This window comes from Streptomyces odontotermitis, assembly GCF_050510915.1.
In the GTDB taxonomy this organism is placed as follows: domain Bacteria; phylum Actinomycetota; class Actinomycetes; order Streptomycetales; family Streptomycetaceae; genus Streptomyces.
Map to the genome: position 1 here is coordinate 1 of NZ_JBNJLS010000009.1, position 56,908 is coordinate 56,908.

46 protein-coding genes and 4 pseudogenes (1 of these 50 cut by a window edge) are annotated in these 56,908 nt (G+C 71.3%); 21 read left to right on the forward strand and 29 right to left on the reverse strand.

The features are described 5' to 3' along the window. Positions 1-640, forward strand: a 640-nt coding sequence (locus tag ACQB60_RS24515) for an SMI1/KNR4 family protein (protein ID WP_496928267.1), incomplete at its 5' end; no start/stop codon positions are given. Positions 641-900: 260 nt separating this feature from the next. Next, positions 901-1,848, forward strand: a pseudogene (locus ACQB60_RS24520) (ISAzo13 family transposase); the annotation flags it as partial. A 141-nt stretch (positions 1,849-1,989) separates the two neighbouring features. Here ACQB60_RS24520 and ACQB60_RS24525 read toward each other — a convergent pair. Next, positions 1,990-3,117: pseudogene (locus ACQB60_RS24525) on the reverse strand (tyrosine-type recombinase/integrase); the annotation flags it as partial. A 612-nt stretch (positions 3,118-3,729) separates the two neighbouring features. On the opposite strand from ACQB60_RS24525, the pseudogene ACQB60_RS24530 reads away from it, so the two are divergent. Both ACQB60_RS24530 and ACQB60_RS24535 read left to right on the forward strand, forming a co-directional pair. Further along, positions 3,730-3,921: pseudogene (locus tag ACQB60_RS24530) on the forward strand (CorA family divalent cation transporter); the annotation flags it as partial. 131 nt (positions 3,922-4,052) lie between these two features. Beyond that, complete coding sequence (locus tag ACQB60_RS24535; protein WP_496928268.1) at positions 4,053-4,544, forward strand: 2'-5' RNA ligase family protein; 492 nt, start codon at positions 4,053-4,055, stop codon at positions 4,542-4,544. Positions 4,545-4,682: 138 nt separating this feature from the next. Here ACQB60_RS24535 and ACQB60_RS24540 read toward each other — a convergent pair whose 3' ends face one another. The 3 genes from ACQB60_RS24540 to ACQB60_RS24550 all read right to left on the reverse strand — a co-directional run bounded on the left by ACQB60_RS24540 (position 4,683) and on the right by ACQB60_RS24550 (position 8,558). Continuing rightward, a complete protein-coding gene (locus tag ACQB60_RS24540; protein WP_496928269.1) occupies positions 4,683-6,284 on the reverse strand; it encodes an amidase in 1,602 nt (533 codons plus the stop codon). A gap of 125 nt (positions 6,285-6,409) precedes the next feature. Further along, positions 6,410-7,573: an FAD-dependent oxidoreductase gene (locus ACQB60_RS24545; RefSeq protein ID WP_496928270.1), complete on the reverse strand. Its 1,164-nt coding sequence runs from the start codon at positions 7,571-7,573 to the stop codon at positions 6,410-6,412. Positions 7,574-7,664: 91 nt separating this feature from the next. Next, positions 7,665-8,558: an NADP-dependent oxidoreductase gene (locus ACQB60_RS24550; protein WP_496928271.1), complete on the reverse strand. Its 894-nt coding sequence runs from the start codon at positions 8,556-8,558 to the stop codon at positions 7,665-7,667. A gap of 87 nt (positions 8,559-8,645) precedes the next feature. Here ACQB60_RS24550 and ACQB60_RS24555 point away from each other — a divergent pair, with 87 nt between their 5' ends. Further along, complete coding sequence (locus tag ACQB60_RS24555; protein WP_496928272.1) at positions 8,646-9,218, forward strand: TetR/AcrR family transcriptional regulator; 573 nt, start codon at positions 8,646-8,648, stop codon at positions 9,216-9,218. 213 nt (positions 9,219-9,431) lie between these two features. Here the strand turns inward: ACQB60_RS24555 and ACQB60_RS24560 are convergent, their stop codons facing one another. Next, the gene (locus tag ACQB60_RS24560; protein ID WP_496928273.1) at positions 9,432-11,087 is read right to left on the reverse strand and encodes a class I adenylate-forming enzyme family protein; all 1,656 of its coding nucleotides are present in this window, start codon (positions 11,085-11,087) and stop codon (positions 9,432-9,434) included. Between the two features lie 178 nt (positions 11,088-11,265). Here ACQB60_RS24560 and ACQB60_RS24565 point away from each other — a divergent pair, with 178 nt between their 5' ends. Continuing rightward, a complete protein-coding gene (locus tag ACQB60_RS24565; protein ID WP_496928497.1) occupies positions 11,266-12,564 on the forward strand; it encodes a phosphatase PAP2 family protein in 1,299 nt (432 codons plus the stop codon). Between the two features lie 24 nt (positions 12,565-12,588). On the opposite strand, the gene ACQB60_RS24570 is transcribed toward ACQB60_RS24565, so the two are convergent. From ACQB60_RS24570 to ACQB60_RS24580, 3 genes are read right to left on the reverse strand one after another with little or no spacing between them, the layout of a single operon-like run. After that, complete coding sequence (locus ACQB60_RS24570) at positions 12,589-13,695, reverse strand: LCP family protein (protein WP_496928274.1); 1,107 nt, start codon at positions 13,693-13,695, stop codon at positions 12,589-12,591. A 2-nt stretch (positions 13,696-13,697) separates the two neighbouring features. Next, positions 13,698-15,842: a bifunctional polysaccharide deacetylase/glycosyltransferase family 2 protein gene (locus tag ACQB60_RS24575; protein WP_496928275.1), complete on the reverse strand. Its 2,145-nt coding sequence runs from the start codon at positions 15,840-15,842 to the stop codon at positions 13,698-13,700. Continuing rightward, positions 15,839-16,240 carry a hypothetical protein gene (locus tag ACQB60_RS24580; RefSeq protein ID WP_496928276.1) on the reverse strand — a complete coding sequence of 134 codons (402 nt, stop codon included), beginning with the start codon at positions 16,238-16,240 and terminating at the stop codon, positions 15,839-15,841. The genes ACQB60_RS24575 and ACQB60_RS24580 overlap by 4 nt, the downstream gene beginning before the upstream one ends. Before the next feature lie 253 nt (positions 16,241-16,493). On the opposite strand from ACQB60_RS24580, the gene ACQB60_RS24585 reads away from it, so the two are divergent. Beyond that, on the forward strand, positions 16,494-16,934 hold the full coding sequence (locus ACQB60_RS24585) for an RICIN domain-containing protein (protein ID WP_496928277.1): 441 nt from the start codon (positions 16,494-16,496) through the stop codon (positions 16,932-16,934). 72 nt (positions 16,935-17,006) lie between these two features. Here ACQB60_RS24585 and xdhC read toward each other — a convergent pair whose 3' ends face one another. From xdhC to ACQB60_RS24605, 4 genes are all read right to left on the reverse strand, one after another. Beyond that, positions 17,007-17,906, reverse strand: a complete 900-nt coding sequence (gene xdhC / locus ACQB60_RS24590; RefSeq protein ID WP_496928278.1) for a xanthine dehydrogenase accessory protein XdhC — start codon at positions 17,904-17,906, stop codon at positions 17,007-17,009. Between the two features lies 1 nt (position 17,907). Then, entirely contained in the window at positions 17,908-20,298 is a 2,391-nt protein-coding gene (gene xdhB, locus ACQB60_RS24595; protein ID WP_496928279.1) for a xanthine dehydrogenase molybdopterin binding subunit, read from the reverse strand. Then, a complete protein-coding gene (locus ACQB60_RS24600; RefSeq protein WP_496928280.1) occupies positions 20,295-21,788 on the reverse strand; it encodes a xanthine dehydrogenase small subunit in 1,494 nt (497 codons plus the stop codon). The genes xdhB and ACQB60_RS24600 overlap by 4 nt, the downstream gene beginning before the upstream one ends. A 678-nt stretch (positions 21,789-22,466) precedes the next feature. After that, positions 22,467-22,829 (reverse strand): ArsR/SmtB family transcription factor, encoded by a 363-nt coding sequence (locus ACQB60_RS24605; protein ID WP_496928281.1) that lies wholly within the window; start codon positions 22,827-22,829, stop codon positions 22,467-22,469. Positions 22,830-22,962: 133 nt separating this feature from the next. On the opposite strand from ACQB60_RS24605, the gene ACQB60_RS24610 reads away from it, so the two are divergent. Beyond that, positions 22,963-24,333 carry an MFS transporter gene (locus ACQB60_RS24610; protein ID WP_496928282.1) on the forward strand — a complete coding sequence of 457 codons (1,371 nt, stop codon included), beginning with the start codon at positions 22,963-22,965 and terminating at the stop codon, positions 24,331-24,333. Between the two features lie 53 nt (positions 24,334-24,386). Continuing rightward, complete coding sequence (locus ACQB60_RS24615) at positions 24,387-25,160, forward strand: hypothetical protein (protein ID WP_496928283.1); 774 nt, start codon at positions 24,387-24,389, stop codon at positions 25,158-25,160. On the opposite strand, the gene rpsR is transcribed toward ACQB60_RS24615, so the two are convergent. From rpsR to rpmG, 4 genes are all read right to left on the reverse strand, one after another. Continuing rightward, entirely contained in the window at positions 25,114-25,350 is a 237-nt protein-coding gene (rpsR, locus tag ACQB60_RS24620; RefSeq protein WP_496928284.1) for a 30S ribosomal protein S18, read from the reverse strand. The genes ACQB60_RS24615 and rpsR overlap by 47 nt on opposite strands. Positions 25,351-25,469: 119 nt before the next feature. Beyond that, entirely contained in the window at positions 25,470-26,630 is a 1,161-nt protein-coding gene (locus ACQB60_RS24625; RefSeq protein ID WP_496928285.1) for a CobW family GTP-binding protein, read from the reverse strand. Continuing rightward, positions 26,630-26,905: a type B 50S ribosomal protein L31 gene (locus tag ACQB60_RS24630; protein ID WP_496928286.1), complete on the reverse strand. Its 276-nt coding sequence runs from the start codon at positions 26,903-26,905 to the stop codon at positions 26,630-26,632. Before ACQB60_RS24630 ends, ACQB60_RS24625 begins: the two co-directional genes overlap by 1 nt. A gap of 45 nt (positions 26,906-26,950) precedes the next feature. Beyond that, a complete protein-coding gene (gene rpmG, locus ACQB60_RS24635) occupies positions 26,951-27,115 on the reverse strand; it encodes a 50S ribosomal protein L33 (protein WP_099198435.1) in 165 nt (54 codons plus the stop codon). A gap of 101 nt (positions 27,116-27,216) precedes the next feature. Here rpmG and rpmB point away from each other — a divergent pair, with 101 nt between their 5' ends. Continuing rightward, positions 27,217-27,453: a 50S ribosomal protein L28 gene (rpmB, locus tag ACQB60_RS24640; RefSeq protein ID WP_496928287.1), complete on the forward strand. Its 237-nt coding sequence runs from the start codon at positions 27,217-27,219 to the stop codon at positions 27,451-27,453. Continuing rightward, entirely contained in the window at positions 27,453-27,758 is a 306-nt protein-coding gene (gene rpsN, locus ACQB60_RS24645; RefSeq protein ID WP_496928288.1) for a 30S ribosomal protein S14, read from the forward strand. Before rpmB ends, rpsN begins: the two co-directional genes overlap by 1 nt. 251 nt (positions 27,759-28,009) lie before the next feature. On the opposite strand, the pseudogene ACQB60_RS24650 reads toward rpsN, so the two are convergent. Further along, positions 28,010-28,183: pseudogene (locus tag ACQB60_RS24650) on the reverse strand (UvrD-helicase domain-containing protein); the annotation flags it as partial. 77 nt (positions 28,184-28,260) lie between these two features. Here ACQB60_RS24650 and ACQB60_RS24655 point away from each other — a divergent pair. Beyond that, positions 28,261-29,457 (forward strand): MalY/PatB family protein, encoded by a 1,197-nt coding sequence (locus tag ACQB60_RS24655; protein WP_496928289.1) that lies wholly within the window; start codon positions 28,261-28,263, stop codon positions 29,455-29,457. A 31-nt stretch (positions 29,458-29,488) separates the two neighbouring features. On the opposite strand, the gene ACQB60_RS24660 is transcribed toward ACQB60_RS24655, so the two are convergent. Both ACQB60_RS24660 and ACQB60_RS24665 read right to left on the reverse strand, forming a co-directional pair. After that, on the reverse strand, positions 29,489-31,018 hold the full coding sequence (locus ACQB60_RS24660; RefSeq protein ID WP_496928290.1) for a carotenoid oxygenase family protein: 1,530 nt from the start codon (positions 31,016-31,018) through the stop codon (positions 29,489-29,491). Between the two features lie 74 nt (positions 31,019-31,092). Then, positions 31,093-32,154, reverse strand: coding sequence for a DMT family transporter (locus tag ACQB60_RS24665; protein ID WP_496928291.1), 1,062 nt, complete (start codon positions 32,152-32,154; stop codon positions 31,093-31,095). A gap of 168 nt (positions 32,155-32,322) precedes the next feature. Between ACQB60_RS24665 and ACQB60_RS24670 the strand changes: the two genes are divergently transcribed. Further along, positions 32,323-33,321 carry an XdhC family protein gene (locus tag ACQB60_RS24670; protein WP_496928292.1) on the forward strand — a complete coding sequence of 333 codons (999 nt, stop codon included), beginning with the start codon at positions 32,323-32,325 and terminating at the stop codon, positions 33,319-33,321. Between the two features lie 43 nt (positions 33,322-33,364). Here the strand turns inward: ACQB60_RS24670 and ACQB60_RS24675 are convergent, their stop codons facing one another. Further along, positions 33,365-34,165 carry an SAM-dependent methyltransferase gene (locus ACQB60_RS24675; protein ID WP_496928293.1) on the reverse strand — a complete coding sequence of 267 codons (801 nt, stop codon included), beginning with the start codon at positions 34,163-34,165 and terminating at the stop codon, positions 33,365-33,367. Positions 34,166-34,376: 211 nt separating this feature from the next. Between ACQB60_RS24675 and ACQB60_RS24680 the strand changes: the two genes are divergently transcribed. Then, positions 34,377-35,837 (forward strand): carotenoid oxygenase family protein, encoded by a 1,461-nt coding sequence (locus ACQB60_RS24680; protein WP_496928294.1) that lies wholly within the window; start codon positions 34,377-34,379, stop codon positions 35,835-35,837. A 90-nt stretch (positions 35,838-35,927) separates the two neighbouring features. After that, a complete protein-coding gene (locus tag ACQB60_RS24685) occupies positions 35,928-36,725 on the forward strand; it encodes a polysaccharide deacetylase family protein (protein ID WP_496928295.1) in 798 nt (265 codons plus the stop codon). 102 nt (positions 36,726-36,827) lie between these two features. Here the strand turns inward: ACQB60_RS24685 and ACQB60_RS24690 are convergent, their stop codons facing one another. Beyond that, entirely contained in the window at positions 36,828-38,084 is a 1,257-nt protein-coding gene (locus tag ACQB60_RS24690) for a cytochrome P450 (protein ID WP_496928296.1), read from the reverse strand. Positions 38,085-38,205: 121 nt separating this feature from the next. Here ACQB60_RS24690 and ACQB60_RS24695 point away from each other — a divergent pair, with 121 nt between their 5' ends. Continuing rightward, positions 38,206-38,673: an SRPBCC family protein gene (locus ACQB60_RS24695; protein ID WP_496928297.1), complete on the forward strand. Its 468-nt coding sequence runs from the start codon at positions 38,206-38,208 to the stop codon at positions 38,671-38,673. Between the two features lie 198 nt (positions 38,674-38,871). Here the strand turns inward: ACQB60_RS24695 and ACQB60_RS24700 are convergent, their stop codons facing one another. Further along, complete coding sequence (locus ACQB60_RS24700) at positions 38,872-40,350, reverse strand: NCS2 family permease (RefSeq protein WP_496928298.1); 1,479 nt, start codon at positions 40,348-40,350, stop codon at positions 38,872-38,874. Between the two features lie 637 nt (positions 40,351-40,987). On the opposite strand from ACQB60_RS24700, the gene ACQB60_RS24705 reads away from it, so the two are divergent. Next, entirely contained in the window at positions 40,988-42,703 is a 1,716-nt protein-coding gene (locus ACQB60_RS24705) for a PucR family transcriptional regulator (protein WP_496928299.1), read from the forward strand. Positions 42,704-42,890: 187 nt separating this feature from the next. Next, positions 42,891-43,643: a hypothetical protein gene (locus tag ACQB60_RS24710; protein WP_496928300.1), complete on the forward strand. Its 753-nt coding sequence runs from the start codon at positions 42,891-42,893 to the stop codon at positions 43,641-43,643. Between the two features lie 8 nt (positions 43,644-43,651). Here ACQB60_RS24710 and ACQB60_RS24715 read toward each other — a convergent pair whose 3' ends face one another. Both ACQB60_RS24715 and ACQB60_RS24720 read right to left on the reverse strand, forming a co-directional pair. Further along, the gene (locus ACQB60_RS24715) at positions 43,652-44,314 is read right to left on the reverse strand and encodes a DUF4360 domain-containing protein (protein ID WP_496928301.1); all 663 of its coding nucleotides are present in this window, start codon (positions 44,312-44,314) and stop codon (positions 43,652-43,654) included. A gap of 176 nt (positions 44,315-44,490) precedes the next feature. Then, positions 44,491-45,249, reverse strand: coding sequence for a GntR family transcriptional regulator (locus ACQB60_RS24720; RefSeq protein ID WP_496928302.1), 759 nt, complete (start codon positions 45,247-45,249; stop codon positions 44,491-44,493). 167 nt (positions 45,250-45,416) lie between these two features. Here ACQB60_RS24720 and ACQB60_RS24725 point away from each other — a divergent pair, with 167 nt between their 5' ends. Continuing rightward, a complete protein-coding gene (locus ACQB60_RS24725) occupies positions 45,417-46,274 on the forward strand; it encodes a (2Fe-2S)-binding protein (RefSeq protein WP_496928303.1) in 858 nt (285 codons plus the stop codon). A 220-nt stretch (positions 46,275-46,494) separates the two neighbouring features. Then, complete coding sequence (locus ACQB60_RS24730; protein WP_496928304.1) at positions 46,495-47,547, forward strand: DUF2637 domain-containing protein; 1,053 nt, start codon at positions 46,495-46,497, stop codon at positions 47,545-47,547. A 123-nt stretch (positions 47,548-47,670) separates the two neighbouring features. Here ACQB60_RS24730 and ACQB60_RS24735 read toward each other — a convergent pair whose 3' ends face one another. Next, positions 47,671-48,072, reverse strand: coding sequence for an ATP-binding protein (locus ACQB60_RS24735; protein ID WP_496928305.1), 402 nt, complete (start codon positions 48,070-48,072; stop codon positions 47,671-47,673). A 276-nt stretch (positions 48,073-48,348) separates the two neighbouring features. Here ACQB60_RS24735 and ACQB60_RS24740 point away from each other — a divergent pair, with 276 nt between their 5' ends. After that, positions 48,349-51,417, forward strand: a complete 3,069-nt coding sequence (locus tag ACQB60_RS24740) for an alpha-mannosidase (RefSeq protein WP_496928306.1) — start codon at positions 48,349-48,351, stop codon at positions 51,415-51,417. 89 nt (positions 51,418-51,506) lie between these two features. Here the strand turns inward: ACQB60_RS24740 and ACQB60_RS24745 are convergent, their stop codons facing one another. From ACQB60_RS24745 to ACQB60_RS24760, 4 genes are all read right to left on the reverse strand, one after another. Further along, on the reverse strand, positions 51,507-52,274 hold the full coding sequence (locus ACQB60_RS24745; protein WP_496928307.1) for a hypothetical protein: 768 nt from the start codon (positions 52,272-52,274) through the stop codon (positions 51,507-51,509). A 130-nt stretch (positions 52,275-52,404) separates the two neighbouring features. Continuing rightward, the gene (locus ACQB60_RS24750) at positions 52,405-54,147 is read right to left on the reverse strand and encodes a pyruvate dehydrogenase (protein ID WP_496928308.1); all 1,743 of its coding nucleotides are present in this window, start codon (positions 54,145-54,147) and stop codon (positions 52,405-52,407) included. A gap of 102 nt (positions 54,148-54,249) precedes the next feature. Next, positions 54,250-55,572 carry a protein phosphatase 2C domain-containing protein gene (locus ACQB60_RS24755; protein WP_496928309.1) on the reverse strand — a complete coding sequence of 441 codons (1,323 nt, stop codon included), beginning with the start codon at positions 55,570-55,572 and terminating at the stop codon, positions 54,250-54,252. A 121-nt stretch (positions 55,573-55,693) separates the two neighbouring features. Then, positions 55,694-56,908 carry the final stretch of a S8 family peptidase gene (locus ACQB60_RS24760; RefSeq protein WP_496928310.1) on the reverse strand. 2,562 nt of this gene lie beyond the right edge of the window, so 1,215 of the gene's 3,777 nt are visible here — the last part of the coding sequence; the start codon falls outside the window, past its right edge — the gene reads right to left on this strand; its stop codon occupies positions 55,694-55,696.

Genomic DNA, 56,908 nt, shown 5'->3' on the forward strand with positions numbered 1-56,908 from the left:
TGGTGCCGGTCCCGCCCGCTACGGCGGGACCGGCACCACCTGTCGGTCTGTCGGCGAGCGGAGGACACGAGTGTCGGTGGATGAGTCGTGGGAGAAGATCGAACGCTGGCTGGACCAGTACGCTCCGCAAGAAGAGCCTCTGCCCGGGCCGTGCACCCGCTCCGAGCTGGACGGCCTCTACAGCGCGCTCGGCGTGCGGCTGCCCGAGGATGTTGAGCAATCGCTGTTACGGCACAACGGGTCGGGGCTCACCGATGTCATCCCGTCCACGTTCGCGCTCTACAACGTCAGGCAAATCGCTGACGATCATCTGGGAACGCTCAAGTACAAGCTGAAGAACGATCACTATGGCTCGGACGACAGCCGCTTGATCGTGCCGATCGGCGCGCTGGGCGAGATGCAGCTCGTCGTCGACACCCAGACGGGGCATCTGGGGTCATGGGACATCGAGGAGACCGGCTACCGATGGTTCGAAGGCCCAGGGTGGGCATCCCTTTCGGCCGCGCTCGAAGCCACGGGAAACGCCCTGGCATCCCCGCCCCCGTGGATCGCAGTCATGGGTGACGGTGATGAGTGGCGGGCCATCGACATGGACACCGATTTCCCAGGAACACTGGTCTGGGCCGACGTGAGGGGTTAGGGCCTGTCGCCAAAGTTGATCTTGATCGTGGGCGATCAAGCCCTGTAGGGCGTGGGAATCTGACGAACGGCCAGTAAATCCGGCTTGAGCCGCTGTTGCCGCGAGGCATCCTATGACTTTTCTCCGACACCTTCCTCGGCCCTTTAAACGACAACGGGACACGACCCACCAGTGCGCCACTGGAGTACGGCGTGCGTTACGGCTAAGGGCTCGCAGAGAATCAACGTGTTGCTTCCCGTCGGCGGGATCGTTCACGTGGTATGGGCATACCTGACGAGAATCGAGAGCAACTCTCCCTCAGGTTCGGGGTGTTGTTCCCGCATCTGGATGAGCGGCAGCGCCGCCTGCTGATGGGGGCGGAGGCCCGGATTCTGGGTCACGGTGGCATCCGGGCGGTTGCGCGGGCGGCCCAGCTCAGCGAGACGACGGTCCGTAAGGGCGTCGGCGAGTTGGAGGCCGAGGAAGCACGGTTGGGACGGGTGCGCAAGCCCGGTGGTGGTCGCAAACGGGCCGTGGTCCTTGATCCGGGTCTGCGGCCCGCGCTGCTGGTACTGGTGGAGCCGGACGAGCGGGGTGATCCGATGTCGCCGCTGCGGTGGACGGTGAAGTCGACCAGGAACCTCGCCGTCGAGCTCACCCGCCGCGGGCACAAGGTGAGCGCTGACACGGTCGCAGACCTGCTGCGTGAGGAGGGCTTCAGCTTGCAGGCCGGCGCCAAGACTCTCGAGGGCACACAGCACCCGGACCGTGACGCCCAGTTCCGCTACATCAACGAGCAGGCGAAAGAGCACATCGACGCTGGGCAGCCGGTGATCAGCGTGGACACGAAGAAGAAGGAACTCGTCGGCGACTACAAGAACGTCGGGCGTCAGTGGCGGCCCGCGGGCGAGCCGGTCCTGGTCAAGACGCACGACTTCCTGGACCGCCAGGGGCCAGGCAAGGCGGTCCCGTACGGGATCTACGACATCGCCGCGAACACCGGCTGGGTCAGCGTCGGCACCGATCACGACACCGCCGCCTTTGTCGTCGCCTCCATCCGCCGCTGGTGGCAGGCCTGGGGTCGGCACGACTATCCGGCCGCCACCCGACTGCTGATCACAGCGGACGCAGGCGGCTCCAACGGCTACCGCACGCGCGCCTGGAAGACCGAACTCGCCGCCCTGTCCGCCGAGACGGGCTTGGAGATCACGGTCTGCCACATGCCACCAGTCCCGTTGGGGTTGGTCGCATACCCGGCCGAGCAATGCGTTGATGGCGGTGCGCCCCTTCGCCCCGGCCTTCGGCAGGAAGTGGGCGTAGTAGTGCAGCGTGATCTCTGGGGATGAGTGCCCGAGCCAGCGCGCGAGGGTGACCACCGACTCACCGGCCTCAAGGATGACGGACGCGTAGATGTGCCTCAGTACGTGGAAGCCGTCGTTGCGAGACGCCTGCCAACGCTCGCCTTCGGCTCGCATGGGAATCACGCCGGCGGCTGCCAGCGCCGGCTTCCAGACCTGGGCATTGAAGTAGTTCGCGCGGATCGCGTTGCCGTACGTCGTGGTCAGGATGAGGGTGAATGTCCGGGGCTCCCGCTCCGGCTCAGGACCTCCCCAGGGCAGCGTCACCCCAACTGCCGGGAACTCGGCGAAATGCTCGGCCAATTCGCGAGCGACCGATTCCGGCATGTCGACGACACGCGTCCTCCCGCCCTTAGGCAGAGTGAAATACAGGCGCCCCCTCAATAGCTGCACCTGGCGGCGCACATGAAGAACACCGCGCTCGAAATCAACATCCGCCGGGGAAAGACCGAATACTTCACCCTGCCGCAGGCCGCACCCCAGTGCAAGCACGACAGCGATGCGATAACGGGCCCGGATCGCCTCGCGCACCCTCCACGCGACGTGCGGCTCCCAAATCTCCCGCCGGCCTTCCGGCGCCTTCGGCCAGCGAACAGACTTGGCGCGCACCGGATTACGCACCAGCCGCCGGTCATCGACAGCCGCCTCAAGGACATTCGAAAGGACGGCCAGGATCTGACGGCTGTAGCGCGGCGAGCATTCTGCCTCAAGTACCGGAATGTAGCCGCGGATACGCGCGGGCGTGATCTCCCGCAGCGGAAGGGCCCCCAGGTGCGGCAGGACATGCAGCCGCACACGCCGCTCCACTCCCTGCCGCGTGCCAGCGGCACCACGAAGACCCGGCTGCCAGAACGACGCCACATAGTCGGCAAGCGTGATCGAACCATCCCGAGGATCGACGAGCTCACCCCGCGACTGGTCGGTGATGGCGGCACTGAGCCAGGACTTGGCATCCTCCAGCTGCTTAAAAGACCTGTCCCGCACCCCCGGAATACCTGCAACCCGGTAGCGCGAACCCACGCCGTACCGGGCCGTCCGTTCCCGCTTCCCCGTGACACGGTCCCGCTTCTTCTTCACCCAGCGGTCTTCGATGTACCCGGCCAACCACAGGCTCCTCGCGCACGAACCCAAGGAGCACACAGCACGACGAACTCAGCGTCAGTTACGGTGCGCAAGCCGAGGGCGACATCCAGAGAAGGAGAATCCCGCTGACCTCGACCGTCCTATTCCAGCGTTTCAGCTCACCGCCGGAAGTCCCCACACCTCTCTTCCCCACCCGCACAAAGCCCATCCGGATCAGGCACAGCCCACTACCGCGAGGCTCGACACGATGCACTCATCGCGCCGGCAGAGCCGTGCGCCCACACGACACGGCAGGGGCATAGACGTCACCCAGACCCGAGCCAAGCTAGGGCACAGGTCCAGCACAGCAGCAGCGGACAAGCCCCCTCCAGCCCCACCCCTTGCGTCACCAAAGTTCCCAACCCCGTAGCGGACGCCCGCCGATATGGCTACGTTGAGTTTCGTAGGAGACCCTCTTGCGGCCCTGGATGCAACAGCATTTGGCAGCTTGCGAAGCACTGCCGCAGCGACCTCCCTTGGGGAGAATCTGGGGAGTTTCCGCACCGCTGGGGAGCGCGTGGGGAGAATCAGCTACATACAACCGCACGAAGCTGAAAGCCCCTGAAAGGCCCTCCTGCGCAGGTCAGAGGGTGCGACAGGGACAAATCCCCAGGTCAGCAAAGTGCACCAGAGGATTTCAAGAAGATCTCCTCGTGGGCGGCGATCCTCTTCGCCCCCACGCTGGTCGGCACGATCTACGGCATGAACTTCGACGCGACGCCGGAGCTGAACTGGGCGTTCGGCTATCCCTTCGCGATCCTGCTCATGGCTGTGGTCTGCGTGAGTTTGTACTTCATCTTCAAGAGGCGGGACTGGCTGTAGCGGCAAGCACTGGCGCCTCAACCGACTTCGTGTTCCGAAGATCATGAATGAGGTGCAACGCGCGCAGTGGCGGACCGGCCTGCGATGATGACGGTGTGCCAGAGCCAGGGACCACTGCCGTCGTCATTGCCTTGCCCGATGCCGCCCCACTCCTGGATGCGGCGTGGCGTATCGACCCGGCTCTGGTGCGTCGTGGGGTACCGGCGCACGTCTCGCTCCTCTACCCGTTCGTGCCGGAATCGGCGCTGACAGATCAGGACGAGAACGGCGTGCGTTCCCTGGCTGCGGATTTCCCGGCAGTTGATCTGCTCTTGGAGGAGGTCGTGACGGCGTCCGGCTTCGTCGCCGTCGCCGTTCCGGGACTCCAAACGATCGTCGATGCGTTCCGCACCCAGTGGCCCGGGTTGCGCCCGTACAAGGGCCGCTTCGGGGCGCAGCCCGCCGCCCATGTCACGGTCGCCATGGGTGCGGACGACCCGACAGCTGCCGCCCGGGTCCGCGCTGCCATCGGCAGCCTGCTGCCGATGCGCACCCGTGCGACGGCGGTCCAGCTGGTGGTGCTGACGGAGGAAGGCTGGCAGCCGCGGTTCACCGTGCCGCTCGGCGTCCCGGACGGGCCGTAGACACCGCCCGCCGGTCCCTCGCCCCTGGCCGCGAACACAGCCCGGGGCCGGCACTCCATCCGGCCATGTCCCGGCGATTCTGTTGGCGCCCACGTGACTGGCTCTGAGCCTCCCGTTCCCGGGAGGCTCAGCCCTGCGTCACGTCGTCGGCAGGTAGCGCGGTGCCCGCCACGCCTTCAAGCGGTTCTCCACCGCGGCCCCCAGCGACAGGAGTTCGGCGTCCTGGTGGTTGCCGGCCATCAGGAGTACGCCGACCGGCAGTTCGTCCACGGACCCTGCGGGTACCGAGAGGGACGGGTAGCCCGCTACGGCGGCCGGGGTGGAGGAGGGGATGACGTCGTTGTCGCCGCGTGCGCAGTCGGTCGTCCAGGCGGGCGGGTTCGTGGGCGAGGCGATGGCGTCCAGGTGGTGGGTGGCCATGGTCTCGTCGATGGAGCGGCTGGAGAGGTCCTTCAACTCGGCGCGCATCGCCCGGTACTTGGGGTCGGTGGTGGGTGGCGCGGCGAGGGCCTGCTCGAACAGCTCCTGGCCTGCGAAGCAGGATTGCTCGGCGGGGTGGGAGCGGTTGAACTCGATCAGCTCGGCCAGGTTCTGGGGGCCCTTGCGCGTGCTCAGGTAGGCGTCGATGTCCCGGTGGAACTCGCTGAGCAGCGCCGGGAATTCGAGTTCCGCGAGCCGCGCCTGGTACGGGGGCGTCACCTCGACGACCTCGGCCCCGGCCTTGCGCAGCTTCTTCGCCGTACGGGTCATCAGCGCGTCCACGTCAGGGCCGAGCGAGGGCAGACGCCACAGGCCGATCCGCTTGCCGCGGAGGCTGGTGGCGTGGCCTGCCGTCATCCCCCCGGCCTTGGCCTGGGCCTGGGTTGGGGCCTGAGCCTGCGCCTTGCCCTCGCTCAGCACCGAGAGGGTGAGCGCGGTGTCGGTCACGTTGCGGGCCATGGGCCCGGCCGTGTCCTGCTCGGCGGAGATCGGCACCACGCCCGACTGGCTGACCAGGCCGAGGCTGGGCTTGTGGCCGACGACGCCGTTCATCCCTGCCGGGCACACGATGGAACCGTCCGTCTCGGTGCCGATCGCCACCTGCGCCAGCGACGCGGCGAGCGCGGCGCCCGAACCGGCGGAGGAACCGCACGGGTTCCGGTCCAGGACGTAGGGGTTGTTGGTCTGCCCGCCCACCGCCGACCATCCCGAAGTCGGCTTGGCCGCACGGAAGTTGGCCCACTCGGACAGGTTGGTCTTGCCGAGGATCACCGCCCCCGCCCTGCGCAGCCGGGTCACGAGCACGGCATCGGTGGCGGGCGGGCTCCCTGCGAGCGCGAGCGAACCGGCCGTCGTCGGCATGTCGCTGGTGTTCACGTTGTCCTTGAGCAGGACGGGGATGCCGTCCAGCGGACCGAGAGTCTTGCCGTGCCGGTGCCTGGCGTCGCTGGCGGCCGCCTGGCGCAGCGCGGTCGGGCTGGTGCGCAGCACGGCGTGAATCTTGGGATCGACGTTCTCGATCCGTCGCAGGTAGGCCCGGGTGAGCGCCGACGAGGTCAGCGAACCGTGCGCCATGCGCGTCTGTAACTCCGGAATCGTCACGGTGTCCAGGTCGATACCGAGCGCGCGAGGTGACGTGGTCGGCTCCGTCGACCTGTCGGCGCCCTGTCCGGCGGCTTCCGCCCCCGCATTCGGTACGCCCATCAGAAGGGACCCCGCGACGAGGGCGGCGGTCATTGCGGCCATGCTTCTCTTCCCCATGCAGCTCAGCGGACTACACGGACAGCGTCCGGCGCAAGGGGGTCTTCTTCCCCTCCCTCGTGTTCCCCCGTCCCCTCGCGTTCTCCCGTTTCCTCGTGCCCCATGTTCTCCCGTCCCCCCGTGTCTCAGCCCGTGAAGAAGTTGATCATCTCCTGGGGCGTGGGGTCGTGGGCGACTGCGGTGGCAGCCGCGGCGCCGCGGGGGAACAGGCCCCGCTCGTACGCGGTGAGGGCGGTCTCGATGTCGTCGGGGTGTGCGGCGAGGGCCTCTCCGAGTTCCGCGCCGTCCTGCATGGCCAGGTTGGCGCCTTCACCGTTGGGGGCGGCGAGGTGCGCGGCGTCGCCGAGCAGGGTCACCCCCGGCACCCGGTCCCAGCGGTGTCCGACCGGCAGGGCGTGGAGGGGGCGTAGGACCGGCGGGTGCCGGCTGGCGGTGATCAGGGCGGTGAGTTCCGGTGCCCAGCCGGCGTACTCCTCCGCGATCCGCGCGGTGGTGGCGGAGGGCGTGGCGGAGGTCGCGGAGGTCGCGGCGGTCGCGGCCGCATCAGTGAAGTCGACTGCCGCGAACCAGTTCTGAGGCTTCGTCAGAGTGATGTAGGCGTGGAGGGTCCCGCCCCTCTCCCGGTGAGCCACGAGCCACTTCCCCTTCTCGTCCGGGTCGAGCGCCACGAGCGTGCCGCCGCCGACCGCCTTCGCGGTGGCCGGGTGCCTGGTGTCGGCGTCGTACAGGGAGGTCTCGACGAAGGACCGGCCCACGTATGCGGGTATGGCCTCGGAGAGCAGCGGCCGGACGCGTGACCACGCGCCGTCCGCGCCCACGAGAAGGTTCGTGACGATCGCGGTGCCGCCGGCGAAGGTCACCTCGTGGTGGCCCTCGGCGAGAGGGCGGACGCCGGTGGCCTTGTGGCCCCAGTGGACGGTTCCGTCAGGAAGCGCGTCGAGCAGCATCTGCCGCAGCTCGCCGCGCTGCACCTCAGGACTGCCGCCCGTACCGTCGTCGGCCCTGTCGAACAGGACGGTCCCGTCCCGGCCGAGAAGCCGTAACGCCTGGCGGCCCTCCAGGACGATGCCGCGGAACTCGTCCATCAATCCGGCTGCCCTGAGGGCGAGTTGACCACTGCGCTCGTGGATGTCGAGCATCCCGCCCTGCGCACGCGCCGTCGGGGAGGACTCCGCCTCGTAGACCGTGACAGGGATGCCGTGGAGGTGCAGGACGCGGGCCAGGACGAGGCCGCCGAGTCCGGCGCCGATGATCGTGACAGGGGTGTGCTCAGGGGTACGGGTGTGCATGGGGCTCCTTGTGCGGCTCGCGCCTGCCGGGTGGCCCCCGGCAGGCGCGAGGGAGGGAGTGGGGAAAGGGAGGGAAACCGCAGGAAGCGGCTCAGACGACTACGACCCTGCGCCCACGCGCATGCCCGGCACGGCTGTCGACGTGCGCCACCGCGGCCTCGGCCAGCGCGTACGACTTCTCGACCGGGATGTGCAGCTTCCCCCGCGCGATGAGGCCGACCGCCTCGGCGAGCGCCCCCGCCACATCCCCGGTCACGCCGGAGAACCGCGCACCGAACTCCGGCGCACCGAGGTCCGCGATGGAGACCACCTTCCGCGGATCCCCGGTCAGTTCGACGAGCTCGCGGACCACACCCGAGCCGGCCAGATCGAGCGCCGCGTCGACCCGGCCGAGCCGCCGCACCCGCTCGACCCAGCCCTCCCCGTACGTCGTGGCGAGGGCGCCCAGGCTCCGTACGTAGTCCTGGTTCGCCGCCCCGGCGGTGCCGATCACCGTGATGCCGCGGTCGCGGGCGATCTGCAACACCGCCGATCCCACTCCCCCGGACGCGCCGCTGACCAGCAGCGTCTGTCCGGGCTCCACACCGACTTCGCCGATGATGCGCAGCGCGGTCTCCACGACCGAGGGGTATCCGGCCGCCTCCTCGAAGGTCAGGCCCTCGGGCATACGGGCCCAGGCCGACAGCACGGCGAACTCGGCATACGTACTCGACCCCCGCCCGAACACGTGGTCGCCGACCTCGACCCCGTCGACGCCCGCGCCGACCTCGTCCACCACCCCGGCGGCGTCCTGCCCGACTCCGGCGGGCAACTCGACCGGGCGGACCTTCTGGAACTGGCCTTCGCGGATCCGCCAGTCGATGGGGTTCACGCCCGCCACCCGTACGGCGACGCGTATCTGGCCGGGGCCCGCGTGGGGCTCCTCGGCGTCGGTGAGGTGCAGGACATCCGGGCCACCGAACGCGGCGAAGCTCACTCTCTTCATGCCGCCGACCGTAACACTAACGGTTAGCCCTTTGGAACGGTTAGGGTTTTTGAACCGTTACGGCTATGCACCTGATAGCGTCAGCGCATGACCGTGCCGACGACCGGGCGCCGCGAGCGCAAGAAGGCCGCGACCCGCCAGAAGATCGCCGACACCGCCCTGCGGCTCTTCCTGGAACGGGGATACGAGGCGGTGGGCATCCGCGACGTGGCGGCCGAGGCCGACGTCGCCGTCACCACGCTCTTCTCCCACTTCGCCTCGAAAGAGGCCCTGGTCTTCGAGCAGGACGACAATTTCGAGCAACGCCTCACGCAGGCGGTCACCGACCGGGCGCCGGACGAGCCGCTCATCCCCGCGCTGCGCCGCGAGATCCACGCGATGGTCCGGCACTGCACGGCGGACGGCTCCGCCCCGGTCTACCGCATGATCGACGAGTCGCGTGCCCTGCGGGAGTACGAGGAGTCGATGCGGCTGCGCCACGCGGAGTCGCTGGCCACGGCGCTCGTCGACGATCCCCGACTGACGCAGAGCGCGACGGCCTGCCGGACGATCGCGCGGTTCGTGATCGACGCCTACGCGCTGGCCCGCGAGGCCGCCGACCCGCAGGCCGCCGTGGACGAGATCTTCCAGATGATCGAGGCGGCCTGGAAAGTCGCGTGAGCAGAGAGGCCACCTGACCTGAGAAGCCGCCCGGCCTGCTACGAGCAGGGGGGGCACGGACTCTGCGCGAGCGCCCCGGACACGGCGTGCTGTGCCCGTGGGGCGGGATCCGGGGGCGGCCCCACCGGCCAGCGGGACTCCGCACCGTAACGTCACGGACGACCTCAAACGGGGGTGCCCGGCGACAGGACGCCGGGCACCCCCTCCCGCGTTCTACGGCGTGACCGTGCCCCCACCCGTCCACTCCGCGCGCAGCGCCTTCTTGTCCACCTTGCCGACCTTCGTCGTCGGCAGCCGGTCGAGGAGGACCGTCTTGCGGGGCGTGTACAGGTCGCCCAGCTCGCGGGTCACCGCCGCCGCGACCGCGACCGGGTCGACGTCGGCGTCCGGCGCCGTGGCGAGGAAGATCTGCACGGCCTCGCCGTACTCCTCGTCCGGCACGCCCACCGCCGCCGCGTTGCGCACGCCGGGCAGCGTGAGCAGGAAGTCCTCCAGGACGCGGGAGTAGACGTTGTCGCTGGTGCTGCCGGTGACGATGATGTCCTTGGCCCGGTCGACGAGGTAGAGGTACCCCTCGGCGTCGAGGTAGCCCATGTCCCCGGTGCGCAGCCAGCCCTCGTGCAGCGCCTCCGCGGTGCGCTTGGGGTCCTCGTAGTAGCCGAGCATCACCGTGTCGCCCCGGACGCACACCTCGCCGACCTGCAGGGCGGGCAGTGCCGCCGCGCTGTCCTCGCCCTCGTCACGGATCTCGATCTCGGTGTCGGCTATCGCGCGGCCGCAGCTGCGCCAGAGTTCGGGCCGCCGGGCCGCCTCCGAGGCGAGGTCGTCCGCACCGAACGCGGCGATGCCGAGCGCCTCCGACTGCCCGTAACCCTGGCCGAGCACCGGGCCGAAGACCTCGACCGCCTGCTGCAGGCGGCTGGGCGACGTGGCCGCGCCGCCGACGACGATCCGCCGCAGCTCGGGCAGGACGCCCGGCTCGCACTCCGGGTGGTCGAGCACCGCGTACAGCATGGGCGGCACGAACATGGTGGTGGTGATCCGCTCCTCGCGCAGCACCGTGAGGGCCGCGCCCGGCTCGAACTCGGGCAGCACCACGAGGACGGACCCCGTCACCAGCGCCTGGATCGACGTGAGGTGGCCGCTGCCGTGCGTGAGCAGCGTGGCGGCGAGCACCCGGTCCGTGCCCGGGGTCATGGGCGGGAAGAAGCCCGTGGAGCGTGCGCTCGGGGAGGAGTCGTCCTGCGGGGTCTCCTCCGCCAGGTCCACCAGCACGTCGTAGAGCCGGTGGCTGTGCGCGGCGAGCTTGGGGCGGCCCAGGGTGCCGCCGGTGTAGAGGACGGTGACGGCCTCGTCCGCTCCCGGGGCGGGCACGCCGTCGGGGCGGGTCTCGGGGCAGTCGGCCGCGTCCGCCACGGCCAGCAGGTCCGTGCACTGCCGCGCACACGGCCCGAGGCCGAGCAGCGCCGGTGAGTGGAGGCTGCGGCCCGCGGCGTCGGCCGCCCGGTCCGCGAAGAGGGGGTCGGTGATCACCGCGCGTGCCCCGGACTGCTCGACCAGGGCGGCGAGTTCGCCGGGCCCGGGCTCGGGGGGCAGGAACACGACGCGGCAGCCTATGAGGTGCACCGCGAGCTGGACGAGGACGGAGTCCACGCGGTTGGCCAGGAATAATCCCACTCCGTCGCCGGGCACGAGGCCCTGGCGGCGCAGCGCGTGCCCCAGGCGGAACAGCCGCCTCCGGGCTTCCCCCCGGGTCAGCCGCTGTGCACCCTGGACGAGCGCCTCGGCGTTCTCGTCCTTGTGCCAGTGCTCCAGGATGTGGTCCAGGTACGTCCGCGGCCCTGATCTTCCCTGTGCGTTAACGATCATGAACCCATGCAAACACGCCCCACGGGGATCGCTGATGCGCAGGGGCCACCTTCGGCCACGGGCCGGCGGAGGGCAGGTGGCATGATCGGGCCCTGCACCTCTTCACCCAGCCTCGAACAAAACGGCCAAACCATTGATACCTATACCTTCGCGGAATTCTTCGCGAATTGACCGCAGAATCCTGTGGGCCGCCGCGACCGCGGTGGCCCTCGGGTTCCTCGTCGCCCTGGAGATCGCCGCGCGCCACTACGGGGGCGTGCCGGGACCGATCACCAACCAGGCGCGAGAGGTGATCTTCCCGCCCAAGCCGGGGCCGCTGTACGGCGGTCTGGGGCTGATGATGGTGGTGCTCACCTGGCGGCAGCGGTTCATCGCGGCCGGCGCCGCGGTCGGCATCGACCTCGTCTTCATCCTGGTGCGGTGGGCGGCCGGCGTCGAGGTGCCCGAGGACCAGTTCTTCGGCAACGGCGCGCTGTGGGCGATGCTCGGCTGTGCGGTCTTCGCGCTCACGCGCCGCACCGGCCAGGAGAGGCTCCTGCTGCTGAAGGGCGTGGGCCTCGGCCTGCTCCTGGTGACCGGGCGCAAGGCCGGTGACACCTGGCTGCTCATCACGTCGAAGACCCGCCCGACCGTCCTCGACCCGTACGTGGCGGCCGCCGACCACGCGCTGGGCAACCCGTCGTGGCTGGCCGGCCGGCTGCTGGAGGCCAGCGGCCCGGTCACCACCCACGTCCTCGACCTGGTCTACGCGCAGCTCGCGGTGGCCGCGGTCGTCGTCGCCGTGTACCAGCTGCGCAACGTGGCGGCCGAGGGGCGCTTCCCGCGCCACCACCTGGTGCGCACCTTCCTGGTGATCGGGGTCATCGGGCCGGGCGTCTACATGCTCTTCCCGGTGGTCGGGCCGATCTTCGCGTACGGTCCCGGCACCTCGGGCACCGGCGGCGTCGAGTGGGCGGTGGCCAACGTGTGGCCGCACACGGCGCCGTCGATCGGCGTCCCGCACCCGGTGCCGTACGACGGGATCACCCCGCGCAACTGCATGCCCAGCCTGCACACGGCATGGGCCACCACGATCTTCATCCACTCCCGCAAGGGCCCCCGCCTGCTGCGGTACGCGGGCACGTTCTGGCTGGTGGCCACCCTCTGCGCGACGCTGGGCTTCGGCTACCACTACGGCGTGGACCTCGTCGCGGGCATCGTGTTCGTGCTGACCGTCGAGGCGGCCCTGCGCGCGTACGACCGCGGCTGGGACCGGGCGGGGGTTCGACTGGTCGCCCACGGCACCGTGGTCTTCGCCGCGCTCCTGCTGTCGTACCGCTGTCTGCCGCAGGAAATGGCCGCCAACCCCTGGCTGTTCGGCCCCCTGGTCCTCCTGGCGATGGCCTCCGTGATCTACGGATACGTACGCACCACCAGGGCCTGGGAGCCGAAGATCGCGCCGGCGAAACCGCTGGAACCGCAGCCCGAGCTGATCTAGGGCCCGCCCGGGCCGCGGTTCCCGTCAGGGCCGGAGAGGTCGTGTCCGGCCCCCCTTCTCCGTCAGCGGCCGGTCGTGCCGCAGGTCGTCGAAGAGCCGGGCCGACCTCTTGGCGTCCCACTTGAGGACGTTGCCCTTGGGCGTGGGGACGCCGATGCCGGAAACGGGCACGTTGATCTGCTTGCCCTTGCCGCCGGTCACGCTCTGCACGGCCCGGAACATGGTGCTGAGCTCGCGCAGGCTCATGCCCTTGTCGACGATGAGCGTGTCGAGGCCCGCCTGCACGGCCGGGCCGATCTCCGTCGGGTCGAAGAGCGTGCCGGGCCGGGCGGCCTGCTGGGCGAGGGCCGCCAGGAACTTCTGCTGGTTCCTGGACCGGCCCAGGTCGCCCTCCTTCTCCTGGTGCCGCTGGCGGACGAAGGCGAGCGCCTGCTTGCCGTTCAGGGTGTGACAGCCCTTGCGCAGATCGGCGCCCGACTTCTTGTCCCTGATGTCGCGGTCCAGGCACATCTCGACGCCGCCGATGGCGTCCACGATGTTCACGAACCCGGCGAAGCCGATCTCCGCGTAGTGGTCGATGCGCAGCCCGGTGTTCTTCTCGATGGTGTGCACGAGGAGTTCGGGCCCCCCGTAGGAGAAGGCCGCGTTGAGCTTGTCCCCCTCGGGCCGCTTCGTCTTGCCCGTCAGCGTGTCCAGACGGCCGGGCACGGTCACCCACGAGTCGCGCGGCAGGCTGACCATGCTGGTGCCGTGGGCGCCGGTGTGCAGCAGCATCATCGAGTCGGTGCGCCGCCCGCCGCCCCCGCCCGCGTGCAGGTCCTTCACGTCGCCGTCGGAGAGCCCGTCGCGGCTGTCCGAGCCCACGATCAGGTAGTTGGTGCCCTCGCCGGGCGGCGGACGGTCCCCGTACGCGCCGAGGTCGACGTCCCGCTGGAGCCGGGTCTCGGCCCAGCCGTACGTGCCGCCCACCGCGACCGCCACGACGGCCAGCAGCGTGAGCACCACCCGCCGCAGCCTCCTGCGCTTCACCTTCGACTGCCGGGCGTGGGCGCGCCGGGGCCCGTAGTGGGAGCTGGGCCGCTCGGCGAACCGCTCGCGCGCGGCGGAGTCGTCCAGAACCGGTTCCGTCATGGTCAACTCCCTTGAAGGCTCGGCCGCGTCTCATCGGGCGGCACTTCCGGTGCTTCTGACGCGTCCGGGGCTCCCGGGGATCCCGTGCCGTCCGGGGCTTCGAGCAGATACGGGTCCGCCGTCCCCGTGCGCTTCATGCTGTGCCACTTCAGACGGGTGCCGAGCAGCGCCGTCGTCACGGAGTGGATGACCACCAGGTACATCAACTGCCGGTAGACGAACTGCTGGAGCGGCAGCACCCACAGCACGCGCAGCCGTTCCCGGTCGAGCCGCAGCGCGTACGCGGCGGTGACCAGCTGGACGGAGAGGAAGCCGAACCAGACGAGGGCCGCCTCCACGGGGTCGCGGAACAGGGCCCCGAACAGGGCGAACATGTCCACGACCGGGGCGCACAGCGGCAGCACGATCTGGAACAGCGTGACGTAGAGCATGACGCGGCGGCCGAAGCGCCCGGCGGGCCCGACCTCCACCGCCGCGTGCCGGTGCTTCCACATCGCCTGGAGGGTGCCGTAGCACCAGCGGTAGCGCTGGCGCCACAACTGCCGCACGCTGGTGGGCACTTCGGTCCAGGCGACCGCCGACTCCTCGTAGACGACGCGCCAGCCGGCCCGCCACAGCGCCATGGTGAGGTCGGTGTCCTCGGCCAGGGTCTCGTCGCTGACACCGCCGATGCCCATCAGCGCGTCCCTGCGGAAGGCCCCGATCGCCCCCGGCACCGTCGGCATGCACTCCAGGACCTCGAACATCCGCCGGTCGAGGTTGAAGCCGAGGACGTACTCCAGGTGCTGCCACTTGCCGAGGAGACGGCGCCGGTTGCCGACCTTGGTGTTGCCGCTGACCGCCCCCACCGCGGGGTGGGCGAGCGGCTGGATCAGCCGGGCCAGCGACTCGGGTTCGAAGATGGTGTCCGCGTCGACCATGACCACGATGTCGTACCGGGCGTGCGCCAGGCCGGTGTTGAGGGCGCTGGGCTTGCCGCTGTTGGGCTGCCGGATGACCGTCACGCGCGGATCGTCGATGCTCTCGGCGATGTCGGCGGTGGCGTCGGTCGAGCCGTCGTCGATCACGATGATCTGCAGGTGCGCGTGGGTGGAGGCCAGCAGCGAGTACACCGTCCCCGCGATCCCGGCCTCCTCGTTGTACGCGGGCACCAGGACCGTCACCGGGTCCCGCACCTCGCGCAGCCGGGGCGCGCCCGGCCGGTAGCGGCGCAGCCTGCGCACATGGAGCCGGGCGAACAGCGCGAACAGCAGCATCCGCAGGACTCCGAGCACACCCGTGAGGGTCAGCGTCCACACCATCACGGTGAGGAAGGCGTGCCCGAGCCGCTGCGACCAGATCAGGCCCTCCCCCTTGATCTCCTGCGCGACCGGCACCGCGTCGACGAAGGAGGGGCGGCCGAGCCCCTTGCTGACCGTGGTGAACCGCTTCACGCTCTGGTCCCGCAGCAGGTCCTCGGCCTCGTGGTAGCCCAGGTCGGTCTGGCTGTGCTGGGTCACCAGGCCCCGCCACGGCTTGCGGTCCTTGTGGTCCGAGGCGACCACGAGGTACCCCTGCTCCGCGGCGCGCCGCGCGGCCGGCCACTGCGGGCCGCAGAGCGTGTCCGCGGCCGTGGTGTGCGGCAGCCGCAGCAGGGTGGTGCTGATCCCGGCCGCGCCCGCGAACGCGCTCTGGGTGAGCGACAGTTCGAGACGCGCGCGCAGCGGCGAGGCCACGCCCAGATCGCCCCCGCTGTACGTGTACGAGCCGACCTCGTGGCCCTCGTCCAGGATCCGCCGCAGCAGCTCCGGCTGCTCGGCCGCGTCCTTCCCGTAGACGAAGAAGGTGGCCCGCGCGTGGTGCCTGCGCAACAGGTCGAGCAGGCGCGGCGTCCACTTCGGGTCGAACCCGCCGTCGAAGGTGAGCGCGACCGTCCCGCGCGGCATGGCCGCGGTGGTCACGCCCCGCGGGCCGAACCGCAGCAGCGGCTTCCCGTCGTCGGCCTCGCGCGGGATCGGGCGGGTGCACGGCGGTTTGGTGCGCGCGGCGTCGACCTGATGGGTCGTCCAGCCCTCGAAGAGGAGGGCGACGGCCACCACCAGGAGCACGAGGAGGAGGACGACCCAGTGGCCGCGCGGCGGTCGGCGGACGGCGGCGCCCCGCCTCACTGCCGAATGCCTCCGGCCGGCGCCGGTCCCGCTCTGTCGGCATCCGCCCCCGAATGCCCGGAAGACCCGGAAGACCCGGAAGTCCCGGACGGCGCCGACCCGTTCGTCCCCGGCGGCTGCGAGCCGACGGGCTGCCGGAGCCCGCTGACCACCATGCCGACGAAGAGCAGGAAGCCCAGGCAGACGAGGCCCACGACCAGCGCCATGCCGCGCAGGGTGCGCCTGCGCCAGCCCGACGGGTCGACGAATATGGGGAGTTCGGACCCGGCGAGGAGTGGCGGCTCGGCCGCCGGGTCGCGCCAGGCCCGGTCCGGGTACTGCTGCGCCCCTCGCGCAGGGGGTATCGGCGACGATCGCCCGTCGTGCGGTGTGCTGGCTATGTGGGGGATGCCCTGCACTGTTGCTCCTGATCTGCGGCCGCGCACGCGCGGCTCTTTATGTGTGGGGGGTACGGGCCCGGGGGCCACGAGCCATCGACCCTACTCGCGCACCTGGGTGGCGGGGCAACAGGGCACCCAGGAGCGGCAGATGACCCTCGTTTGCGAATGATGATCTTGCGCGGTTAGTGTCAACGGCGCCTAAATGCGCGGCAATGCGCAATAAGGGACCACTCAGACAACTCCAGCCACTCCACACAACAGGGGGACACTCATGAACAAGCGCCTGATCGGCACCTGGGCAGCGTCGGCGGTCGTCGCTCCGGCCCTGCTCCTCGCGGGCTCGGGCACGGCATCCGCGAACGGGAACGTCTCGTGGAAGAACAAGGGCAACGGCCTGTGCCTGATGTACGGGAACGGCATGGTGCTCACGGGCAGCGCCTGCGGCAAGGCGGGCGGCTCCTGGTACGAGACCAAGCAGTCCGACGGCACGTTCACGCTGAAGACCCTCGGCTACTGCCTCGACAGCAACAAGGCCGGCAAGGTCTACGCCATCAAGTGCAACGGCGGGAACAACCAGAAGTGGAGCGAGATCAAGACGGCGGGCGGCTGGCGCCTGGTGAACAAGGCCACGAACCTCACTCTTGGCTCGAACGGCCAGCACATGGTCTACACGGGCATCGACGCCGGTGGTAAGTACCAGCGCTGGTCGTAACTCCCGGCTCCAACTCCCGGACTCCGGGCCCCAGCTCCTGGACCCCGAGCCCCAACTCCCGGACTCCCGGCCCTATCCGGCCACGGGCAGGCTTCGCACCGAGGGCTCGGCCTGTGCCACCGGCTGGGCGGGCCGGGACGTGGCGGCGGACTCGGCGGACCGGCCGGACTGGGCGGACTGGAAGGTCTGCAGCAGGTCCGCCGCCACGCTCACCGCGATCGTGGCCGGTTCCTTGCCGGAGATCTCCGGCAGACCGATCGGCGTCTTGATCCGGTCGATCGTCGCGTCGTCGTGACCGCCCTCGGTGGACAGCCGCTTGCGGAAGCGCGCCCACTTCGCGGCCGAGCCGATGAGGCCGATCGAGCCGAGGTCAGGGGTGCGCAGGGCGGCGTCGCACAGCGCGGCGTCCTCGGCGTGGTCATGGGTCATGATCAGCACGTGGGTGCCGGGTGCCAGCTCCTCGAGCACCTCCTCCGGCAGCAGCGGAGTGTGGTGCACATGGACCTGCGCCACCGCGTCGTCGAGCACCTCGAGCCGTTCCTCGGTGAGCATCTCCGGGCGGGTGTCGATCAGATGCAGGTCCATGTCGTGGCGGGCCAGGATGCGCGCCAGCTCGTAACCGACGTGCCCGACACCGAAGATCGCCACCGCCGGCACCACCGGCAGCGGTTCGAGCAGCACGCTGACGGCGCCGCCGCAGCACTGCACGCCGTGCCGGCTGGTGACCTTGTCGTTGAGGGCGAAGTCCATCAGCTCGGGCTCCGGGCCGGGCGCGGCGATCAGCTCGCGCGCCCGGTCCACGGCGACGGCCTCGATGTTGCCGCCGCCGATGGAACCCCACGTCTCGGTCTCGCCCACGACGAGCTTGGCACCGGGCTTGCGGGGTGCGTGGCCGCGCACGGTCGCGACGGTCACGAGCACGCCGGTCTCCCGGCGAGCCCGCAACCGCGCGACCGCGGCCACCCACGTCATGTCAGGCATTGCTCAGGGCGCTTGCCGTGCTGGGGGCCTCGATGTCGCTGCCCGAGGCGTCGCCGCCGCGGGCCGCCTCGATCGCCCAGAACACCGCTTCCGGCGTCGCGGGCGAGGCGAGATCCACGCTGACCCCCGCGGGCCCGAACGCGGCGGCGGCCTGCCGCAGCGCCTCGCGCACCGAGAACGCCAGCATCAGCGGGGGCTCACCGACCGCCTTGGAGCCGTACACGGCACCCTCTTCGGTGGCGTTCTCCAGAAGGTGGACGTTGAACTCCTCGGGCATCTCCGAGAAGCTCGGCAGCTTGTACGTGCTGGCCGCCTGGGTCTGCAGCCGGCCGCGGTGCGGGCCCTCGCTGGTGTCCCAGCGCAGGTCCTCGAGCGTCAGCCAGCCCGCGCCCTGCACGAACCCGCCCTCGACCTGACCGATGTCGATCATCGGCGAGAGGCTGTCGCCGACGTCGTGGACGATGTCCACGCGCCGGATGCGGTACGCGCCGGTGAAGCCGTCCACCTCGACCTCGGTCGCGGCGGCGCCGTTCGCGAAGTACTTGAACGGCGAGCCCCGGAACGTCTTCGCGTCCCAGTGCAGCCCCTCGGTCCGGTAGTAACCGGCCGCCGAGAGCTGGACGCGCTGGAAGTACGCGGTGCGCACCAGGTCGTCCCAGGCCAGCTCCTTGTCGCTGCCGAGGGCGCGCGCGACGCCCTCGACGATCCGCACGTCCGAGGAGTTGGCGCCCAGCTGGGTGCCGGCCACCTGCAGCAGGCGCTCACGCAGCTGCTCACAGGCGTTCTTGATGGCACCGCCGTTGAGGTCCGCGCCGGAACTGGCCGCGGTGGCCGAGGTGTTGGGCACCTTGTCGGTCCGCGTCGGGGCGAGCCGCACCTTGTGCAGCGGGATGCCGAGCGTGGTCGCGGCCACCTGCATCATCTTGGTGTGCAGGCCCTGGCCCATCTCGGTGCCGCCGTGGTTGATCAGGACGGAGCCGTCCTTGTAGATCAGCACCAGGGCGCCGCCCTGGTTGAAGGCGGTGAGGTTGAACGAGATGCCGAACTTGATGCCGGTGATCGCGAGCGCCCGCTTGGTGTTCGGGTGCGCGGCGTTGAAGGCCGCGATCTCGCGCTTGCGGTCGGCGACGTGGCCGTCGTCCTGCACCTGCTGCCAGACCGTGGAGATCCGGTCGGCCTGGGTGACGGGCTGCCCGTACGGCGTGGTCTGGCCCTGGCCCGGCTGGTAGAAGTTGCGCTCGCGCAGCTCCATGGCGTCCAGGCCGAGCTTCGGGGCGACGCGGCCGAGGATGTCCTCGATCACGAGCATGCCCTGCGGTCCGCCGAAGCCCCGGAACGCCGTGTTGGACACGGTGTTGGTCTTGGCGATGCGACCGGCGACCCGCGCGTTGGGGATCCAGTACGTGTTGTCGATGTGGCACAGCGCGCGGGCGAGCACCGGCTCCGACAGGTCCAGGCTCCAGCCGCCGTCGGCGGTCAGCGTCGCGTCGAGCGCCTGGATGCGGCCCTCGGCGTCGAAGCCGATCTTCCACGTGGCGTTGAAGCCGTGGCGCTTGCCGGACATCGTCAGGTCCTGGGTCCGGTTGAGCCGGAAGCGGACCGGGCGGCCGGTGAGCTTGGCGCCGAGCGCGGCGACGGCCGCGAAGCCGTGCGGCTGCATCTCCTTGCCGCCGAAGCCGCCGCCCATGCGCAGGCACTGCACCGTGATCTCGTGGCTCGGCACACCGAGCACGTGGGAGACGATCTCCTGGGTCTCCGAGGGGTGCTGGGTGCTGCTCTGGATGAACACCTGGCCGTTCTCGTCGACCTGGGCGAGGGCCGCGTGCGTCTCCAGGTAGAAGTGCTCCTGGCCGGCGAAGGTGAACTCGCCGGAGAACACGTGCGCGGACTCGGCGAAGCCGGCGTCGATGTCGCCGGTCTCCATCACGGGCCGGGCGCCGTGGAAGCTCTCGGCCTCGATCGCCTCCTTCACCGTGACCAGGGAGGGCAGCTCCTCGAGCTCCACCTCGACGGCCTCGGCACCGAGCCGGGCCGCCTCCAGGGTCTCGCCGAGCACCCAGGCGACGGCGTGGCCGTAGAACATGACCTCGTCGGGGAAGAGCGGCTCGTCGTGCTTCATGCCCGCGTCGTTCTCGCCGGGCACGTCGGCGCCGGTCAGCACCCGGACCACACCGGGCACCGCGAGCGCCGCCTCGGTACGGAGGGCGGTGATGCGGCCGCGGGCCTTCATGACCTGGACCGGGTAGGCGTGCAGCACGTCCTTGGTGCGCTGCACCAGGTCGTCGGTGTAGAGCGCGTGGCCGGTGACGTGCAGGCCGGCGCTCTCGTGCGCCATCGAGACACCGACAACGGGCTTTTCGGGACGCTCGGACAGATGGCTCATGACGACACCGCCTCAGTGGTCTGTGCGTGCAGCTTCAGCAGGCTCTGGCCGAGCATCGCGGAGCGGTAGAGGGAGCTCGCGCGATGGTCACTCATCGGCGTGCCCTCGCCCCGCAGTACCTTGGCCGCGGCCTCAACGGTCTCCGCCGACCAGGGCTTGCCCTCCAGGGCGGCCTCGGTGGCGAGCGCGCGGATCGGGGTGGCGGCCACGCCGCCCAGACCGATGCGCGCCGTGCGGACGATCCCGCCCTCGATGTCGAGCGCGAAGGCGACGGCGACGCTGGAGATGTCGTCGAAGCGCCGCTTGGCGATCTTGTGGAAGCCGGTGACGGGCGCCAGCGGCCGCGGGATGCGCACCGCGCGGATCAGCTCGTCGGGACGGCGGACGCTCTGCCGGTAGCCGGTGAAGTAGTCGGCCAGCGGAACCACGCGCTCACCGTCGGCGTCGGCGAGCACCACCGACGCCTCCAGGGCGAGCAGGACCGGCGGGCTGTCACCGATGGGAGAACCGGTACCCAGGTTTCCGCCGAAGGTCGCGCTGTTGCGGATGAGCCGGGAGGCGAACTGCGGGAAGAGCTCGGCGAGGAGCGGAACTTCACCGTCGAGACGACGCTCGATCTCGGTGAGCGTCAGCGCGGCGCCGATCTCCAGGTAATCGTCCTCGACGCGCAGCTCCCGCATTTCGGCGAGCCGGTCGACGGCGACCACGCAATCCGCGCGCCGGGAGCGGATGTTCACCTCGACGCCGAAGTCGGTGGAACCGGCGACGACGACCGCGTCGGGCCGCTCGCGCAGGAACTGCAGCGTTTCGGCGAGGGTGTTCTTCCGGACGAATGCCTTGTCGTCCTGGGTGTATTCCGTGGCGACCGGCTCCGGCGGGGCCTGCTCGCGGCGCTGCGCCAGCGGGTCCTCGTCGGTGGGCTCGCCGACGGCGAAGGCGGCGTCCCGGATCGGGCGGTAGCCGGTGCAGCGGCACAGGTTTCCGCTCAGCGAGTGCAGGTCGAAGCCGTTCGGACCGTGCTCGGCGTCGGCCTCGTGGGCCTCGTCCGTCGCGGTCTTGGCGGCCTCATCGGCGTCGCCGTGCGCACAGCGGTCGGGCCGGTAGTACTCGGAGGCCATGCTGCAGATGAACCCGGGGGTGCAGTAGCCGCACTGCGAACCGCCGCGGACCGCCATCTCCTCCTGTACGGGGTGCAGCGTGTCCGGCGTTCCGGGGGCACCGGGGGTGGCGAGACCTTCGGAGGTGATGACCTCCTGGCCGTCGAGCGCCGCCGCCGGGACCAGACAGGCATTGACCGCCACCCAGTCCGTGGGCTTGTTCACGCCGGGCCGGGCCACGAGGACCGAACAGGCGCCGCATTCACCCTCGGCACAGCCTTCCTTGGTGCCGGTCAGACCACGCTCGCGCAGGAAATCCAGCGCCGTGGTGTGGGGGGCGGCCGGTGAAATCGGCTGCTCTTTCCCGTTGACCGTGATCCGCGCCTCTACCATGGCACATCCTCATTTCGCGCGGTCAATCTAACTATCCTAGTCGCCATTAAAGGATCTTTCTCTTTCGGTCGCGCAGCCCGAGAACCCAGAGCGCAAATCAGCACGCAGCGACGTGCCGGAGACAGTGAAGGAGATCAAGAGAATCCGGAGCCCGAAAATGGGCATGCCGGAACAAAGGGGGGCTGGTCAGCAGCCGTGCGCTACGCGACCCGGAACCCAGGCGGCCCGCTGAGCGAGGCGATGCAGGTCGGAGATGATCGACATCCGACTTCGCCTCCTTTCAATAACTCACTGGCCGGTTCGTCGAAATTACGACGCCGTGGGGCCACGGGTCAAGCGGCCGCATGGAATCCAGCGGAACCCATGGCATACCTACTAGACGCCCCAAAACGGACAGTTCGCCCCCAGAACGCACTCACCACCGCCACCCCTTGCACGCATTCATAGATCCAATGCCACTAATAGGCAATGAAATGCAGGCCCCCGCGCCCCTCCGCTTCACTTTCCAAGGATCCACACGTGACGACAGGGAGCATCGACCACAGCGGGCCGCAGATGCGAGGCAAAAGCCGATGACGGAGCAAAAGAAGCCACCTGCAAAGGGACGGCGCGTTCGTATGTGCCCGTCACAGGTGGCCGAGTGATTCTCTGGGAGATCGTCTGGGAGATCGGGCGAGATCAGTCGTGCGGCGCCTGCCCGCTCACCCGGTGATCGGCGTGACTGAGCGCCTCCATGACCAGTCGGCGCAGATGCCCGTCGCGCAGGCTGTAGTACATGTGGCGGCCCTCGCGCCGCGCCTCCACCAGACCCGCGAGCCGCAGCTTCGCCAGGTGCTGGCTGACGGCGGTACGGGACGACGTCCCGATCCGCTCGGCCAGCGAGCCGACGTCCGACTCCTCCTGCGCGAGCAGCCACAGCACATGCAGCCGCGTCGCGTCCGAGAGCAGCGCGAAGACCTCCGTCGCCTCGGCGAGACGCGCGCCGTCGGGAGCGCGCAGATGCGCATGGGGTGCAGCTGGAAGGGGGTCGCGATCGGCCATGCGCACAGCCTAGAGCGCGCCGGACCTCCGGTCGCATCTTTCATGTGCGCAGGTGCGCACATATGGAGTACGGTAGTGGCGTCGGCCGCCCCCACCGGTCGAGGAGTGCCACCTGGTCAGGAGTGATCGCCCCATGCTGTCCGTCCTGCGCAACCGCACCTACCGCAACCTGTTCGCCGCCCAGGTCGTCGCCCTGACCGGCACCGGCCTCGCGACGGTCGCGCTGAGCCTGCTCGCGTACGACATCGCGGGCGCGGGCGCGGGTGAGGTGCTCGGCACGGCGCTCGCGATCAAGATGGGCGCGTATGTGCTCATCGCCCCCGCCATCGGAGCCGTCGCCGACCGGCTGCCGCGCCGCACCCTGCTGGTGGGCGCCGACCTGATCCGGGCGGCGGTCGCCCTGTGCCTGCCCTTCGTCGGCCAGGTCTGGCAGGTGTACGTCCTGATCTTCCTGCTCCAGTCCGCGTCGGCCGCGTTCACGCCCACCTTCCAGGCGGCCATCCCCGACGTGCTGCCCGAGGAGCGCGACTACACGCAGGCCCTGTCGCTGTCCCGCCTCGCCTACGATCTGGAAAGCCTCTTCAGCCCGGCCCTCGCGGGGCTGCTGCTGACGGTGATGACGTACAACTGGCTGTTCACCGGCACCGTGGTGGGCTTCATCGGCTCGGCGGTGCTTGTGGTCTCGGTGGCGCTCCCGAAGCCCGTCGCCGCCGCCGCTCCCCGCTCGGGATCCGTCTACGCCAAGGCCACCGCGGGCAGCCGCCTCTTCTTCCGGCTGCCGCAGCTGCGCTCGCTGCTGGCGCTGAACATGGCGGTCGCCGCCGCGAGCGCCCTCGTGACCGTGAACTCCGTGGTGTACGTGCGGTCGGTGTTCGGCCTCTCGGCGGGCTCGCTGTCGCTGGCGCTCGGCGCGTACGGCGCCGGGTCGATGGCCGTGGCGCTGGCGCTGCCGCGCGTCCTGGACCGGGTGTCGGACCGGGCCGTGATGCTGCGCGGCGCGCTGCTGCTCGTGCTGGTCTTCGCCGGGGTCGGCGTCATCACCGCCTCGACGGGCGGGAGTTGGCGCTGGCCCGCGCTCCTCGCGGCGTGGGCGGTGTTCGGCGCCGCGTGCTCGATGGTGCTCACCCCGACGGGCCGGGTGATCCGGCGTTCGGCGCCGCCCCGGGAGCGCACGGCGGCGTTCGCCGCGCAGTTCTCGCTGTCGCACGCGTGCTGGCTGCTCACCTACCCCCTGGCGGGCTGGCTGGGCGGCCGGGCCGGACTGGTGTGGGCCGTGGCCGCGCTCGGGGGCATCGCGCTCGTCGCGTCGGCGGCGGCGGTGCGGCTGTGGCCCGTACGGGAAGGGACGGCAGCAGCGGTAGTAGTGGTGGCCGAGCCCGGACGCACTCACGGAACCGCCCCCGCCGCGCCCGACCACCTGCACGTGGTCAACACCGCCTCACTGCCCACGTGTTGGCAGCACGGCAACCGCCCGGTGACAAGCGGGCCGCACGCCCACTGCTGAACACCTGTGGAAAGCAGGCACAAGCGCAGCGCACTTCCCGGCACCATGCCCCCATGGACATGGCGGACGTGGGCGCCATCGCTGCCCTTCTCTCCCTGCTCTCCATTCCCGTGGCCCTCGTCGCGGCGTGGTGGAGCAAACGCGGCACCGAGCGTTCCCACGACCAGTGGTGGCGCTCTCAACTCGGCGGCGCGGCAACGGAGTTCCTCCGCGCGACGGACGCACTGACGGAGACGGTGAAGCGGCTGCCCACTCTCGCGTACGAGCTGCGCGGGCCGCTCCTCCAGGAGAGCTCCGCGGCGGTGGTGGGCGCGCATGCCCCGCTGGAGCTCATCGCCCCGGCGGACCTGCTGCCCCCGGCCGGGCAACTGCGCGACCAGTGCCGGTACTTGGAGCGTGTGGCCCTGGACCGTGCCGTGCTCCGCTGCGCGATCTCGGCCCTGGAAGGGGACGGAGCGAGCGGATGGTGCTGCTCCTGCCCGACCGAGGAGGAGCCCTGCGACGACGAGCAGCACGGCGCGGCCTGGGTCGCCTGGGAGCTCCTCACCCGATGGGCGGGCAAGGAGGCCGAGGAGCGGAGGAACGACCGGGACCTGCTGGACTTCTGCCTGCGCGAGAGCGGCACCCTGTCCGACGCGCAGATCATCCAGGTGCTCGCGCTCGCCGATCGCTGCCCCGCGGGCTGGGACCGGCTGATCGGCGGCTGGGCCCGGGACCCGCTCATGGAGCGCGTCGAATCCGCCCGGGAGGACTTCGTCACCGCCGCCCGGGCCGCGTCCCTCACCGACTGGCGTACGGCAGCAGCGCCATCTCCCGCGCGTTCTTGATGGCGACGGCCAGGTCCCGCTGCTGCTGGACCGTCACGCGGGTGACGCGGCGGCTGCGGATCTTGCCCCGGTCGGAGAGGAACTTCCGCAGCAGGTCGGTGTCCTTGTAGTCGATGTACGTGATTCCGGCGGCCTCGAGCACGCTGGGGCGGGACGCGGTGGGCTTGCGGGGGTCGTGGCGGCGGGGCACGGGGGCTTCTCCTTGGGCGATTGGGCGATTGGGCGATCGGGTGCTTGGGTGCTTGGGTGCAGGTGCTGAGGTCGTCGTTGTTGTGGTCGTTGCCGTGATGACGGTGGCCACGGGGTGGGTCAGGCCGCGTCCAGCAGGGAGTCGAAGGCGGGCGGCAGGCTCTTCCAGGCGTCGCGCCCCGATGCGTACTCCGCGTCCGTCAACAGGCAGGAGTCCAGGAGCCGTTCGAGGCCGTCCCGGTCCAGTCCGGGCGACGTGAAGACGAGGTGCTGGCAGCAGTCGCCGTGGTCGGGGTGCCAGTCGAGCGCGGCCGCCGCCCGGCGCATGGGCGGGACCAGTTCCCAGGCCGCGTCGGGCAGGGACGCCAGCCAAGGCCCGGCGTTCTCCACGCACAGGGCTCCCCCGGCCGCGTCCCAGGCCAGCAGCGTGTCGGGGCGCTCGGCCAGCCAGAAGCGGCCACGGCTGCGGGCGGCGGCGCAGCACAGATCCTCCAACGCCGCGTACAGACGCTCGGGATGGAACGGACGGCGCCGCCGCCACACGAACGTGGCGACGCCCGACTCGTCGGCGTCCTGCGGCAGGAGCGCGCACGCAGGGTGCTGCGCGGCCGCGGCCGCCTCGACGTCGAAGCCGCCGAGCGCGACCCGGGCGAGCTCGGCGGACGCGGCCGGCACCCGGCGGGCGGTGGGGTGCAGCTGGGCGAGCAGGGCGTGGTCCTCGTCGTCGGCCTCGTCGCTGTCGACTACGGCGAGGACGGGCGCGTACTCCAGCTGCCGGGCCCAGGTGTCGCCGACGGTGCGCCGGTCGGTGGGGGCCGCCGCGAGGCCGGTCTCGGCCAGGTCGTCGCCGTTGGCGAGGTACGGCAGGACGAGCGCGGGGTCCACGGCGGTGAGCACACCGGCCAGGTGCAGCCGGTCGCCGCCGTGCGCGGCGACGACCTCCGCCATGGCCTTCGGCTCGACCGAGTCCCACAGTTCGACGACGGCGAGCCGGGTCAGGCCCCCGTCCGCCATCCTCGCCAGCTCCGGTACCAGGTCCTCGCGCAGCGCGCAGCACGCACAGTCGTTGACGAGGGGCGTCTCGCCCCGGGAGAGGGTGCCGGAGGCGTCGCGGATCAGCCGGAGCACCGTACCGTCGCGGGCCTCGGTCAGGTCGTGGTGCAGGGCGACGCTGCCCGGCACGCCCCGCAGGAGGCGTTCGACGACCTCCTTGCGGGCGTCGGCGTGCAGCCCGGCGACGATGACGACGGGAAGCCTCTGCTGTGGCTGTTCGCGCGCCATCAACGAACCCCGGTTCCGGCCCCGGCTCCGCCCCCGGCCCCGTAACGACGCTCGAAGCGTTCGACGCGGCCGGCGGTGTCGAGGACCCGGGCGGTCCCCGTGTAGAAGGGGTGGCTCGCCGAGGAGGTCTCCACCTCGACGAGCGGATACGTGGCGCCGTCCTCCCACTCGACGGTCTTGTCGCTGGTCATCGTGGAGCGGGTGAGGAAGGCGACGCCGGAGGCCGTGTCGCGGAAGACGACGGGCCCGTAGGCGGGGTGGATTCCGGGCTTCATGGCAGAGCCTTTCGGTGGCGGTAGGCGGTAGGCGATGGGGACGCTTCAGCGCTCTTCGCGGAAGTCGACGTGCCGGCCGACGACGGGGTCGTACTTGCGCAGCACGAGGCGGTCGGGGTCGTTGCGGCGGTTCTTGCGCGTGACATAGGTGAACCCGGTGCCCGCCGTGGAGCGGAGCTTGATGACCGGGCGGATCTCGTTGCGTGCCATGGGGCTAGTATATGGCAACGGTTTTCATTTCCAATAGCGAGTTCCGTCGGTCCCGCCGGACCACCGGCCACCCGCCCCCCTCCAGAGAGGCAGCCCCACCCATGTCCGCCCACTGCCAGCTGACCGGCGCCCAGCCGGGATTCGGCAACGCCATCTCCCACTCCCACCGGCGCACCTCGCGCCGCTTCGACCCGAACATCCAGCGCAAGCGCTACTGGCTCCCCAGCGAGGGACGGCACGTCCGTCTGCGGCTGAGCGCCAAGGCGATCAAGACGGTGGACGCGATCGGCGTCGAGGCCGCCGTGGCCCGGATCCGCGCGCGGGGAGGGAAGGTCTGATGGCGAAGAAGAGCAAGATCGCGAAGAACGAGAAGCGCAAGGAGACCGTCGAGCTCTACGCGGCCCGGCGGGCCGAGCTCAAGGAGGTCATCCGGCGCCCGTCCGCAACTCCCGCCGAGCGGGAGGCCGCAGCCACCGAGCTGCGCCGCCAGCCGCGCGACGCCAGCGCCACGCGCGTACGCAACCGCGACAGCGTGGACGGCCGCCCGCGCGGCCACCTGCGCAGGTTCGGCCTCTCCCGGGTGCGGTTGCGGGAGCAGGCGCATGCGGGGTTCCTGCCGGGGGTGACGAAGTCGTCCTGGTAGGCGGCGACCAGGGCCTGTCCGGCGGATCGTGCCGCGGTCGCGGGCCACGGCACGCCGTTCAGGCCGCCGCGGGCGGAAGGGTCACGCTGCCCGGCCACAGCAGATCGCGAGCCCGTGTCATCGCCACGAAGAGCTGACTGCACCTCAACTCCTCGCGCCCTTGGGCCGTTTCGGGCATCCCCGCCGCGCCAGGCCCTTGGCCCTGCGGTACGTGTCGTGTTCGGCCACGGTCGGCTTCGTGACGCGGACCACCCGGCCGTCGTGTCGATGTCGGCGTCGATGGGGCGGAACCCGCCCGGGTAGACGGCCTGTTGGCCGTCGCCGACCAGTAGCTGGCCGTTGGGTGCGTCACCGACCAGGGCGTGGAGGAGCCGGACGCCGACGAGGGTGAGGTCCTGGACCTCGTCCACGACGACGGCGGCGTACCGGGGTCGCCGAGCTCAGGGAGTGGGAGCGGGAATCGGCGACCGTCCCCTCGTCCTGAACCGCCTACGCTCCCCCCATGGGTCTCTCGCCGAACCACCTCGCCGCCGCCCGGACCGCCAATCCCCTGTGCCGGCTGTCCCTGGAGCAGCTGCGCGAACGCACGAGCATGAAGTGGCGGACCTACCCGGCCGACGTGCTGCCGCTGTGGGTCGCGGAGATGGACGTGCCGGTCGCCGAGCCGGTGGCGCGGGCCATCCGGAGCGCGGTGGAGCGCGGCGACACGGGCTATCCGGCGGGCACCGCCTACGCCGAGGCCCTCGCCGCCTTCGCCGCGCGCCGCTGGGACTGGGGCGGGCTCGCCGTCGAGCGCACCGCCATCGTCCCCGACGTGATGCTCGGCATCGTCGAAATACTCAAGCTGGTCTCCGGCCCCGGCGACCCCGTCGTGGTCAACTGCCCTGTGTATCCGCCCTTTTACCAGTTCGTACGCAATGCCGGGCACCCGGTCGTGGAGGCCCGGCTGGACGAGGAGGGGCGGATCGACTTCGTCGCCCTCGAAGCGGCCTTCCGGGACGCCGTCGGAGACGGTGGGCGTCGGCCGGTGTACCTGCTGTGCAGCCCCCACAACCCCACCGGCACGGTGCACACCGCCGCCGAACTGGCCGACGTGGCACGCCTTTCGCGCCGCTACGGCGTCCGGGTCGTGGTGGACGAGATCCACGCCCCGATCATGGCCGGAGGCACGCGCTTCGTCCCGTATCTGAGCGTGCCCGGCGGCGAGAACGGCCTCTCCCTCATGTCCGCCTCCAAGGCGTGGAACCTGGCCGGGCTCAAGGCCGCCGTCGCCGTCGCGGGACCCGAGGCGGGCGACGACCTGGCCCGCCTCCCCGAGGAGGTCGGCCACGGCCCGAGCCACCTCGGCGTCATCGCCCACACGGCGGCCCTGCGAGAGGGCGGCGACTGGCTCGACGCGCTGCTGACCGGGCTCGACGAGAACCGCCGGCTGCTGGACGAGCTGCTGCACGAACACCTGCCCGCGGTGCGCCACCACCCCGGCCAGGCCACGTACTTGGCCTGGCTGGACTGCCGTGCGCTCGGCCTGGGCGACGACCCCGCGGCCGTCTTCCTGGAGCGGGGCCGGGTCGCCGTGAACGCGGGGACGAGCTTCGGCTCGGGCGGGGCGGGCTTCGTCCGGATGAACCTGGCCACGTCGCCGGAGATCCTGAGCGAGGGGGTGCGCAGGATGGCGACGGCGACGGTTCAGGACTCGTAAGGGGGCCGCTCAGCGACACCTGCCTCCGCCCCTACGCGTCCGGCACCCAACTCCCGTGGAACCCGAGCGGCACCCGGCCGGGCAGCTGGACGCGGGCCAGCGGGCGGCCCGTGAAGTCCTGCGCCGAGAGGATGACGAGGTCGGACGCGCCACGGTCGGGGTCGTTCACATAGGCCAGGACATAGCCGTCGTCCTCGTCCCGGGCGCCCCGGCGCGGCACGAACACCGGTTCACTGGCAGCCGCCCCCACAGGGAAGCGATGCACCTGCCGACGGCCTCGCAACATGTCATGTTTCACCAGGCAGTTGGTGAACTTGTCGTCCGGCGGAACACCGTCGGCCATTTCGTAGGCACGCCACATCTCGGCGGCGCTCGCCGTGTACGCGTAGCGATGGCGGCGCGAGACCAGGGACTCGTTCACGCGCGGGAACTCCTGCGGCAGATCGTCGAGCCTGGTGCCGGCGACCCGTCCGGAGCGCAGGTCGACGGTCCAGCGGTCGAGGGTGGGGGCCCCGGTCGCCGAGGGGCCGCCGTGGCCCCGGCCCGCCGCGTAGAAGGGGGCGGGCATGGAGGTGTACTCCACCACGACCGTGTCGCCCAGGTCGTAGGCGTTGAGGGTGTGCGAGTAGTAGACGGGATCGACCTCGAACCAGCGCGTCCTGCCACCACCGCTCCGGGGCAGGATGCCCACGCGCATCGGGTGCCGCTCGTTCCAGATGTACGGCACCACGGCGCCCGCCTCGGCCGCCGCCGCGTCGAACGTGATCGGCACGTCCACGATCACCACGTACTTCTCGGTGAGCGCGAAGTCGTGCATCATCGGCGCGTCCGCCACGGGAATCTTGTGGGTCCGGGCCACCCGGCCGGTCCCGTCGATCATGATGTGCCGGACGTGGTCCCAGGTCGGGTAGTACGCGACCGCGTGCAGCTCGTCCGCCACGGCGTCGTACTTGGTGTGCGCCGTGAAGGCCCCCTCCAGGGTGGAGCGGAAGTCGTACGGGCGCAGGGTGCCCAGCTCACCGTCCATCTCGTACGGGAGCGGGCCGCCCTCCTGGAGCGCGAGGATCCTCCCCCGGTACGGGATCACATGCGTGTTGCACGCGAAGTCGTCCGGCGGCGGGGGCCCCGGATAGGTCTCCCCCAGCTTCTTCGCCACCTGGGACGACCGCACCCACCGGTTCCGGTACCACTCGGCGCGACCGCCGCGCAGCCGCACGCCGTGCACCATGCCGTCGCCGAGCATCCAGTGATGGGCCCGCGGATCCTCAAGTCCCAGCGCGTTGGGGCCGGTTCGCAGATAGCGCCCGTCGAGGTCGCGCGGAACACGGCCGATGACCTTCAGATCAAAGGCGGTCAACTCCTCGGTGACCGGGGCGAAGGCGCCTTCCAGGAAGGGCAGCGACGAAGCCCGCCCACCGCCTTTCCCTGCACCCCCGTCGGCCGCGCCCTCGGCGGCCCGGGCCGCCGCCCCGTACCGCCCCGGCCCGTACGCCCCGACGACACTCCCCGCCGCCGCGAGCGCCGCCCCCTGAAGAACCCTCCGCCGCGTATGACTGCTCATGGCCCCTCCCGTTCACCTTCGGGCTCTCGCCTCTCTGCTGACAGGGAAAAGGCTGCTACGACGAGGGGCGAAGGTCAGGAGGGCTGAGGCCCGGACGGGGGTGGTGCTGATGCCACCGTCTCCGCGGCCGTGGCCTCACCCGCCTCACCAGATTCACCGGCCTCACCGACCTCGCCGACCTCGCCGGACGACGCGACCACCCGCCCCGGCCGCCCGCCCGCGAGCGCCGCCACCACGATCGCCGCCAGGGCGAGGGCGACGCCCGCGATCGTGGCCGTCGTGACGTGGGTGTCGCCGCGGGGCAGGAGGAGGTCGAGGGCCAGGGAGCCGACAAGTTGGCCGGTGATCGTGCAGAGGCCGAGGATCAGGACGCCGAGCTTCTGGACCGTCGCCACCGCGATCGTGATGAAGGAGATGCCGACCAGGCCGCCGAGGTAGAGGTAGGGCTCGGTCGGGAGGTGGGTGGGGAAGCCCGTGGCCGCCGCGTGGATCAGGAAGACCACCGTCAGCGCCGCCGTACCCGCGACGAAGTTGAAGAACGTGCCCGTGTACGCGGAGCCGGACGCGTTCCGCACATGCCCGTTGACCGCCTGCTGCCAGCTCACGCACACGCCCGCCACCAGCGGAAGCAGCAGCATCGCGTACGGGAAGCCGCCGCCCAGCTTGTCCGCCATCGACAGGCCCACCGCCGCCAGCACGAGCACCGCGCCGACGACCCTGCGCCGCGTCGGGCGCTGTGGCCCCGCCGGGCCGAGCCCCATCCGGTCGAAGAGCAGTCCCCCGGTGACCTGGCCCGCGACGATCGCCACCGTGAACAGCGCGACCCCGAGCGCCCCCACCGTCAGTCCCTGCGCCAACAGGAACGCCGCGCCGCCGAAACCGCCGAGCACCTGCCACCACTTGAGCCGACCGCCGCGTACGTCCTTGAGTACGGTGCCGACCCCCTGGCGCGGCTTCCGCAGCACCGCGAGGCCGAGGGTGAGGACCACGAGGCCGGAGCCGAACGAGAGCACCGCGGCCGTGAAGCCGTCGCCGCCGAGTCCGGCCGCGAGCTCGCCGGTGATGCGGGCCTGCAGGGAGATCAGGGTGCCGGAGAAGACGGCGAGGAGCAGCCAGGGAGCTGCGGCGGCGCGCATGGGCGGACAACCTCTGTGAGTGGTGGGGACTGCGGACTACCTGCCCTTTGTAACCGATCACGTCCTCTTCCAGTAAGGGCGGTCGGATCGCGAGACGCCGCTATGGTCGGTTTCTGGACGGGGCGCTGGGGTGCCCCGCCGCCGATCGGATCGGGGAGGATCTCGGACATGCGTGAGCTGGCGGAGACCGCACGGAAGTGGATCAGCGAGGGCCGGTCGGCCGTGCTGGCCCGGCCGGTCAGCGAGCAGGGGTTCGGGCCCCGGCACCCGGCGGACGCCCTCCTCATCGGTGCCGACGGGACGTGTGTCGGCACCCTGTATCTGGGCGCCTTCGATGCGCAGCTGGCCGGTGAGGCCGCCGCCCTCGCTCCCGGGCACACGGCTCGCGTGTGCGACGTGTCCCTGCACGGCGAGGCGGCCGAGGGCGCCGGGATGACCTGCGGCGGGCAGGCGCAGGTGCTGCTCCAGTCGCTCGACACCGTGCCCGCCCGCTGGTGGGACCTGCTGGCCGAGGGCTCATCGGCCGCTCTCGTCACCCGCCTCGACGCGGGGCGGAGCGAGGCGGCCAGCTCCGTCGTCACGCTGGCCCCGGACGGGCCGGAGGGCGGCTCGGAGGATGATGGCGGCCCGTCCGTCCAAGCAGTCGAGCAGGCACGGCAGTTGCTCGCCCGGCACCGGGCCGGGCGCGAGACCGGCCCTGCCCAGGGCGAGGGCCCCGCCCCGGGCGAGGGGCTCGTCCTGGTCGAGAGCTGCCCCGCCGTCCCCCACCTCGTCATCGTCGGCGGCGGCGAACTCGCCGAGCTGCTGCGCGTCCAGGCCGGGATCCTCGGCTGGCAGGCCGACGTCGTCCTCCGCGACGAGGACACCCAGCGGATGCTCACCGAAAGGCCCCGCAGCGCCTGTCTGATCGTGCTCAGCCATGAGCAGGACCTCGACGTCCCGGCCCTGCGCACCGCCCTCACCCAGGGCGCCCCCTACGTCGGCGCGCTCGGCTCCCGCCGCACCCAGGCCCGGCGCGGCGGCGACCTCCTCAAGTCGGGCCTCACCGAAGAGCAGTTGAGCCCCATCCACGGGCCGATCGGCCTCGACATCGGCGCCCGCACCCCGGCGGAGACCGCCCTCACCATCTGCGCCGAGGTGCTCGCGGCCCTCGACACCCGGAAGTAACCCCAAGCCCAGGAGCGAGCCCAAGCCCCTATAAGGGCCCTCGTCAGTCGGTCTTGCGGGCCACTCCCCCATAGATGCCGACCTCCGCCGACCGCGCCGGCGGCGTCTCGTCCGGGCGCCAGAACGGGACCTGGGTCAGGCCCGGTTCGACCAGTTCGAAGCCGTCGAAGAACCGCATGACCTCCGTACGGGAGCGCAGGTTCAGGGACGCCGTGGCGCCCTTGTAGACCGCCTGGGCGTCGCGGCGGTCGGCGAAGTCGCCCGTGGCGTGCGAGAGGACCAGATAGCTGCCGGACGGGAGGGCGTCGCGCAGGGTGGCGACGATCTCCTCGGGCCGGTCCGCTTCGGTGAGGAAGTGCACGATCGCGACGAGGAGCAGCGCCACCGGCTCGTCGAAGTCGATGAGAGCGCGGACATCGGGGTGGCCGAGGATGGCCCGCGGGTCGCGGAGGTCGGCGAGCACGGTGGTGGTGCTCGCGCCGACGCCGCCGAGCAGCGCGTTGGCGTGCGTGTTCACGATCGGGTCGTTGTCCACGTACGCGACGCGCACGCCCGGGGCGAGCTCTTGAGCCGTCTCGTGCACGTTCGGCGACGTGGGCAGGCCCGTGCCGACGTCCAGGAGCTGGCGGACGCCCGCGCCGACGACGTGGCGGACGGCGCGGCGCAGGAAGTCGCGGTTGGCCTGCACGCCGATGCGCACCTCGGGGGCCGCGGCGGCCAGTTCGTCACCGGCGGCGCGGTCCACCTCGTAGTTGTCCTTGCCGCCCAGCAGGTAGTCGTAGATCCGTGCGGGGTGGGGCCTGCTGGTGTCTATCTGCTCGGCGCGGAAGCCGTCCTGTCTCACACTGCGCTCCTCTCGGCGGCCGCCACGGCCCGGACACTCCCGGCGACCCGCGATCGGCTGGCGACAGCCTTCCACATCACCTTTCGTACGTGATCCTCAACTCCTGTACGTGATCCAGGAGTTCCCCTACTGCTCATGGGGCCTGGCACCACCCCCGACAGGGGCCCCAGCCCCAACGACAAGATCGCCGCGCGCCAGCAGAGTTGAGGGCATGACGAAGCAGACACCCCGCCCGAATCACCCCACGCGCCCCGCCCAAGAGCCCGGACACCCCTTCCTCGAAGGTGCCTACACCCCCCTGCGGGAAGAGCTCACCGCGTTCGACCTCCCCGTGACCGGGCGCATCCCGGCCGAGCTCAACGGGCGTTACCTCCGTGTCGGCCCCAACGCGCTCGGCGTCGAGGACCCGAGGGCGCACCACTGGATGCTCGGTGAGGGCATGGTGCACGGGGTGCGGCTGCGGGACGGGAAGGCCGAGTGGTACCGGAACCGGTGGGTGCGGTCGGCGTCCGTGGCCGCGAAGTTGGGCGAGCCCTATCCGTGGGTGCGGCCGGAGAACGACTTCGCGCCCAACACCCATGTCATCGGGTACAAGGGGCGGATCCTCACCCTCCAGGAGGCGGGACCCAAGCCGTACGAGATCGACGGCGAGCTGAACACCATTGGCCCCTGCGACTTCGGCGGCAGCCTCGACGGGTCGTTCATGTCGCACACCAAATACGACGCCGCCGCCGACGAGTTGCACGCGGTGACCTACCACCCGGCCTGGGACCACGTCCGCCACCTCGTCCTCACCGAGGCGGGAAAGGTCACCCGGACCACCCGCATCCCGGTCTCCGACAGCCCGATGCTGCACGACTTCGCGCTGACCGAGAAGTACGTCGTGATCCTCGACATCCCCGTCACCTTCGACCGGGCGGCGGCCCGCGCGGGCGAGCCCGTGCCGTACGCGTGGAACGAGAAGCACCCGGCGCGGGTCGGCGTCATGGCGCGGACGGGCGGACCGGTGCGGTGGTTCGAGACGGAGAACGTCTACTACTCGCACACCCTCAATGCCTACGACCACAGCGATGGCAGGGGCGGAGAGTCCATCGTCATCGATCTCACCACCTTTCCCGCTCCGTTCCTCGTCAACGGACGCGGTTCCGGCGGCCCTTCCGCCAGCGGCACCCCGTCCCTCGACCGCTGGACGGTGGACCTGGCGGCGGGCCGGGTGCACACCCGTCGCATCGACGACCGGCCGCAGGAGTTCCCGCGCATCAACGAGTCGCTGGTGTCGCGGCGGCACCGGTTCGGGTACATGGCGTCCACGGCCCCCCTCTACGAGGGCTACGACTCGGTCGACGGGCTGCCCGGCACACGCACGTACGAGAACGCGCTCATCAAGCACGACCTGGAGAACGGGCGCTCGGAGGTGCACCGGCTGCCGCGGCACGCCACGGCCGGAGAGGCCGTCTTCGTCCCGGCCGTCGGGGCGGGCGTCGGGGCCGGGGGCGGAACGGGGGCCGAGGACGACGGGTACGCGATGGCGTACGTCGCCGATCCCGAGCGCGGGGCCACCGACCTCGTGATCCTCTCCGCGCGGGACTTCACCGGGGAGCCCCTCGCCCGCGTGCACCTGCCGGCGCGGGTGCCGATGGGGCTGCACGGGAGCTGGATCGCGGACGAGTGAGGCGCTCCCTCCACGCCGACCTCACAGCTTCCCTTTATCGAAATCAGACCTCTATGCACGGGACGTATACACGGTGTGTACAGTGCTCTCATGCCTGCAACGATCAGCAAGACGAAGTCCCGCACGACCCGGTTGCGTCCCGCCGCACTCGCCCTCGCGACGGCCGCCGCCGCCTCCCTCGCCCTGACCGGCTGCACCAAGCTCGACACCACCTCGCCGAGCACGGTCCGCAAGGACGCCGCCGACGCCAAGCCGAAGGACCAGGGGAAGTTCGGGACCGTCGACTGCCGCAAGGCGAAGTGCGTCGCCCTCACGTTCGACGCGGGGCCGAGCGAGAACACGCCGCGACTGCTGAAGATCCTCAAGGAGAAGAAGGTGCCCGCGACCTTCTTCACGCTGGGCAAGAACCACGTCGCCAAGTACCCCGAGCTCGTGAAGCAGATGGACCGCGAGGGCCACGAGGTCGCCAGCCACACCTGGTCCCACAAGATCCTCACGAAGATCAAGCCGGAGGAGGCGCGCAAGGAGCTGGAGCGCCCCAACGAGGCGATCGAGAAGCTCATCGGCAAGAAGCCGACCCTGATGCGCCCGCCGCAGGGCCGGACCAACGACGACGTGAACAAGCTCTCCAAGGAGCTCGGCCTCGCCGAGGTCCTGTGGACCGTCACGGCCAAGGACTACACGACCAACGACAGCAAGCTGATCCAGAAGCGCGTCGTCGACCAGACCAAGCGGGACGGCATCATCCTGCTGCACGACATCTACAAGGGCACCGTGCCCGCGGTGCCGGGCGTCATCGACGAGCTCAAGGCGCGCGGCTACGTCTTCGTGACCGTGCCCCAGCTCCTCGCCCCGGGCAAGGCGGAGCCGGGCAAGGTCTACCGCTGACAGCCGACCGCTGGCCTCTGGCCTCTGGCCGCCAGGCATGAACCGCCGGCCATGAACCGCCGGCCATGCACCACTAGCCACCAGCCATGCACCGCGGGGCGTCTACCACCTCACGTGCAGTGCCTCCGGTGAGCGGTGGATCAGGCTCGGCCGCATCGTCACCGGCAGCCGCTCCTCGTCGAGCCGCAGCCCCGGGAAGCGGCGCGTGAACAGCTCCAGCGTCAGCCGGAGCTGCTCGCGGGCGAGCCTCGCCCCCACGCAGCCGTGCACGCCGAGCCCGAAGGCGAGGTGCCTCCGGCCCTCCGGCGGCCGCTCGATGTCGAAGGCGTCGGGGCGCTCGTGGCACGCTCCGTCGCGGCCCGCGGCGCCGAACGCCACCAACACGTCGGCGCCCGCGGGCAGTTCACTGCCCGCCAGGGTGACCGGACGCGTGGTGACCCGATGGAACGCCTGCAGCGCGGTGTCATAGCGGGCGGCCTCCTCGACGGCGGCCGGGATCCGCTCGGGCTCCGCGCACAGCAGCTCCCACTGGGCCGGGTGGCGCAGCAGATGCAGCAGCATCGTGCCGATCAGGGCTGTCGTTGTCAGATGCCCGGCCAGGAGGAAGTTCTGCAGGTGCGCGACCACCTCGCCGGACTGCGACACGGTCAGCTCACCACCGCTGCCACCCCCGCCCGGCACCATGTCGGCGACGAGCACGGAGCAGAGGTCGTCGCGCGGGTCGGCATGCCGGGCGCGTACGTAGGTGTCGAGAACGGCGTGCATCGCGGCGACGTCCTTGGCGGCCGCGACCTGTTCCGCCTCGCCGAGCGGCCGGAACAGCAGCTCCACGACGCGGTGTCCGCCGTGAAGCACGGGCTCCACGTCCACCGGATCGAGGCCGACGACCCGCCCGATGACCTCGCCGGGCAGCCGCATCGCGTACGCCGCCATCAGCTCGGCCCGCCCTTCCGACGCGAAGTCGTCGATCAGGGCGGTGGCGCGCTCGGCCGCGTACGGGACGAGGGCGGCGACCCGGGTCGCGGACAGGGCCCTGGTCAGGGGAGCGCGGAAGCGTTCGTGCTCGGCGCCGTCGGAGCTGACCACGAAGCGGTGGCCGCCGAACTCGGGGCGCAGCTCGGCGAGTGCGGCGGGGGCGGGCAGGATCGGCGGGCTCAGCGCGTTGGCCGAGGAGAAGTCCTCGGGGCGGCGCAGGACTTCACGCACGTCGGCGTCGCGGGCGACGAGCCAGGCGCGGAGTTCGGGGACGTAGGTGAGGCCGTCGGTGGCGCGGGCGCGGGTGTAGAGGGGATACGGGTCGCGGCAGAGCGCGTCGAGCTGACCCTGCTGACCCTGCTGATCCTGCTGCTGAGAGTCCACAGAGGCATAGTGCCGCCGATTGCCGCGGAGCGGCAGGGCGCCGGGGGTGGCGAAGCGACGCGGGAGAAGACAGGGAAAGCAAGGCCGCGGAGCGGCCGGTAAGACCTGTCACCATCCACACGTGGCACTCTTCCGCATCGTCCGCGAATCCCCCCACTCCCCCGAAGAGACCTGGCTCAGGCTCACGACATGGGAGCGGCACGCAGACGCCGTCCCGCTGACCCGGGTCACCGTCCGCACACCCCCACCGCCAGGTACAGGCACCGGCACTCGCAAAGGCACCGTCTTCGTCGCCCGCAGCGCCCTCGGCCCGCTCGGCTTCGACGACACGATGGAGGTCGTGGGCTGGCGCCCGCCGCAGTGGTGCCGACTGGAGAAGAGGGGGTCCTTCATCACCGGCTGGGCGGAGATCGAGGTGCACCCGGCGGGGTCGGCGGGCGCGACCGTCGTCTGGCGGGAGGAACTGCGGATCCGGGGCCTGCCCCGCCGCTGTGACCGCCCCCTGGCGGCCGTCGCCCGCACCCTCTTCGGGCGCGCGGTCGACAACCTGCTCACCTCCCCGTACGAAGGTGACTCCCCCCGCATGTGACTCCCCAAAGACCGACGGGCCGCCCGCAGCGCGACCCGTCGGCTCCAGTTCCGGATACCCGCCGAGCCCGCCCCCGTACGAACCGTCAGGCCGTACGACTGGTGAGCGGCCGGCGGACTCGGCGGGCCCGGAGGCGGTCCGTGCGAAAGCCGCCGCACCGGAGGAGGCGGCGGCTTTCGCACGGACTGGTGCGGGGCGTTACTTGACCCCCAGCCACCCCTCGATCGGGTGGAGGGCGAAGAACGCCAGGAAGACGAGGGCGAGCACCCACATCAGCCAGCCGATCTCACGGACCTTGCCCTGGACGGCCTTGATGAGGACGTGGGCGATGACACCGGCGGCGATGCCGACGGTGATGGAGTACGTGAACGGCATCAGGACCATGGTCAGGAACACCGGGATGGAGGTGGCCTGGTCGTTCCAGTCGATGTGCCGAGCGTTGGTCAGCATCATCGCGCCGATGACGACGAGCGCCGCGGACGCCACCTGCGTCGGGATGACCTGAGCGAGGGGGCTGAAGAAGAGGCAGAGCGAGAAGGCGAGACCGGTGATCACGCTGGCGAAGCCGGTGCGCGCGCCGTCGCCGACACCCGCGGTGGACTCGACGAACACGGTCTGGCCGGAGGCGCCGGCGAGACCGCCGACCACACCGCCCGCACCGTCGATGGCGAGGGCCTTGTTGAGGCCCGGCATCTTGCCGTCCTTGTCGGCGAGGTTGGCCTGCTGGCCGATGCCGATGATGGTGCCCATGGCGTCGAAGAAGCCGGCGAGGACCAGGGTGAAGACGATGACGCCGACGGTGATGCCGCCGATGTCGCCGATGCCCTTGAAGGACACCTCACCGAGGAGGCCGAAGTCCGGCGAGGAGACGATGGAGCCCTTGATCTCGGGGGCGTTCAGGCCCCAGTCGGCGGCCTTCATGCCGGCGACCTTGTTGACGATCGCGGCGAAGACGGTGCCGCCGACGATGCCGATGAGGATGGCGCCGGGGACCTTGCGGACCTGGAGCGCGAAGATCAGCAGCACGGTGACCGCGAAGCAGAGGACCGGCCAGCCGATGAGCTTGTCGTCGATGCCCAGCTGGATGGGCTTGGAGCCCACGTCGCCGTGCTTGCTCGGCATGCCGGTGACGAAGCCCGCCTGCACCAGGCCGATCAGACAGACGAACATGCCGATGCCCATGGTGATCGCGTGCTTCAGGGCGAGCGGGATGGCGTCCATGATCAGTGACCGCAGGCCGGTGACGACCAGCAGGACGATGATGAGGCCGTAGATGATGCACATGGCCATCGCGTTGCCCCACGTCATCTCGGGGGCTACCTGGAAGGCCATGACGGCGGAGACGCTGAGGCCGGCGGCGAGGGCCAGCGGCACGTTGCCGATGAAGCCCATGACGATGGTGGTGGCGGCCGCGGCGAAGGCCGTGGCGGTGGTGAGCTGGTCACCGTCGAGCCGGTGCCCCGTGGAGTCGGGCACGGAGAGGATCACCGGGTTCAGGAGGATGATGTACGCCATCGCCATGAAGGTGGTGATGCCGCCGCGCACCTCCCGGCCGACGGTGGATCCGCGCTGGGTTATGTGAAAGTACCGGTCGAGCCAAGATCTGCCGGCGGGAACGCGTGAGCCGTGGCCCGCGTCCTCGGCGGTGGTCTTCAGCTCGGGTGGGGACTGGGTCATGGTGCCTACTCCCAAGGTTCACAGGGGCACCCGCTGCGTTGCGGGATTTGGGATGGTGCTGGCTGCACGACCCGGGGGACGGCCCGAGACGAACGTGAAGGTGCTGCGCTTAAGAGGACTTGCGTTCAGCTGAGAGTGCCTGCGCTCAACGTCCGCGAGCGGAGCGGTGGTTGAGTGCTCCGGACGGTGCGGGCCGAGGGAAGTGTGACGTTCCTGGAAGGGCACGCACCGCCCGGAGGGACTGAGGGGTCCCGCCGGGCGGGATCAGCTGCCGGGGGCGGAATCCATGAGTGGCTCTCTTCATTCGTATCGGGGGTCGTTCGCTGTAGCGGAGGTCGTTCGTTTCGAGCCAGGTGGGCCGTTGTGCCCTGGCCGACTCGTTCACGTGCTGTTAACGCGGAGTGGGCTCAGTACACCGCTCTGCCGACCGGTGGGGTCAGTCACGGAAAACATGAAGGAGTTGGCTGGCCATGGGGCGCGTCTTGTAGATTCGTATGAAGAACGGGCCTCAGAGACCTCTCGGTTTCCCTTTGGAAACCAAAGGCGCCCCAAGAAACGGCAGACCCGGAGACAGTCGTAACTCCCGGTACACGCCTGACCACAGATCAATTCGAGACAAGATCGGCGGCGACCACCCATGCGGCTGCGCGCACTCCTGGACACCGACGCGCTGGGCCTCAGGCTGCTCGGCGGCGAGGACGAGCTGGATCGCACCGTGCGCGGTGTGATGACCACGGACCTGCGGGACCCCAGCCGCTACCTCACCGGCGGCGAACTGGTCCTCACCGGCCTTGCCTGGCGGCGCGACGCGGCGGACACCGAGCCCTTCGTACGGATCCTCGCGAACGCCGGCGTCGCGGCCCTCGCCGCGGGTGAGGCCGAGCTCGGCCCCATCCCGGACGACATCGTCGAAGCCTGCGCCCGCCACCGCCTGCCGCTGTTCGCCGTCCACGAGTCGGTGGCCTTCGCCACGATCACCGAGCACGTCGTGCGCCAGGTCTCCGGCGAGCGCGCGGGCGACCTGGCCGCCGTGGTGGACCGCCACCGCCGCCTGATGACCTCGGGCCCGGCGGGCGGCGGCCCCGACGTGGTGCTCGACCTGCTCGGCTCCGACCTGGACCTGCGGGCCTGGGTGCTCTCCCCCGCGGGCCGCGCCATCGCCGGGTCCAGCGCCTCGGGCCCCGCGCTGCCCGCCGACGTCTGCACCAAGCTCGCCGCCGAGCACCTGGCCGCCGTCCGCACCGGCCGCCGCGGCCCGCACCGCGTCACGATCGAGGGCACCACGTACTCCCTCTTCCCCATTCGCAGCAGCGGCCGCGGCGCGGGTTCCGCGGCGCGCGACGTGCGCGAGACCGTCCTGTCCGACTGGCTGCTCGCCGTCGAGGCCGACGCGGGCGACTGGCCCGAGGAGCGCCTGGACCTGCTCCAGGGCGTCACCCAGCTGATCTCCGTCGAGCGGGACCGCCGCGACGCCGCCCGCACGGTGCGCCGCCGCCTCGCCCAGGAGGTCCTCGAACTCGTCCAGACGGGCGCCGCCCCCGCCGAGATCGCCGCCCGCCTCCGCGTGGCCGCCCCGGTCCTGCTGCCCGGTCTCGGCGCGGCCCCGCACTGGCAGGTCGTGGTGGCCCGGGTCGAGTGGGACGGCGGAGAGATCGAGGGCGGCCCGGTCGCCCAGTCCCTCCTGGAGGAGATCCTCGTCGACCCCTCCCCGGGCTCCCGCGCCGACGCGGCCAAGGGCGGCCCCGTCCCGGCGGGCCCCGACACCTCCGACCGGATCGCCGTCGCCCACACCGGCGACGAGGCCATCGCCCTGGTCCCGCTCCCCGCCGTCGCCACCGACAACGAGAACACCGAGCCGGGCCTGCTCGCCGACTCCCTGCTCGCCTCCGTCCGCGAACCGCTCTCCGCGGGCCTCGCCGACGACGGCCGCCTCACCCTCGGCGTCAGCGCCTCCGTGCACTCGGCGGAGGGGCTGCGCGGCGCGCTGGAGGAGGCCCGGCACGCCCGCCGGGTCGCGGCCGCCCGCCCGGGACAGGTCTGCGCCGCGGGCCACCAGGAGCTGGCGTCCCACGTCCTGCTGCTGCCCTTCGTCCCCGACGACGTGCGCCGCGCGTTCACGGCCCGCCTCCTGGACCCGCTGCGCGACTACGACCGCCGCCACCGCGCCGAGCTCATCCCCACCCTGGAGGCGTTCCTGGACTGCGACGGCTCCTGGACCCGCTGTGCGACCCGGCTCCACCTGCACGTCAACACGCTGCGCTACCGGGTGGGCCGCATCGAGCAGTTGACGGGCCGCGACCTCTCCCGTCTGGAGGACAAGCTCGACTTCTTCCTGGCCCTGCGCATGAGCTGAGCCCCGCACGGGAAATGACCGCCTCCACCCCGCTCGACGGCGGGGCGAAGGTGGCCATTTCCTGGCCCCCCCTTTGTGAAAACTTTCACCCACCCCCTTGGCCGCACCGGCCGATCCATGCTGAGATTCGCCCACGACTCAACAGCTCAATGGTGTGCTCGGGGAGGGCAACGTGGCGCATACCGCCATGTCTGGTACCGGAACGAACGAAGAGAACGATCCACTCCAGACCGCGGTATGGCGGCTGCGCTCGCGCGCCTGCTGGGCCGACGCGGCGGCGCTGCTGGCCACCCGCGAGGGCGTGGCTCCCGCACTGCAGCGGACGGCACTGCTCGTCGAGCGCTGCCTGTTCACCGGCGAGGGCTGGGCCGAGGCCGAGGAGAGCCTGCGCGGCGCGGAGGCGCTCGCCACGGGCGACGACGACCGCGGTGTGGCGGCCTGTGAGCGCGGCCAACTCGCGTACGCCTCAACGGTCTTGGGGGTGCGGGACCGGGCCGACGAGGCGCGCACGGCGCTCGGCCGCGCGGCGGCGCTGCTCGCCCCGAACGCGGCGGGGCGCCCCCTCCTCGACTTCCGCCGCGGCCTGATCGCCGAGCACATCGCGGACTCGCCGCAGGCGGCGAAGGCCGCCTACCGTCGCGCCCACGCGGGCGCGACGGTGCACGCGGACTCCCTCCTGCTCTCCTTCACCTGGCGCCACCTCGCCGGACTCGCCCTGCGCGAGGGCGAGTTGGCGGAGGCCCGGCACGGCTTCGCGGAGTCGCTGCGGCTGCGTGAGGAGCTGGGCTACCTGGTGGGCACCGCGCCCGCGCTCGCGGCGCTCGCGGACGCGGAGCCCGAGCCGGAGGCGTCACGCCTGCGCGCGGAGGCGACCCGCCTCTTCCGCCTCCTGGGCGGCGTCCCGTCCTGGCTCGCCCAGCACCTCAAACCGGCGGCGTAGGCGGCCTGTCAGCGCACCTTGCACTTCTTCCAGGCGAAGTGGTACTTGGTGTTCAGGCTGCCGTCGGTCGAGTCCATCGCCATGAAGCTGTTGGTCGTGTCCGTGTCGGACCAGCCGCCGTTCACGAGCAGTTGAGTGTTGATGTTGATGTTCCGCTGCTCACCGCACTTCTTGTGGACGATGGCCTGGTACGGCACGGTGTGCGTGACCTGCCAGTCGCCCTGCATGGGGCCGATGAAGTCCTTGCTCCGCTGGGTGGTCGTGGCGGACATGCCCTGGAAGTAGTAGCTGGCCTGCTGGGAGCCGACCGCGCCCTCCTCCAGGTTCGCGAAGCCGCGGTAGTCGGCCTTGGCGACGCCGTAGGTGAAGCCCTGCGGGACGTGCACGTTCAGGCCGAGCTGGCAGTTCTTGCGGAAGTCGGTGGGCTTGGCGCCCTTGCCGACCTGGGCGAGGTACTCGCTGTAGGTGACGGTGAAGGCCGTGTTGTCCGGCGAGACGGCCACCTTGGCGGTGCCGGGCCGGCACCCCGAGCCGTTGACGGAGACGAGGTCGATGGTGACCTTGCCGGGCGGCGGGGCGGGCGCCGCCGGGGCCTGCGCGCCCCCCGCGGCCGGAGTGAGGGCGGCCAGGACTGCTGCCGTCGCGCCACCGATGAACACCGTTCTGAACATGGGGAGTTCCTTTCGGTCGCACAGCGCGCACCCTCGAACCCGTCGAGAGCGTCGTCGCTCAGCGTGCGACCGAAGTCGACCACGGTGTCACTCTGTGTTACGTGATCCACGCCGACTGTTCCACCGTCACGGCCTAACCGCGCCGCGCTCGGCGCCCGGCCCGCCGCCCCGCGACCTCAGCCCGCCGCCCCCGCGAAGTGCTCCCGCACCAGCGACGAGACGACACCCAGGTCCCGCTCCCCCAGCGCCTCCAGGAGCGCCATGTGCTCGGCCGCGTCCGCGACGAGGTCCGCGCGGCGGCCGGAGACGGGGCCGCTCACCAGCGGCCACTGCGAGCGGCGGTGCAGATCCGCCGCCACCTGGACCAACTGCTCGTTGCCCGAGAGCGCCAGCACCGCGCCGTGGAAGGCCCGGTCCGCCTCCGCGTACCGCGCGAGGTCCCCGCTCGCCGCCGCCACCGCCGTCGCCTCCGCGAGCGGCAGGAGCTCCGCCCACCGGTCCCCGGGCACCGTCCGCGCCAGCCGCAGCATGACCGGGACCTCGATCAGGGCCCGCACCTCCGCCAGCTCCCCGAGCTCGCGGGCGCTGCGCTCGGTCACGCGGAAGCCACGGTTCGGGACGACCTCCACGGCGCCCTCGAGGGCGAGCTGCTGCATCGCCTCGCGCACCGGGGTCGCGGAGACGCCGAAGCGCTCGCCGAGGACCGGCGCCGAGTAGACCTCACCGGGCGTGAGCTCGCCGCCGACGAGCGCGGCCCGCAGCGCGTCGAGCACTTGTCCGCGTACGGAATTGCGCTGCACCGCCTTGCGCGGCCGTGGCACCGCCGGGGGCGCGGCCGGCTCGCTGTGCGTGTGCTCGCCCCGTACGGGCTGCTCGGGCACCCGGGGACGGGGCACACCGGCGGCCTCCGCCGCCCGCGCCCTGGCCTGCTCCACTGGGTTCCTCCGGTCCGCCGATCCTCTGATGAGTAACAGCCGCTCGACCAGATGGGTACGAGAGGCACGAGAGGCACCATAGGCGGACAGGACCGCAGTTGAAACCTCGATCAGGATGGGTAAGGTAAGGCTTACCTGCAATCGATCGCGATTCGGTGGTCCCCCGCATGTCCGTTCCCACCTTGGCCGCACGCACCCGAAGTGCCCTCGCGGACTCCTACGCCCGCCTCGCCGAGGTGTTCCCCGGACTGCGCATCGAGGAGTTCGGCCACGCGGAGCAGGCCCCCCGGGGCGACGGCTGGATCACCGCCGCCCAGCTCGCGGAGGGCGGGGCCGGCCTCGAGACATTTCTCGCATGGGACGCGGCACAGGTACTGAAGGACTACGGGCAGCAGGGGCGCCCCGACGTCATCGCGAGCTTCGGCCTCCACCGGTACGCCTGGCCCGCCACCCTCCTGTTCACCGTGCCCTGGTTCCTGCACCGCCGCGTGCCCCGCTTCGACGTCGCGCACGTCTCCTTCCAGCGCGAGCTCGGCCGGCTCTCGGTGCGCGCCGACGGCTTCGCCTGCCTGCCCGGCGACCCGGCCGCCACCCGGCCGGGCGCCCGGGTCGTGCCGGACGAGGAAGCACTCATGGCCGAGCTGCGCGCGGCCGTGGCCGACCACATGGGCCCCGTCCTGGACGGCTTCGGGCCCCGCATGCGGCGCCGCTCGCGCGCCCTGTGGAGCGTCGCCACCGACGAGATCGTCGAGGGCCTCTGGTACGTCGCGCACCTGCTCGGCGAGGAGCAGCGGGCCATGGGCGACCTGGAGCGGCTGCTGCCCGGGGCCACGAAGCCGTACGTGGGCCATGCCGGGTTCCGCGAGCTGACGGGGCCCAACGGCGAGGCGCTGCCGACCCGCGACCGGGCCAGCTGCTGCATGTTCTACACGCTGCGCCCCGAGGACACCTGCGTCACCTGCCCGCGCACCTGCGACGCGGAGCGCGTCCAGCGGCTGCTGAGCGCCCCTGCCGAGGCCGCCTGATCCCGAACCCCCCTTTCGTGGGGCGGTAATCGAACTCAACTGCCGTGGTCAGGGCGCGAGTTCGAGCGAAAGGGCGCACGCGGCGCCCCGTGCAACCCCTTAGGCGGTCTCTTGCCCCGAAACCCCTCTGGGGGGCGACGGGATGGGGGCACTATGGCGCCCGAAAACGCCAACGCCCCGCCGCGAGGCGACGCACGCGAAGCAATGCAAGGGATCCCTGATGAGACTGACCGACATATCGCTGGACTGGCTCCTTCCCGGCGGCATCCTGCTCCTGGGCATGCTGGTGGCGGTCGCGGTGCTCGCGCGCGGCAAGCGTGCCGGGGAGAAGGCGGCCTCGGGCGACGACTCGTGGGAGCGCAGCGAGGAACGCCGCCGCCGCAAGGAAGCCATCTACGGCACCGCCTCCTATGTGCTCCTGTTCTGCTGTGCGGCGGTCGCCGCCGCACTCTCCTTCCACGGCCTGGTCGGCTTCGGCCAGCAGAACCTCAACCTCTCCGGCGGCTGGGAGTACCTCGTCCCGTTCGGGCTCGACGGGGCGGCGATGTTCTGCTCCGTGCTCGCGGTGCGCGAGGCCAGCCACGGCGACGCGGCCCTCGGCTCGCGGTTGCTGGTGTGGACGTTCGCGGGCGCGGCCGCCTGGTTCAACTGGGTGCACGCACCGCGCGGCGTCGACCACGCGGGCGCCCCGCAGTTCTTCGCGGGGATGTCGCTGTCCGCGGCCGTGCTCTTCGACCGTGCCCTCAAGCAGACCCGCCGCGCGGCCCTGCGCGAACAGGGCCTGGTGCCACGGCCGTTGCCGCAGATCCGCATCGTGCGGTGGCTGCGCGCGCCCCGGGAGACGTACGACGCCTGGTCACTGATGCTCCTGGAAGGCGTACGCACCCTGGACGAGGCCGTCGAGGAGGTGCGCGAGGACCGGCGCGAGAAGGAGCGCACCCGGCTGCGCAGGCGCGACCAGGAGAAGCTGGAGCGCGCCCAGCTCAAGGCGCTCAGCCGGGGCCACCGCCCCTTCCCCGGGCGCACCGGGGGCCGTCAGGTCGAGGTACAGGCCGTCGCTCCGGCCGCCGGGTCCGCGCAAGTCGCGGACCCCGCCATAGCGCCGTCACAGGAACAGCTGCCGGTGCGCGCGCGTCCCTCCCTGCAGGCCGTCAAGGACGGCGGCACTGAGCCCCTGACGGTCGACCTGACCGCGGAGGACGACACGCAGACCCTGCCCCGGCTCGACACGCTGGAGCAGAAACTGAAGGACCTGGAGCAGCAGTTCGGCTGATCCGCCCGGTCCGTCCGCGCAGGGGACGGGTCGGCGTCGGACAGCTCAACTCGGCTGCTCCAGGCCCCCGTTGGACGGTGGTCACGCCTCGGGCGTCCGCCGGTCAGGTATCCGCCCGGCTCTTCAGGCGTGACCCCCGTCCAGCTCGAACCACACGACTTTCCCCACGCCGTGCGCCCGTACTCCCCACGCGTCGGCGAGGGACTGCACGAGCACCAGGCCCCGGCCGTGCGTCCCCTCCTCCGCGTCCGGTACGCGCATCCTGGGGCGGCGCCCCACGAAGTCCCGTACCTCTACGCGGAGTCCGCGCGGGCCCACGGTGGCGGTGATGACCGCGTCGCGGTCGGTGTGCACCAGTGCGTTCGTGACCAGTTCGCTGGTGAGCAGCTCGGCCACCTCGGAGCGGCCCGGCCTCCCCCACCGTCCGAGGAACTCGCGCAGCGCTCTTCTTACCTCCGGTACCGCCCTCAGGTCGGCGCGGCCGAGCCTGCGCTGGAGCTGGACGCGGCCGGACTCGTCCGCCACGGCGTCGGGCGCCCATGCCTCATCGGTCTGTTGCTTCCATACGTCCGCATTCGCTGAAGCGGCCCCTCTCGTCCCGGGACCTCCTCGTCGTACCTGCCTCGTCATGACCCCCGCCCGCAAACCGATGGCTTCCTCCCTGCTCGAACACGCTCACGGGATGCATTCCCGCCCCGCCCGGCGGCACACAGGTCCATTCAAGAACCATGAAAGTGGATGCCCCGAGCGTCGGCAGGGAAGTGAAGCGGTGGACACCCCCGAGCCGCCCGAGGAGCCGCCGTGCACGACGACCGACGCCAGGTCGAGGACCGCCTGGAGCGCGCGCTGCGCCAGTTCATCCGTCCCGCGCAGTACGCGCACCGCACCCCGCTCACCCTCTCCGTGTGGCACACGCCGGGCGAACCGGTGCCGGTGGCCGAGGCGATGGCGGCGGACTACGCGCCCTTCGAGCCGGGCGAGGTGTGGGGAAAGCCCTGGTCGACGAGTTGGTTCCGGCTCGAGGGGACGGTGCCGAAGGAGTGGGAGGGGCGCCGCGTCGAGGTGGTCGTGGACCTCGGCTTCACGGGTGAGGGGCCCGGATTCCAGGCGGAGGGACTCGCGTACGACGCCTCCGGCGTGCCCCTCAAGGGCATTCACCCGCGCAACCAGTACGTGCCCGTCGCGGCCCGCGCGCAGGGCGGCGAGCCGGTGCACCTGCTCCTGGAGGCGGCCGCCAACCCGACGGTCCTGCACGACTTCGTGCCGACGCGGCTGGGCGACGTCCTGACCGCGGGCGACCGCCCCCTCTACCGCTTCGGGGCCGCCGACCTCGCCGTCCTGGACGAGGACGTCTGGCAACTGGTCCTGGACATCGAGGTGCTGGCGGAGCTGATGCCGGAGCTGGACGCGGACCGGCCGCGCCGCCACGAGATCCTGCGCGCCCTGGAGGACATGCTCGACGCCCTTGACCTGCACGACGTGCCGGGCACGGCCGCCACCGCCCGCGCCTGCCTCACCGAGGTCCTGTCCCGGCCCGCCCACGCCAGCGCGCACCGCCTCTCGGCGACCGGGCACGCGCACATCGACTCGGCGTGGCTGTGGCCGCTGCGCGAGACGGTGCGCAAGGCGTCGCGGACCTTCGCCAACGTGACGGCGCTCGCCCGCGACTACCCCGAGCTGGTCTTCGCCTGTTCGCAGGCGCAGCAGTACGCATGGGTGAAGGAGCACCAGCCGCACATCTGGGAGCGCATCAAGAAGGCGGTGGCGGAGGGAAATTGGGCTCCGGTCGGCTCGATGTGGGTCGAGTCGGACGCCAACATGCCGGGCGGCGAGGCCCTCGCACGCCAGCTCACGCACGGCATGCGGTTCTTCCGCGAGGAGCTGGGCGTGGAGACGGAGGAGGTGTGGCTGCCGGACTCCTTCGGCTACACGGCCGCCTTCCCGCAGCTGGCGCGGCTCGCCGGGATCCGCTGGTTCCTGACGCAGAAGCTGAGCTGGAACCAGTCCAACAAGATGCCGCACCACACCTTCTGGTGGGAGGGCATCGACGGCAGCCGCGTCTTCACGCACTTCCCGCCCGCCGACAAGTACAACGCCCAGTTCCACGGCGCCGAACTGGCCCACGCCGAGCGGAACTTCACCGAGAAGGGCCGCGCCACCCGCTCCCTGATCCCGTTCGGCTGGGGCGACGGCGGGGGCGGCCCCACCCGCGAGATGATGGAGAAGGCCCGCCGCCTGCGCTCCCTGGAGGGCTCGCCCCGCCTGGAGATCGAGCGGCCCTCGGCGTTCTTCGCCGCCGCCGAGGAGGAGTACGGGGAGCGGGCCCCGGTGTGGTCGGGCGAGCTCTATCTGGAGCTGCACCGGGCCACGTACACGACGCAGGCGGCGACCAAGCGCGGCAATCGCAGAAGCGAACACGCCCTGCGCGAGGCCGAGTTGTGGTGCACGGCGGCCGCGCTGCGGGACCCCGCGTACGCGTATCCGTACGACGAACTGGACCGGCTGTGGAAGACGGTGCTGCTGCACCAGTTCCACGACATCCTGCCGGGCTCGTCGATCGCGTGGGTGCACCGGGAGGCACGCGATACGTACGCGCGCGTGCTCGCCGAGCTGGACGAGCTCACCACGCAGGCCGTACGCCATCTCGGCGCCGGGGAGGCGGCGGTGCTCAACGCGTCCCCCTACGCGCGCAGCGAGGTGGTGCAGCGCGAGGACGGCTCGCTCGCCCACGTGGTGGTGGACGGCTTCGGCACCAGGAGCCTCGCCGAGGCGGCCGGGCACACCCGCTCCCCGGGCACCGGCGCCACCGCCCATCAGGCAGACAGAACGATCCAGTTGGCGAACGAGCACCTGCGCGTGACCGTCGACGCGGACGGCCTGCTGACCTCCGTGCGGGATCTGGACGCGGGCGGCCGTGAGGTGCTCGCCCCCGGCAGCCGCGGCAACCTCCTCCAGCTCCACCCCGACCACCCCAGCCACTACGACGCCTGGGACCTCGACCGCCACTACCGCCACCGGCACACCGACCTGACCGGCGCCGAGTCGGTGGAGCTCGTCGAGGACGGGCCCCTGCGGGTCGCCGTCCGCGTGGTGCGGGCCTTCGGCGACGGCTCGCGGATCACCCAGGAGCTGCGGCTCGCGGCGGGCAGCCGCCGCGTCGACGTCGTCACGGACGTGGACTGGCACGAGTCGGAGAAGGTCCTCAAGGCGGCGTTCCCGCTGGACGTGCACGCCGAACGGTCCGCCGCCGAGATCCAGTTCGGGCATGTGCACCGGCCGACCCACGTCAACACCGGCTGGGACGCCGCCCGCTTCGAGATCTGCGCGCACCGCTGGCTGCGGGTCGCCGAGGAGGGCTACGGCGTCGCGGTCCTCAACGACTCGACGTACGGCCACGACGTGACCCGCGCCGAACACGCGGACGGGCTCGGCACGACGGTCCGCCTCACCCTGCTGCGGGCCCCGCACAGCCCGGACCCGGACACCGACCTCGGCGCGCACCGCTTCACGTACGCGCTGCTCGTGGGCGCGGACGTCGGGGCCGCCGTCGCCGAGGGGCTCGCGCTCAACCTGCCGCTGCGGGAGGCGTCCGCCCCGGACCTGGCGCCGCTGGTGCGCCTCGACGACCCGGCGGTCACGGTCGAGTCGGTGAAGCTCGCCGACGACCGCAGCGGCGATGTGGTGGTGCGGCTCTACGAGTCCCGGGGCGGGCGGGCCGCGGCGACGCTGACGACGTCGTTCCCGGTGGCGGCGGCCGAGGTGACGGACCTCCTGGAGCGCCCGCTGCACCCCGCGGAGACGTCCGCGGAGGGACTGGCGCTGTCGCTCCGGCCCTTCCAGATCGTGACGCTGCGGCTGCGGCCCGCGTAAGGGCACACGCACGCCGGCGCCCGGTCCCCCCAGCAAGTAGGGACCGGGCGCCGGCGTGTGCGAACCCCGTGCCGAGCGGTGCGAGCGCTCTAGAACAGGCTGATGTCGACGGCCACGACGGCGTCGAGCAGACCCTGCAGACCGAGGTTGAGGTCGATGTCGGCGTCCAGGCCGAGCGCGACGATCAGGTCGGTGTTGAGCTTGGCGCCGACGGCGAGGTTGGCGTCCACGTCCAGGGTGGCGTCCACGTCGACACCGGCGGAGGCGTCGATGTCCGCGGTCAGGCAGGTGCCGAGGGAGGCGTCGAGGTCGGCGAAGAGCGCGGCGTTCAGGTGGATGCCCTGCTCGCCGAGCTTCAGGGTGGCGTTGCTCGTGCCCTCGATGAGCTCGACCTGGGCCTCCGCCGGGTTGTTGACCGTACCGATCTTGACGTTGGCCTTGGCCCCGACCTTCGCCGTGATCAGACCGGTCTTGACGTCGACGGCCACGTTCGAGACGACGACCTTCTTGGTGCCCTTGGACAGCTGGATGCCGCCCTGGAGCAGCACCTTGCCGCCGACGATCTTGTGGTTCTTGTGCGTGATCCGGCTGCCCTTGCCGACGGTCAGGCTGACGGTGCCGTTGTCGTCGGACGCCCCGCCCACGCCGACGGCCACGATGCCGTGGGCCTCCAGGTCGACGGCGGCGTTGAGGTCGAGCGAGAGGCCCGCGCCGATCAGCGGGGTGTCGGGGGTGGGGGCGACGGTGGTGGCGGCCGGAGCCTTGTCGGGGGTCGCCGCGAGCGCGGCGGGGGCGGTGACGCCCGAGATCAGGAGCGCGGCGACGGCGACCGCGGAGACGCGACGGTACGAGGACATGCGGGTCACAGACCTTCCTGTGGAGAAAGTGTGATGGTCACCTCGTGACACTTTCCGCGTGGTTCCGCCGACGCCTCCGCCGGACGGTCTCTTCCACCCTTACGGGTCATCGCCGGACACCCGCCGGGGGCTACGGCCTCGGGACATTCCTGAGATTCGAGCGGGCCATCTGGAGCATCCGGCCCACCCCGCCGTCCAGAACGATCTTGCTCGCGGAGAGCGCGAAGCCCGTCACCATCTCGGAGCTGATCTTGGGCGGGATGGAGAGCGCGTTCGGGTCGGTGACGATGTCGACGAGGGCCGGGCCCTTGTGGGCGAAGGCGTCCTTCAGGGCGCTCGCGAGCTGCTTGGGCTTCTCGACGCGGACGCCGTAGGCCCCGGCGGCGCGGGCGACCGCGGCGAAGTCCGGGTTGTGGTTGGTGGTGCCGAACGACGGGAGACCCGCGACCAGCATCTCCAACTCGACCATTCCCAGAGAGGAGTTGTTGAAGAGGACGACCTTCACCGGCAGGTCGTACTGGACGAGCGTGAGGAAGTCGCCCATCAGCATGGAGAAGCCGCCGTCGCCGGACATCGAGACGACCTGGCGCCCCCGGTCGATGAACTGGGCGCCGATCGCCTGCGGCAGCGCGTTGGCCATCGAGCCGTGCGTGAAGGAGCCGATGATGCGGCGCTTGCCGTTCGGGGAGAGGTAGCGGGCCGCCCAGACGTTGCACATGCCCGTGTCGACGGTGAACACCGCGTCGTCGGCGGCGAGGTCGTCCAGGACCGAGGCCACGTACTCGGGGTGGATCGGGACGTGCTTCTCGACCTTGCGGGTGTACGCCTTGACCACGCCTTCGAGGGCGTCGGCGTGCTTCTTCAGCATCTTGTCGAGGAACTTGCGGTTGGTCTTCGGCGAGACCCGCGGCGTGAGGCAGCGCAGCGTCTCGCGGACGTCGCCCCAGACCGCGAGGTCGAGGCGGGAGCGGCGGCCGAGGTGCTCGGGCCGGACGTCGATCTGGGCGATCTTGACGTCGTCGGGCAGGAACGCGTTGTAGGGGAAGTCCGTGCCCAGGAGGATCAGCAGGTCGCACTCGTGGGTGGCCTCGTAGGCGGCGCCGTAGCCGAGCAGTCCGCTCATGCCGACGTCGTAGGGGTTGTCGTACTGGATCCACTCCTTGCCGCGCAGGGCGTGCCCGACCGGGGACTTGATCTTCTCGGCGAACTCCATGACCTCGGCGTGCGCGCCCGCCGTGCCGCTGCCGCAGAAGAGCGTGACCCGGTCCGCCTCGTCGATCATCGCGGCGAGCTTCTCGATCTCCGCGTCGCCGGGGCGGACCGTGGGCCGCGAGGTGACCAGGGCGGTCTCGGCGGCCTTGTCGGGGGCGGGCTCGTCGGCGATGTCGCCGGGGAGCGAGACGACGCTGACGCCCGACTGGCCGACCGCGTGCTGGATGGCGGTCTGCACCAGCCGCGGCATCTGCTTCGGGTTGGAGATCATCTCGCTGTAGTGGCTGCACTCGCGGAACAGCTGGTCCGGGTGCGTCTCCTGGAAGTAGCCGAGGCCGATCTCGCTGGAGGGGATGTGCGAGGCGAGGGCGAGGACCGGCGCCATGGAGCGGTGGGCGTCGTACAGGCCGTTGATGAGGTGCAGGTTGCCGGGGCCGCAGGAGCCCGCGCAGGCAGTCAGCTGCCCGGTGATCTGAGCCTCGGCGCCCGCCGCGAACGCGGCCGTCTCCTCGTGGCGGACGTGGATCCAGTCGATGGCGGAGTTGCGGCGGATCGCGTCCACCACGGGGTTCAGGCTGTCACCCACCACCCCGTACAGGCGCTTGACCCCCGCGCGGACGAGGATGTCGACGAACTGCTCGGCGACGTTCTGCTTGGCCATGACTTCACGAACCCTTCGGTGCCCGGACCCTGATCGCTTCTCGCTGATCGCTGATGACTCATCGCGTGTCGCTCTAGGTCCATGAAGTCACAGGGGGTCGGCTCACGCCTCCCAAACGGCGGCAGCTGTCCGATCGTCGGCGTAGCCCTTCACCCGCACCTGGATGTCCGCGAGGAACGCGGCGAGGCCCGGCGGGCCGGTCTTCTCCCACCGCCTGGTGAGGTGTTCGGCGAGCTCGGGCTCGCCGCGCAGCGGCTCGGCCAGGCCGCCGCTGCACAGCAGCAGCGCGTCACCCGGCCGGGCGACCGAGGCGCGGAAGCGGAACGGGTCGCGGGGCGCCGGGTCGGGGGCCGGTTCATAGGGGCTGGGCGGGGTGATGATGCCCATGTCCATGGTGAGCCGGTCGCCCTCAGCCGTCTCGGCGGGCGGCTGCGAGCCGAAGCCCACCACCGCGTCCCCGGTGGCCTCCGCGACCTGCGGCTCGATGTCCTGCCACGCGCCGTCGCGCAGCCGGAACAGGCCGCCCGCGCCGACGCCGAAGAAGACCCGGATGCGGCAGCCCGGGTCGGCGGGCAGCAGCAGACAGCGCAGCGACGCCGCGTACTCCTCGGGCTCCACGCCGATCTCGGCGGCGTGCGCGCGGAGCTTGCCGAGGCTGCGGTCGGTGAGGCGGTGCAGGCCCGACTTGAGGTCGCCGCGCCGCCCGGCCCTGATGTCCTCGGCGAGCCGCGCGTGGCTGCGGCCGACCGCGCGGCCGATCCAGTCGCAGACCTCGGCGGCGGCGAGGTGGGCACCCGGGGTGGCGCGGGCGCCGGTCGCGAGGGCGACGAGCACCAGCGCGTTCGCGCCGACGCCGAAGCGGGCGGTGAGCAGCGAGTCGCGGCGCGGCTCGCCCCGGAAGCGGGCCGAGTCGCCGCGCACGGAGGCCGCGCGCAGCGTGCTGGAGCCGTAGCGCGCGCCGTCCAGGACGGTGTCCGCGACGAGCTCGCCGAGGTGGTCGGGGTCGGCGGCGGGCAGCATGGTGGGCTCGGCGTCGTAGGTGGGCGGGCCGTCCCCCACGTAGTCGAGCGGTGCGGCGGTCGGGGCCTCTTCTGGGGCGGTGTCGGTGTCGGTGCCCGGGGCGGCGGAATCCCGTTCCGGCCGCTGTTCCGGTACGAGGGGTGGGGCGGCCGACTCCTCCGCGGCGGCGCGCGGGTCGTCGGTCCGGGCCACCGCGTCGGGGAGCTGCTGGTCGCGGAGGCCGAACTCCTCGGCGTACGGGGATGGTCGGGGGGCCTCGCGGTCCACGGCGCCCGCGGCGGAGGCGAATCGGTCGTCGAGTGTGTCGCCGGTGGCGGCGGGGCCCGTGTCGGGCGTGGCGTCGTCGTACAGCTGACCCCACCAGTCGTCTTCCTGGCCGGTGGGCCTCTCCCCCTGCTGGCTCATGCCCTTTATTGTCCACGGCACGGGCCGTACGAAAACGGTGCATCCGGAAAAAAGAGGCCGCCGGACGGTCCCACCCCCCACGGGGGAACCGTCCGGCGGCCCCGGTTCGCGCGGCCGGGAATCAGCGCACGTCGTAGGCGCGGGCGACCGTCTGGGTGACGGAGGCGCCGTGCGCGTCGGTGAGCGTCGTCCGCAGCCAGACCTGCTTGCCGGCTGCGCCCGTGTGGTTCACGGTGGCGCTCCAGCGGCCGTCGTGCGCGGCGGTGGCCGCGTCCGTCCAGGTCTTGCCCTCGTCGTAGGAGTACGCGAGTTTCGCCTCGGTGATCTTCCCGGGCTCATATCCCGCGTGCCCCGTCGCGGTCAGTTCAATCTTCTGACCGTCCTTCGCGGCAAGGGTCTTGAGGCCGTCGTCGTCGAGGGCGTAGCGCGGGAAGAGCAGCGCGAGCCCCTGCGAGTACGCGTTCTCGTCGAGCTTGGAACGGAACGTCCACGTCGTCTCCGTGCCCGTGGAGCGGTTCCAGACCTGGGAGCCGATCTTCTCGGTGTGCAGGGTCAGTTCGTAGGTGCTCTCGTCGGCCGGGACCTCGAAGACACCGAAGGGGAACCCGGTGTCGCCGACGACCTCACCGTTCCGCTTGAGGACCATGCCGCCGATGTCGCCGAAGCTGCCCTGGACTCCCCCGTGTTCGCCGTCGCCCCAGAAGCCGGGCGCGACGCCGATGAGGTTGCCCTGGCGCTCGGCGGCGAGGGCGAGGTCGCCGTCCGCCTCGCGCGGCGCCGCCGGGGTGAGCACGCCGTCGTACCAGCGCTCGGAGCGCCGCTCGCCCGCCTTGTAGGTGCGGACCGGGTCCTGCATGAACTCCCCGAACGGGAAGCTGCTGGACACCTCGTGGCCCCAGCCGGTGCCGCCCGCCGAGTAGTACTCGGTGCGCGTGCCGGGGGCGGGCACCGACAGGAAGTCCCCGAAGAACGCCTTCAGTCCGGAGGGCCGGACGGCGTAGGGGGTGTCGAGGTAGTCGGTTGCCGTGCCCATCGCCTGGTAGCGCGCCTTGTTCGCGGCGAGGGCGCTGTCGCGGACCCGGTAGGTGCGGTCGTCGCGGATCTGCCCGGACTCGGGGAACGCCAGGTGGTAGACGTACGGGCTCTTCGCGGTGGCCTTCCAGCGCAGGGTGACCGGGCCGGACGACAGCTTCTTCAGGAGCGCCGCCGCCTCGTCCGTGGGGACGCCGAGGACGGGCAGCGGTCCGTTGCCGAACCCGACGCCCGGGTACCAGCGGCCGGGCGCCTCGCGGTGGGTGAGGACGGCGACCGCTCCGGCCGCCTTCGCGTTGTCGGC

Bases quoted from the DNA above. Each gene is read 5' to 3' on its own strand.
- ACQB60_RS24665 (WP_496928291.1), bottom strand. From the start codon at position 32,154: ATGCGCGCCGCCGCAGCTCCCTGGCTGCTCCTCGCCGTCTTCTCCGGC.
- ACQB60_RS24600 (WP_496928280.1), bottom strand. From the start codon at position 21,788: ATGGTAGAGGCGCGGATCACGGTCAACGGGAAAGAGCAGCCGATTTCA.
- ACQB60_RS24730 (WP_496928304.1), top strand. From the start codon at position 46,495: ATGAGACTGACCGACATATCGCTGGACTGGCTCCTTCCCGGCGGCATC.
- ACQB60_RS24545 (WP_496928270.1), bottom strand. From the start codon at position 7,573: ATGCACACCCGTACCCCTGAGCACACCCCTGTCACGATCATCGGCGCC.
- ACQB60_RS24680 (WP_496928294.1), top strand. From the start codon at position 34,377: ATGACGAAGCAGACACCCCGCCCGAATCACCCCACGCGCCCCGCCCAA.
- ACQB60_RS24540 (WP_496928269.1), bottom strand. From the start codon at position 6,284: ATGGGGAAGAGAAGCATGGCCGCAATGACCGCCGCCCTCGTCGCGGGG.
- ACQB60_RS24670 (WP_496928292.1), top strand. From the start codon at position 32,323: ATGCGTGAGCTGGCGGAGACCGCACGGAAGTGGATCAGCGAGGGCCGG.
- rpmG (WP_099198435.1), bottom strand. From the start codon at position 27,115: ATGGCACGCAACGAGATCCGCCCGGTCATCAAGCTCCGCTCCACGGCG.
- rpsN (WP_496928288.1), top strand. From the start codon at position 27,453: ATGGCGAAGAAGAGCAAGATCGCGAAGAACGAGAAGCGCAAGGAGACC.
- ACQB60_RS24655 (WP_496928289.1), top strand. From the start codon at position 28,261: ATGGGTCTCTCGCCGAACCACCTCGCCGCCGCCCGGACCGCCAATCCC.
- ACQB60_RS24685 (WP_496928295.1), top strand. From the start codon at position 35,928: ATGCCTGCAACGATCAGCAAGACGAAGTCCCGCACGACCCGGTTGCGT.
- ACQB60_RS24755 (WP_496928309.1), bottom strand. From the start codon at position 55,572: ATGAGCCAGCAGGGGGAGAGGCCCACCGGCCAGGAAGACGACTGGTGG.
- ACQB60_RS24750 (WP_496928308.1), bottom strand. From the start codon at position 54,147: ATGGCCAAGCAGAACGTCGCCGAGCAGTTCGTCGACATCCTCGTCCGC.
- ACQB60_RS24560 (WP_496928273.1), bottom strand. From the start codon at position 11,087: ATGATCGTTAACGCACAGGGAAGATCAGGGCCGCGGACGTACCTGGAC.
- ACQB60_RS24700 (WP_496928298.1), bottom strand. From the start codon at position 40,350: ATGACCCAGTCCCCACCCGAGCTGAAGACCACCGCCGAGGACGCGGGC.
- xdhB (WP_496928279.1), bottom strand. From the start codon at position 20,298: ATGAGCCATCTGTCCGAGCGTCCCGAAAAGCCCGTTGTCGGTGTCTCG.
- ACQB60_RS24625 (WP_496928285.1), bottom strand. From the start codon at position 26,630: ATGGCGCGCGAACAGCCACAGCAGAGGCTTCCCGTCGTCATCGTCGCC.
- ACQB60_RS24710 (WP_496928300.1), top strand. From the start codon at position 42,891: ATGTCTGGTACCGGAACGAACGAAGAGAACGATCCACTCCAGACCGCG.
- ACQB60_RS24745 (WP_496928307.1), bottom strand. From the start codon at position 52,274: ATGTCCTCGTACCGTCGCGTCTCCGCGGTCGCCGTCGCCGCGCTCCTG.
- ACQB60_RS24705 (WP_496928299.1), top strand. From the start codon at position 40,988: ATGCGGCTGCGCGCACTCCTGGACACCGACGCGCTGGGCCTCAGGCTG.
- ACQB60_RS24570 (WP_496928274.1), bottom strand. From the start codon at position 13,695: ATGACGGAACCGGTTCTGGACGACTCCGCCGCGCGCGAGCGGTTCGCC.
- xdhC (WP_496928278.1), bottom strand. From the start codon at position 17,906: ATGACGTGGGTGGCCGCGGTCGCGCGGTTGCGGGCTCGCCGGGAGACC.
- ACQB60_RS24615 (WP_496928283.1), top strand. From the start codon at position 24,387: ATGGACATGGCGGACGTGGGCGCCATCGCTGCCCTTCTCTCCCTGCTC.
- ACQB60_RS24550 (WP_496928271.1), bottom strand. From the start codon at position 8,558: ATGAAGAGAGTGAGCTTCGCCGCGTTCGGTGGCCCGGATGTCCTGCAC.
- ACQB60_RS24585 (WP_496928277.1), top strand. From the start codon at position 16,494: ATGAACAAGCGCCTGATCGGCACCTGGGCAGCGTCGGCGGTCGTCGCT.
- ACQB60_RS24555 (WP_496928272.1), top strand. From the start codon at position 8,646: ATGACCGTGCCGACGACCGGGCGCCGCGAGCGCAAGAAGGCCGCGACC.
- ACQB60_RS24725 (WP_496928303.1), top strand. From the start codon at position 45,417: ATGTCCGTTCCCACCTTGGCCGCACGCACCCGAAGTGCCCTCGCGGAC.
- ACQB60_RS24630 (WP_496928286.1), bottom strand. From the start codon at position 26,905: ATGAAGCCCGGAATCCACCCCGCCTACGGGCCCGTCGTCTTCCGCGAC.
- ACQB60_RS24610 (WP_496928282.1), top strand. From the start codon at position 22,963: ATGCTGTCCGTCCTGCGCAACCGCACCTACCGCAACCTGTTCGCCGCC.
- ACQB60_RS24605 (WP_496928281.1), bottom strand. From the start codon at position 22,829: ATGGCCGATCGCGACCCCCTTCCAGCTGCACCCCATGCGCATCTGCGC.
- rpmB (WP_496928287.1), top strand. From the start codon at position 27,217: ATGTCCGCCCACTGCCAGCTGACCGGCGCCCAGCCGGGATTCGGCAAC.
- ACQB60_RS24660 (WP_496928290.1), bottom strand. From the start codon at position 31,018: ATGAGCAGTCATACGCGGCGGAGGGTTCTTCAGGGGGCGGCGCTCGCG.
- ACQB60_RS24715 (WP_496928301.1), bottom strand. From the start codon at position 44,314: ATGTTCAGAACGGTGTTCATCGGTGGCGCGACGGCAGCAGTCCTGGCC.